The 42,095-nt window shown below is 46.6% G+C and carries 14 protein-coding genes and 3 pseudogenes; 15 read left to right on the top strand and 2 right to left on the bottom strand.

The window, feature by feature from the left end; translation table 11 throughout:
- From QUB52_RS20375 to QUB52_RS20330, 10 genes are all read left to right on the top strand, one after another.
- A partial coding sequence (locus QUB52_RS20375) for an amino acid adenylation domain-containing protein (protein WP_442923199.1) occupies window positions 1-8,309 on the top strand: 8,309 nt, incomplete at its 5' end.
- A gap of 205 nt (window positions 8,310-8,514) precedes the next feature.
- Window positions 8,515-13,203, top strand: a complete 4,689-nt coding sequence (locus tag QUB52_RS20370; RefSeq protein ID WP_442923200.1) for an amino acid adenylation domain-containing protein — start codon at window positions 8,515-8,517, stop codon at window positions 13,201-13,203.
- Between the two features lies 1 nt (window position 13,204).
- A complete protein-coding gene (locus QUB52_RS20365) occupies window positions 13,205-16,477 on the top strand; it encodes a non-ribosomal peptide synthetase (RefSeq protein ID WP_332974042.1) in 3,273 nt (1,090 codons plus the stop codon).
- 246 nt (window positions 16,478-16,723) lie between these two features.
- Complete coding sequence (gene panP / locus QUB52_RS20360; protein ID WP_332974043.1) at window positions 16,724-18,412, top strand: pyridoxal-dependent aspartate 1-decarboxylase PanP; 1,689 nt, start codon at window positions 16,724-16,726, stop codon at window positions 18,410-18,412.
- Window positions 18,399-19,943, top strand: a complete 1,545-nt coding sequence (locus tag QUB52_RS20355; protein ID WP_332974045.1) for a condensation domain-containing protein — start codon at window positions 18,399-18,401, stop codon at window positions 19,941-19,943. Before panP ends, QUB52_RS20355 begins: the two co-directional genes overlap by 14 nt.
- A 173-nt stretch (window positions 19,944-20,116) precedes the next feature.
- A complete protein-coding gene (locus tag QUB52_RS20350) occupies window positions 20,117-21,166 on the top strand; it encodes a TauD/TfdA family dioxygenase (protein ID WP_332974047.1) in 1,050 nt (349 codons plus the stop codon).
- 22 nt (window positions 21,167-21,188) lie between these two features.
- Window positions 21,189-24,452 carry a non-ribosomal peptide synthetase gene (locus QUB52_RS20345; RefSeq protein ID WP_332974048.1) on the top strand — a complete coding sequence of 1,088 codons (3,264 nt, stop codon included), beginning with the start codon at window positions 21,189-21,191 and terminating at the stop codon, window positions 24,450-24,452.
- A gap of 134 nt (window positions 24,453-24,586) precedes the next feature.
- A complete protein-coding gene (locus QUB52_RS20340) occupies window positions 24,587-30,346 on the top strand; it encodes a non-ribosomal peptide synthetase (protein WP_332974049.1) in 5,760 nt (1,919 codons plus the stop codon).
- Between the two features lie 191 nt (window positions 30,347-30,537).
- Window positions 30,538-34,878: a non-ribosomal peptide synthetase family protein gene (locus tag QUB52_RS20335; protein WP_332974050.1), complete on the top strand. Its 4,341-nt coding sequence runs from the start codon at window positions 30,538-30,540 to the stop codon at window positions 34,876-34,878.
- A 59-nt stretch (window positions 34,879-34,937) separates the two neighbouring features.
- A complete protein-coding gene (locus QUB52_RS20330; protein ID WP_332974052.1) occupies window positions 34,938-36,293 on the top strand; it encodes an aspartate aminotransferase family protein in 1,356 nt (451 codons plus the stop codon).
- Between the two features lie 159 nt (window positions 36,294-36,452).
- Here the strand turns inward: QUB52_RS20330 and QUB52_RS20325 are convergent.
- Window positions 36,453-36,763, bottom strand: a pseudogene (locus QUB52_RS20325) (IS1 family transposase); the annotation flags it as partial.
- A gap of 583 nt (window positions 36,764-37,346) precedes the next feature.
- Window positions 37,347-38,119 (bottom strand): annotated as a pseudogene (locus tag QUB52_RS29310) (IS1 family transposase).
- A gap of 275 nt (window positions 38,120-38,394) precedes the next feature.
- Here QUB52_RS29310 and QUB52_RS20310 point away from each other — a divergent pair.
- The 5 genes and pseudogenes from QUB52_RS20310 to QUB52_RS20295 form a co-directional block, all read left to right on the top strand.
- Window positions 38,395-38,538, top strand: a pseudogene (locus tag QUB52_RS20310) (IS4 family transposase); the annotation flags it as partial.
- Between the two features lie 427 nt (window positions 38,539-38,965).
- Entirely contained in the window at window positions 38,966-39,184 is a 219-nt protein-coding gene (locus QUB52_RS20305; protein ID WP_332975620.1) for a hypothetical protein, read from the top strand.
- Window positions 39,181-39,228, top strand: coding sequence for an HvfA family oxazolone/thioamide-modified RiPP metallophore (locus tag QUB52_RS29305; protein ID WP_442923237.1), 48 nt, complete (start codon window positions 39,181-39,183; stop codon window positions 39,226-39,228). The genes QUB52_RS20305 and QUB52_RS29305 overlap by 4 nt, the downstream gene beginning before the upstream one ends.
- A gap of 141 nt (window positions 39,229-39,369) precedes the next feature.
- Window positions 39,370-41,454, top strand: a complete 2,085-nt coding sequence (locus QUB52_RS20300) for a hypothetical protein (RefSeq protein WP_332975619.1) — start codon at window positions 39,370-39,372, stop codon at window positions 41,452-41,454.
- Window positions 41,455-41,688: 234 nt separating this feature from the next.
- Window positions 41,689-42,039, top strand: a complete 351-nt coding sequence (locus QUB52_RS20295) for a hypothetical protein (RefSeq protein ID WP_332975618.1) — start codon at window positions 41,689-41,691, stop codon at window positions 42,037-42,039.
- Window positions 42,040-42,095: the final 56 nt, after the last annotated feature.

Genomic DNA, 42,095 nt, shown 5'->3' with positions numbered 1-42,095 from the left:
GCGAACGAGTCTTACTGCTTTTCGGGCCCGGATTGGACTATCTCGCCGCCTTTTTTGGATGTTTGTACGCCAAAGCGATCGCCGTTCCCCTCTATCCGCCTAAGCTGAAACGGAATTTAGCGAAAATTAGTGCGATCGCCCAAGACGCAGGAGCAACAGTTGCGATCGCTCCCGCGCGACACTTGGAAAATTTAGAACAGCTATGCGAGCAAGCGCCGGAGCTCAAAGGGCTGCACTGGCTGAGTGCAGAGGCGCTTGCCGATGACGGCGAAAAGTGGCAGCAGCCATCCATCCATCCCGACGAAGTGGCTTATCTTCAATACACTTCCGGCTCAACCTCCACCCCCAAAGGCGTAATGGTGAGCCACGCTAACGTTTTATACAACATCGAATACATTCACCGAGGCTTTCACCACGATTCCGAAAGCGTGGCGGTAACATGGCTTCCCCCCTTTCACGACATGGGGTTAATTGACGGATTGCTCAAACCTTTATATCTGGGAATTCCCTCTTACTTCATGCCGCCAGCGGCGTTTATTCAGAACCCGATGTGTTGGTTGGAAGCGATTTCGCGCTACAAAGCTACCCACAGCGGCGGGCCAAATTTTGCTTACGAATTGTGTGCTAGCAAAATGTTGGGCGATGGCCAAAAAACCCTGGATTTGAGCAGTTGGCGGGTGGCCTATAACGGCGCAGAACCCATCCAAAAAGAAACCCTAGAGCGATTTACCAAAGCTTTTGAGCCCTGCGGTTTTCACGCCGATGCCTTTTGTCCTGCTTACGGAATGGCAGAAACCACGCTAAAAATTGCCACGGTTAGCAGCGGAATCACACCGACTTTCTTACCTGTTGACGCTGGGGCGCTGGAAAATAATCACATTGTAGAAGTTGTGGAAACCGCAGGGGGTGCGAGAATTTTAGTCGGCTGCGGTTTCCCGGAATTTGGCACCAAAGTTGCGATCGTCAATCCCGAATCTCTGACGCAATGCCAGCCGCAGGAAGTCGGAGAAATTTGGGTAGCTGGCGAAACAGTTGCGCGAGGCTATTGGAATCGCCCAGAAGAAACAGAAAAAACTTTCCAAGCATATCTTTCAGATACAGGCGAAGGGCCGTTTTTGCGAACCGGAGATTTAGGCTTTTTACGCGATCGAGAACTGTTTATCACAGGGCGACTCAAAGATTTGATTATTATCCGAGGTCGCAATCTTTACCCCCAAGATATAGAAAGAACGGCAGAACAAAGTTACCCCACTTTACGGTTGGGGGCTAACGCAGCATTCTCCGTAAAAATTGCCGACATTGAACAACTCGTTATTGTCCAAGAATTAGAATCTCGCAAAACACCGAATAATAGCGAGAAAATTATCAGCGCTATCCGCGAACGCATTGCGGTCGAATATGAAATACAAACCTATGGAGTAGTGCTGATTAAGCCCGGAAGCATTCCGAAAACTACCAGCGGTAAAATTCAACGTCGCGCCGCCTATGCTGACTTTCTAGCTGACAAATTGGAAGTTGTAGCCAGTAGCGTTTTAGAGATATCTGATTTTGTTGAAAGAGAAAATCGCCTCACGCGAGAAAATCTGCTAACAGCCGAGTTAGCAGAACGGCAGGCACAGTTAGAAACCTATTTGCGACAGCAGGTAGCGAGGGTGCTGAAAGTCAGCCTTTCCCAAATCCCATCGGCACAGGCTTTTAGTAATTTGGGTTGCGATTCATTGGCGGTATTTGAATTAAAAAATCTGATCGAAACAGATCTAAAGATAGCTTTATCAATAGAAGACTTATTCCAGGAATTAAGCCTTACTCAACTGGCAGCAAAAATTTTAGAAAACTTGGCAGGAGCACCGAAGATTGCATCTATTCAGGCAGTGTCTCGCCGCCAAAATATTCCTCTGTCTTTTGCCCAAGAGCGCCTATGGTTTTTTGACCAATTGGAACCAGGAAATCCCTTCTATAACCTCTGCGGTGCAGTTCGGATGACGGGGAAACTTAATGCAGAAATACTCCGGCAAAGTATTGAGAAAGTTATCGAGCGACACGAGATTTTAAGAACGGCGTTTGCTGGTGGCGAAAAAGAACAGATACAAGTTATTTTTGATACAAAAGATTTCCCATTGCCGCTGATAAATTTGAGCGATCGCTCCCCAGGAGAGCGCGAAAAAGCAGCGCAACAATTGTCTGTGGAAGAAGCACAATTACCCTTTAATTTAACTCAACCACATCTGATCCGTGCTAAACTTCTTCGCCTATCAGAAACAGAACATACTCTGCTTTTATCTGCTCATCATATCATTTTTGATGGGTGGTCTTTGGGCGTATTTTTACGAGAACTAGCAGCATTCTATGAAGGTTTTGTTAAAAATAATTTAGCCGAAATTCCACCTTTGCCAATTCAGTATGCAGACTTTGCAACTTGGCAACGCCAACAAATGCAGGGAGAAATATTAGAAACTCAACTTACTTACTGGAAGCAGCAGTTAAGTGGCAGCGCAGCGGTTCTAAATTTACCAACAGACTTTTCTCGTCCCGCTGTTCAAAGTTACAAGGGAGGTAGGCAATTATTTGAATTGCCAGAACACTTAACTGAGGCAATTAGACAATTGAGTCGCAGTGAAAAAACCACTGTATTTATGACATTGCTGGCAGCATTCAAAACACTGCTTTACCGCTACACGGGGCAAGAAGATATCCTCGTCGGTTCACCAATTGCCAGCCGAAACAGCAGCGAAACAGAATCATTAATTGGATTTTTTGTCAATACTTTAGTCCTGCGGACTGACTTAAATGGAAATCCAACTTTTCGAGATTTGCTGAGTCGAGTGCGAGAGGTTGCATTAGGTGCTTACGCGCATCAAGATGTACCATTTGAGAAGTTGGTAGAAGAATTGCAGCCGAATCGAGATTTAAGTCACTCGCCTTTATTTCAGGTGATGTTTGCCTTTCAAAATGCCTCTGAATTCGCCTTAGAATTGCCTGGTTTAAGCCTGAACTGCCAACAGGTTCACGCAGGGACAGCCAATTTCGATCTAACGCTGGAATTAGAAGCCACAGCAACTGGAATTAAAGGGTGGTTTGAATATAGCTCTGATTTATTTGAATCTGCTACAATTGCACGAATGGCAAGGCATTTTCAGAACTTGTTAGCAGGCATCGCTGCCAATCCAGACACAGGATTGTTAGATTTGCCTTTACTAACAGAAGCAGAGCGCCAACTACTACTTTTTGAGTGGAATAATACTCGACTAAATTATGTTAAGGATGCGTGCGTTCACCGTTTGTTTGAAGTACAGGCTGCGAAAACGCCTGATGCAATTGCGGTGCAATTTGAATGCCAAAGTTTGACTTACCAAGAATTAAATAATCGCGCAAATCAACTTGCCCATTATTTGCACTCTTTCGGCGTGAAACCCGATGCGATTGTCGGCGTTTATATGGAGCGATCGCTCGATGTTATTGTCGGGATTTTTGGCATCCTAAAAGCAGGCGGTGCTTATTTGCCACTCGATCCCAACTATTCTAAAGAACGCTTATCTTTCATGTTAGAAGACGCTAGCGTTCAGGTACTGCTAACGCAAACACAATTATCAGCAGACTTACCAACGCCGAATATTTCCGCGATCTGCTTGGATACAGAATGGGAGATAATTTATCAACAAAATAAGTCAAATCCCGATCGCCAAGTTCAGCCAGAAAACCTCGCTTATATCATCTATACATCGGGATCTACTGGACTGCCAAAGGGAGTGATGGTTGAACACGCATCCTTGGCGAACTATACTCAAGCTGCAAGTATCGAATATGGTATCGAACCAGGCGATCGCATTCTCCAATTTGCTTCCCTCAGCTTCGATGTCAGCGCCGAAGAAATTTATTCCTGTTTAACGCGAGGTGCAACGCTGGTACTGCGCGGGGATGCCATGTCAGACAGCATTTCTTCCTTCCTGCAAAAGTGCCGGGAGTGGGAAATCACTGTACTGGATTTGCCGACAGCTTACTGGCACGAATTGACAGCCAGACTCAGCGCCGAACCCCAAGAATTTCCCCCGTCAGTGCGCTTGACAATTATTGGTGGAGAAGCAGCGCTTCCAGTGTCGCTAGATCGGTGGCAAAAGTGCATATCAAAAGAAGTGCGGCTAGTCAATGCTTACGGCCCCACAGAAACAACAATTTCCGCGACGTGGTGCGAGTTAGCTGGAAATATTTTTACTGCAAAATCGCTGCCAATTGGACGCCCAATTCCCAATTCCCGTACCTATGTACTGGATTCTAATTTGCAACCAGTTCCGATCGGAGTCCCCGGCGAACTTTATATCGGAGGTGCGGGGGTTGCTAGAGGCTATATCAACCGTTCAGAGTTGAATCGAGAAAAATTTATTCCCGATCCTTTTAGCGGCAAACAAGGCGATCGCCTTTACAAAACAGGCGATTTAGTCCGCTATCTTCCCGATGGCAATTTAGAATTTTTCGGTCGCACCGATCGCCAAGTGAAAATTCGCGGTTTCCGCATTGAGTTAGGAGAAATTGAATCCACACTCAGCCAACATCCAGACGTGCAAGAAGCCGTCTTGCTCGCGCGTGAGGAAGATTCAGGCGGCAAGCGCTTGGTGGCGTACCTGGTGTTAAACTCAGCACTCAGCATTGGAAACTCTGCACTGATGAAAAACCTGCGCTCTTTTCTCCGAGAACAACTGCCAGATTATATGGTTCCTGCCAGTTTTGTGTGTTTGGAATCGATGCCACTGACGCCAAACGGCAAGATAGATTTCAAAGCATTTCCCGCACCGGAAACCAACAGTTCAGAGGCAGATTTTATCGCTCCTGAAACTTTAGAAGAACAAGTATTAGCTGATATTTGGGCTGAGGTTCTGGGCTTAAAACAGGTGGGAATCAATGACAATTTCTTTGAGTTGGGAGGCCATTCTTTGCTGGCAACTCAACTGATTGCCAAGGTGCGCGATCGCTTTCAAGTCGAGCTATCATTGCGCTGCTTGTTTCAATCCCCCACTGTCGCCAGCCTAGCAGCAACGATCGCCCAAGCTAAGAGCCAGCAGTCGCGCGAACCCCTGATTGCACTGCCCGCGATCGCCCCAGATCCTCAAAATCGCTACCAACCATTTCCGCTCAACGAAATGCAGCAGGCTTACTGGATCGGGAGAAATAGCTTTTTTGAAATGGGGAATGTCGCCATTCACGGCTATGTAGAAATTGAGAGCGACGAGTTAGATTTAGAGCGGTTTAGCCTCGCGTGGCAACGAGTTGTAGAGCGTCACGATATGCTGCGGGCGATCGTCCTCCCCAACGCACAGCAGCAAATTCTGGAAAACGTGCCCACTTATAAAATTGAGGTTTTGGATTTGCGATCGCTGGCTCCAGATGCCGCCCGCGAACAACTCGCAGCAATTCGCGATCGCCTTTCTCACCAAGTGCTGCCGCTCGATCGCTGGCCGCTGTTCGAGATTTGCGCTTCCAAAATTAATAAGCGCCGCACCCGCCTCCACATCAGCATTGACGCCTTGTGCATAGACGGCTGGAGTTTTCAAATTTTGTTTGGCGATTTGGTGCAGTTTTACCGCAATCCCCATACTGCGATCGCCCCATTGCAACTGTCTTTTCGTGATTGCGTGTTAGCTGCGATCGCCTTAGAAAACTCCCCATTTTACCAGCAATCCTTAGATTACTGGCTCCAGCGTCTCAAAACCCTGCCGCCAGCGCCGGAATTGCCCCTCGCCAAGCACCCGACTTCCTTAACGCAGCCGCGATTTAAGCGCTGGAGCGATCGCCTAGACTTGCAAACCTGGCAGCGCCTAAAAACGCGCTTGGCTCGCGCCAGCCTCACTCCTACGGGTTTATTGCTCGCCGCCTATGCCGAAGTTCTTTCCCTATGGAGCAAAACACCTCGGTTTACCATCAACGTGCCGCGCTTTAATCGCCTTCCCCTGCACCCTCAAGTTGAGGAAATTATCGGAGAATTTGCCTCATTTACTCTGTTAGAAATAGACAACTCTAAGCGAGAGAGTTTTGAAGTACGAGCAAAACGGTTGCAAGAACAGCTTTGGCAAGATTTAGAGCACCAGTATGTCAGCGGTGTGCGCGTTTTGCGAGAACTCGCCCAAGCGCAAGGGACAACCGCAGCGTTGATGCCTGTCGTGTTTACAATCGATCCGCAAAACGCGCCAGGGGAAGATACTTCTATCTTCTCTTTGATTCAAGAATTGGGAGAATTGGTTCACATCATCGGTCAAACTCCGCAAGTTTGGATCGACGCGCAATTTACCGAAACCGCCCAGGGGCTGTCTTTTAGCTGGGATGCGGTGGAAGAACTCTTCCCGCAAGGACTGATCGATGAGATGTTTGATGCCTACTGTTGCCTATTGCAAGGCCTCGCCAATGAAGAGGAAACTTGGCAGAAAACGGTGCAGTTTCAGCAAGCCTTTACTAACAGCATTGAGGCACCCATTCCTGATGTATTGCTGCACGAATTGTTTGCTGAGAAAGTCGCGTCGCGATCGCACAAAGCAGCCGTGATTACTTCAACGCGCACCCTCACTTATGAGGAACTATATCTGCGATCGAATCAAGTCGCTCACCGATTGCGGAAGCTGGGAGCTCGCCCTAACCAGTTGGTTGCCGTCGTCATGGAAAAAGGATGGGAACAAATCGTTGCTGTGCTGGGCATTCTCGCATCCGGGGCGGCTTATTTGCCCGTAGATGCGGCGCTGCCAAAAGAGCGGCTGTGGTATTTGCTGGAAAATGGCGAAGTTGAGATTGTTTTGACGCAATCTCAGTTAAATCAGCGCTTGGAATGGCCGGAAAATGTGCGGCGAATTTGTCTTGATACTGAGGAATTAGCAACAGAAAGTGGCGAAGCTTTGGAATCAGTACAGGAAGCGGAAGATTTAGCTTATGTGATTTATACTTCCGGCTCAACTGGCTTGCCAAAAGGCGTGGCGATCGCCCACCGAGGTGTAGTCAATGCGATCGCTCAAACGAACCAAGTGTTTAATGTGGCCGAGTGCGATCGGGCGATCGCAGTCACCGCACTGCACCACGATATGTCGGTTTACGATATCTTCGGCATCCTAGCAGCCGGGGGAGCGATCGTCATTCCCGATGCCGCACAACGGCTAGACCCCGCTCACTGGACTCAATTGATGGTAAAAGAGCGCGTCACCATTTGGAACTCGGTTCCCCCGATGATGGAAATGCTGCTCGATTACGCTGCTGGACGTTCTGAGGTGTTGCCGGAGTGTTTGCGCTGGGCGTTTCTCGGCGGAGACTGGATTCCAGTAACATTGCCTGAGAGGTTAAGGGCGATCGTCCGTGAATGTCGCGTTGTCAGCGTCGGCGGGCCAACCGAAACCACTCTTTGGAACATCTGGTATCCGGTAGAAACGGTTGATTCTTCTTGGAAGAGCATTCCCTACGGCAAGGCGATCGCCAATACACGCTATTACATTTTGAATGAAAGGCTCGAAGACTGTCCCGTCTGGGTTGCCGGCGAGATGTGCTGTGCCGGAGTTGGACTGACAAAAGGATACTGGCGGAATGAAGAAAAAACTCGCGCCAGTTGCCTCACGCACCCCGTCACGGGCGATCGCTTGTACCGAACGGGAGATTTAGGGCGCTTCCTCCCTGACGGCAATATCGAATTTTTAGGAAGAGAAGATTTCCGCCTGAAAATTCGAGGATTCCGCATCGAAGCCGGAGAAATTGAAGCTGCTTTGAACGAGCACCCAGCAGTCAAAGCATCCATTGTCACCGCATTCGGAGAAAATCACAGTCAAAAACGCTTAGTAGCATATATCGTTCCCCAACAAAACGCTGTCCCTGCGGTTGAAGAATTGCGACAATTTCTGAGTGAAAAACTGCCCGATTATATGGTGCCATCTGCATTTATAATTCTGGACGCGCTGCCGCTTTCGGCGAACGGCAAAGTTAACCGCAAGGCACTGCCTGAACCGGATGCTGCCATTCCAGAAGCAAAGATTTTTGTCGCGCCGCGTACCCCTATTGAGGCCATGTTAGCGAGAATTTGCTGTGAGGTTCTTGGCATTGAACAGTTAAGCATTACCGATAACTTTTTTGAACTAGGAGGGAATTCGCTGCTGGCAATTCAATTAGCAGCAAAGGTACGAGAATATTGTCAGATAGAATTGCCTTTGTGCGATATTTTTGCAGGGCGATCGCTCGCCGTACTTGCAGAAAATATTTCTGAAGCCAAAAACAAAAATGCGGCCGTTGAAGAACCTGCAATCGCGCCCGTTTCGCGATCGGCATACCGGATGAAACTGTCATCCTTGCGCTAACCACAAATCAGTAATGAGTCATGAGTTAGCAGCCAATAATATCATGTCCATTCAATTGACCGTTATTCCTGTAGGGGGCGGTTTCGCCAATATCTTTAGTAAAAACGATAAATCTCGTAAACCCGCCCCGCCCAAGATATTACCTAATAATCAACCCCTAAATATCGGCTGCACTCCCAATTACCAATTACCAGTTACTAATCCAATGACGGTGCATTTTTCCGAAAAACCTCCCACAGATACTCGCGACTCGGCAAATACTGCGGAAGAAGAAGTATTTGCATTTCCCACCTCTTTTGCCCAGCAAAGACTGTGGTTTATCGATCAATTTGAACCGGGAAACCATTTTTACAACCTTCCGGCGGCTGTGTTACTAAAAGGCAGGCTAAATGTAGTAGTGCTAGAGCTATGTTTCAAGGAAATTGTGCGCCGTCACGAAGCTTTGCGGACGACATTTGCCACTGTAGACGGTCAACCCGTGCAGGTGGTTGGTCAGAATTTTAATTTCGGGCTGCAAGTTTTAGACTTGCAAAAATTGCCAGAAATTCAACGAGAAGCGGAAGTAAAAAAACTAGCAGCAGCAGAAGCTAGCAAACCTTTTGACCTAACCAAATGGCCGCTGTTGCGAGCTAGTTTGCTACAGTTAGATGCTGAGGAATATGTGTTGCTGCTGACGCTACACCACATTATTTTTGATGGCTGGTCAATCGGAGTCTTTCTGCAAGAATTAGCAGCACTTTACGAAGCGTTTTCAATTGGCAAACCATCCTCACTTCCCGAACTTTCCATACAGTACGCCGATTTTGCTATTTGGCAGCGGGAATGGCTTGCGGGCGATCGCTTGCAAACTCAACTTAACTACTGGAAAAAGCAGCTCAGTGGCACTCCCCCCTTGCTGGAATTGCCAGCCGATCGCCCCCGTCCCCCCGCCCAAACCTATCGGGGCGCGAAAGAATCATTTCTCATCCCGAAAACGCTAACGGCAGCCCTCAAAAAGCTCAGCCGCCAGGAAAATGCCACCCTGTTTATGACGCTGCTAGCAGCCTTTAAAACGTTGCTCTATCGCTATACAGGACAGGCAGATATCCCCGTTGGCTCTCCGATAGCCAACCGCAACCGAGCGGAAATTCAAGGGCTAATCGGGTTTTTTGTCAATACTTTGGTATTGCGAACTGATTTGTCAGGTGATCTCACTTTTCGGCAATTGCTCGATCGCATTCGGGAGATGAGTTTACAAGCTTACGCTCACCAAGATTTGCCATTTGAGAAACTGGTTGAAGAGTTGCAGCCCGATCGCAATTTGAGCTACAATCCACTGTTCCAAGTTGCTTTTGTTTTGCAAAATGCCCCTGTTGCTGCGGAATCAATAGCCGGACTCAATCTCACTCTTTTAGATGTTGACAATCAGACAGCAAAAGTTGATTTAACGCTGTATTTAGAAGAAAAGCAGGAAGAAATTAGCGGTCAGTTTGAATACAGCACGGATTTATTTGATGCGGTCACTATTAGGCGGATGGCGGGGCATTTTCTCACTTTGCTGGAGGGCATAGCTGCCAACCCAGATCGGCGGATTGAAGAGCTACCGTTGCTGGGGGAAAAAGAGCGGCATCAGTTGTTGGTAGAGTGGAATGACACCCGCAGCGATTATTCGAGCGATCGCTGCATTCATCAATTATTTGCAGCGCAGGTAGAGCGAACTCCCGATGCGATTGCAGTCGTATTTAAAGACCAAAAACTTACCTACCGCGAGCTGAATGCAAGAGCAAATCAACTCGCACATTACCTGCAACAACTCGGCGTCAAGCCAGAAGTTTTGGTGGGAATTTGTGTCGAGCGATCGCTTGATACGATCGTCGGCATTCTCGGCATTCTCAAAGCCGGGGGCGCTTATGTTCCCCTCGATCCAGCCAACCCGCGCGATCGCCTTGCTTTTATACTCGAAGACGCACAGGTAAATGTGCTGCTGACTGAGGAAAAGTTGTTGCAAACCCTTCCTAAATCCAGCGCCAAAATCCTTTGCCTCGATGCGGATAAAAGTGCTTTTTCCCAACACAGTAAAGAAAATCCAGCCAGCGACACCACTGCCGAAAATCTCGCCTATATCATCTACACTTCTGGCTCAACTGGCATTCCCAAAGGTGTTTTAGTAGCTCACTCAAACGTCGTCCGCTTGTTGGCTGCTACCCAGTCTTGGTACAACTTCAACGAGCAAGATGTGTGGACGCTTTTTCACTCTTATGCCTTTGACTTCTCAGTATGGGAAATCTGGGGCGCTTTGCTCTACGGCGGGCGACTCGCGATCGTACCTTATTCAGTCAGCCGATCGCCCCAAGATTTTTACAGCTTGCTATGCAAAGAACGAGTCACAGTTCTCAACCAAACTCCTTCGGCATTTTACCAGTTGATAAAGACAGAAGAATCTGCCGGAATTGGCGAAAATTTAAACCTGCGTTTAGTAATTTTTGGCGGAGAAGCTTTAGACTTAAAAAGCTTAAAAACTTGGTTCGATCGGCACGGCGATCGGCATCCCCAACTTGTCAATATGTATGGCATTACAGAAACAACTGTCCACGTCACGTATCGACCGCTAACCGCCGCTGATATAAGTAAAAATGCCAGCCTTATTGGCCGTCCAATTCCTGACTTGCAAGTTTACCTACTCGATCGAAACTGCCAACCCGTTCCCATCGGCATTCCTGGGGAAATTTACGTTGGTGGTGCCGGCGTCGCGCGGGGCTATCTCAATCAACCAGAATTAACGGCTGATCGGTTTATTTCAAACCCCTTTAATGACAGTTTGAAAGCGCCGTTGTACAAATCGGGAGACTTAGCTCGCTACCTGCCCAATGGCGAGATTGAATACTTGGGACGAATTGACCACCAAGTAAAAGTGCGCGGTTTCCGTATCGAATTGGGAGAAATTGAAGCAGCGCTAGGACAACATCCCGATGTGGCGCAGGCTGTTGTTATAGTGCGAGAAGATATACCGGGCGATAAGCGCTTGGTAGCTTATATCATTGCTAACTCAGCAGCACAAAATAAGCGCTCAATACTGATTCAAGAACTGCGCTGCTTTCTGAAAGAACAGCTACCGGAATACATGGTGCCTGCTGCCTTCGTGACGCTGGAGGCGCTGCCTTTAACAAACAACGGCAAAGTCGATCGCAAGGCGCTTCCCGCACCCGATCGCGATCGGTCAGAACTCGAAGAGGCATTCACCGCACCAAGCACGGCTATTGAGAAAATCCTAGCAGAAATTTGGGCGCAAGTATTGGGGTTAGAACAAGTGGGAATTGACGACAATTTCTTTGAATTGGGCGGCGATTCTATCCTCAGCATTCAAGTCATTTCTAAAGCCAATCAAGGCGGGTTGAGGCTCACTCCAAAACAACTGTTTCAACACCAAACCATTGCACAGTTAGCAGCCGTCGCCGATACAGCTCAGACTCAACAATCGGAACAGGGATTAATCATTGGCGAAGTTCCGCTCACGCCGATTCAGCACTGGTTTTTCGAGCAAAATCTCTCCGATCCACACCACTGGAATCAGGCGGTGCTTTTAGAGTTGCAGCAACCTCTCAAATCTGCATTAATTGAGTCAGTTTTGCAAGAATTGCTGAAGCACCACGACTCGCTGCGCCTGCGTTTCGCGCGAGGAGAATCTGGCTGGCAGCAGGATCTCTCCTACCCCGACGAAGTGACTCCACTTACCTGCATTGATTTCTCGTCGCTACCTCCAGAGGAGCGAGAAGCCGCTTTCCAAACCGCCGCCACTCAGTTGCAAGCCAGTTTGAATTTGTCAGAGGGCCCGCTGCTTCGCGCTGCCCTATTTAACTTCGGTGAACAGCAATTAAATCGCCTGTTATTTGCCATTCATCACTTAGTAGTTGATGCGGTTTCGTGGCGAATTTTAATTGAGGATTTCCAGACAGCTTATGGGCAGATTAGCCACGACGAAACAGTCGCACTCCCGCCCAAAACAACCTCATTTAAGCAGTGGGCAGAACGCTTGCATGAGTGGGCGCGATCGCCAGAATTGCAGGAAGAGTTGGATTACTGGTTCGCCCTTTCTCACCAAACACTTTCTCCCTTGCCGGTGGATTTCCCAAATGCAGAGAATATAGTGGCATCTGAAAAGACAGTATCCGTTGCTTTAAGTGCTGAAGAAACAAAACTGCTGCTGCAAGAAGTACCTGCCGCTTACCGCACTCAAATTAATGATGTATTGCTAACTGCTTTAGGTCAAGCATTTGAACGCTGGACTGGCAATAACTCACTTTTACTAGACTTAGAAGGTCATGGGCGCGAAGATATATTTGAAGGAGTAGATTTGTCGCGTACAGTCGGCTGGTTTACAGCAGTTTTCCCCGTCCTGTTAAATTTAGAAAAACATTCCGATCTAGGGGCTGCACTCAAATCAGTGAAAGAGCAATTACGCGCCGTGCCAAATCGCGGTATTGGGTATGGTGTTCTACAATATTTAAACCAAGAAATTGCTGAAAAATTGCACAAATTGCCACAAGCAGAGGTAAGCTTTAATTATCTCGGACAGTTTGACCAAGTGCTGCCAAAATCTTCTTTATTAATGCTCTCCTCCAAGCCTAGTGGCCCCATTCGCAGCCCGCGCGGGAATCGGCGTTACCTGCTGGAAATTAACGGATTTATTGCCAGCAACAAGCTGCAATTAGATTGGACGTACAGCGAAAACATTCACCGACGAGAAAGAATTGAAAATTTGGCAACCGGCTTTATAGAATCGCTGCGATCGCTAATTCAATACTGTCAGTCCCCCGACGCCGGTGGCTGCACTCCTTCTGACTTTGCCGAGTTTAAGTGGAGCCAGTGGAACCAGGACGATTTAGACAACATTACCGCAATTTTGGGAGAGCTGTAAGATGAGCAAAGGCAATATCGAAGATTTTTATCCCCTCTCCCCAGCGCAGCAGGGCATTCTGTTTCATTCCCTTTACCAGCCAGAATCTGGCGTATATTTCGGGCAACTGCTGTGCGTCTTGCGCGGCGATCTCAATGTTTCTGCTTTTAGAAATAGTTGGCAAAAAGTTGTAGAGCGGCATCCCATTTTGCGGACTTGTTTCGTGTGGAAAAATTTGAAAGATCCCGTGCAAGCGGTGCGTAAACAGACTGCATTATCTTGGCAGCAAATGGACTGGCGATCGCTCTCAGTTTCCGAACAAGAACAGCAGCTAGAAACGTATCTAAAAGCCGATCGCGAGCAGGGCTTTGACTTGACATCAGCTCCCTTAATTCGCATTGCACTGGCGCAGTTAGAAACCGATACTTTTCAGTTTATTTTGAGCCACCACCACTTAGTTTTAGATGGGTGGTCGCTTTCTATTGTTCTTGATGAAGTTTTTGCATTTTATCAAGCCTTCTCTCAGGGCGAGGAATTGCACCTCAAACGCCCTCGCCCTTATCGGGATTACATCGCGTGGCTGCACCAGCAAGATTTATCTGCGGCTGAGTCATTTTGGCGGCAAACTCTCAAAGGTTTTGCGGCTCCAAGTGCGATCGCGCGGGGCAATATTGTCGCGGGAAACCGTTTAGAAAGTAGTGGCGAACAGCAGGTGATATTTTCTGCTACAGCTACCGTCGCACTACAATCCTTAGCGAAACAGCATCAACTAACATTAAATACCCTCGTGCAGGCAGCTTGGGCGCTACTTTTGAGCCGATACAGTGGCGAGGAAGATATCGTTTTTGGTACGGTTGTCTCCGGGCGGCCCCCAGATTTAATGGGCGCTGAATCGGTAGTGGGACTGTTTGTAAATCCTCTGCCAGTGCGGGTAAAATTTGACCGACATGACTCTATGTTATCTTGGCTGAAAGAACTTCAAGCGCAACAAGTGGAGGCGCGACAGTATGAGTACAGCCCCCTCGTTGAGGTACAGGGGTGGAGCGAAGTTCCTCGAAGTTTGCCTCTATTTGAGAGTCTCGTCGTCTTTGAAAATTATCCTTCGGATGCTTCTTTGCAGGAGAAAATTCACAACTTAAAGGTAGAGAATATTCGCTCCTTGGAAACAACGAATTATCCTCTAACGGTGATGGCGATGCCGGGTGCCCAATTGACGCTAAAAATTATTTTCGATCGTAGCTGCTTTGACGACAGTGCGATCGCACGGATGCTCGGACACCTGCAAACTTTACTCCAGGGAATGACTGCCAATCCTCAGCGGCAACTGTCAGAATTGCCCCTATTGAGCGCCGCCGATCGCCAGCAAATACTTGTCCAGTGGAACGATACCCAAGCGGATTACCCCAAAAATGCCTCAATTCACGAATTGTTTGCAGCGCAAACAGAGCGAACCCCAGATGCAGTAGCTGCACTTTGCGAAAATCAACAATTGACTTACCGCGAATTGAATGCCAAAGCCAACCAAATCGCGCATTACCTGCAATCTCTAGGTGTAAAACCCGAAGTTTTGGTGGGAATTTGCTTAGAGCGATCGCTGTCCATGCTAGTGGCCATTTTGGGCATTTTAAAAGTCGGTGCCGCTTACGTTCCTCTCGATCCTGCTTATCCCCAAAAGCGTCTTGCTTTCATGCTGGCCGACGCAAAAGTTCCGGTGCTTTTGACTCAAAAAAATCTCCTAGAAACCCTCTCCGAACACACCGCTAGAGTCGTCTGTATCGACGCTGAATGGCAGGAAATTTCCCGCGAGAGCGATCGCAACCCCGCTGTTAAAGTGGAAGCCGATCACCTCGCTTACGTCCTCTACACTTCCGGCTCGACTGGCACTCCCAAAGGCGTACTCGGCACCCACCGAGGCATAGTCAATCGCTGTTTTTGGAACCCCTACCCTTTTACGAAAGAAGATATTTGCGGCCAAAAGACATCCTTAAATTTTGTCGATTCGGTTTGGGAAATTTTTGCTCCTTTGCTGCATGGGTTGCCAACGGTGATTATTCCCGATCGAGCCGTCAAAGATATTAACCAATTCCTTCAAACCTTATCAAAGCAAAATGTAACGCGACTGGTGCTAGTTCCTTCTTTGTTGCGCGCTCTCTTAGATTCCTTCCCTGATTTAGACAGGCGTTTGCCTCAATTAAAATATTGGATTTGCAGCGGAGAAACTCTGCCGCTGGAACTTTGCCAGCAATTTCGAGAGCAGATGCCCCAACGGGTATTAATCAATCTTTATGGCTCTTCTGAAGTAGCTGCGGACGTGACGTGGTACGATGCAACTCACTGTGTCGAGAAAGTGGCAATCGGTCGCCCGATCGCCAACACGCAAATTTATCTGCTCGATCGCAATTTGCAACCCGTTCCGATCGGAATTCCCGGCGAGATTTACGTCGGCGGCGATGGATTGGCACAGGGCTACTTAAACCGCCCCGACTTAACCTCGGAGAAATTCATTTCTAACCCGTTTGGGCAACAAAAATTAGATTCTCTCGGTAATTTTCATCAAAAAGTTTTGTTCAAAACAGGCGATATCGGTTGTTACCTGCCGGATGGTAATATAGAATTTCTAGGCCGTGGCGATTGCCAAGTAAAAATTCGCGGTTTCCGCATCGAACTAGGAGAAATAGAGGCAGCACTTTCTCAACATTCTTCTGTGTCCACCGCTGCTGTTTTGCTTCAAGAAAATGCACCAGGCAATCAACGCCTAGTCGCTTACCTAGTTCCTAACTCAGGGTTCAGAAATCAGCACCCAGAACTTATTTCCGAATTGCGTTCATTCTTGAAGCACAAACTGCCGGATTACATGATACCTTCAGCTTTTGTGCTATTAGATGCGTTGCCACTAACGCCCAACGGAAAAATTGACCGCCTCGCCTTATCTCAAAGGTGCGATTACGTTTCTGATGAAACAGCCTTCACTGAGCCACAAACGCCCACAGAGAAAGAAATGGCTGAGATTTGGATTGCTCTTTTAGGGCTAGAAAAAGTAGGAACTAACCAAAACTTTTTTGACCTCGGCGGTCACTCTCTGATGGCAACGCAGTTAATATCGCGAGTGCGATCGGGCTTTGGAGTAGAGTTAGCGCTGTGCGATTTTTTTGCCGCTCCCACCATTCATAATTTGGCTGAACTAATCGAGGAAGAAATTCTGGCAAACGCCGATTCTAACCAGCTAGATGAATTGCTCGATCTCTTAGAAAATACTGATGGAGAGTCAGCACAAACTCTGATGCTGACTGAGTAAATATCGGGTTGTTAAGTTGACAGTTGACAGTTGACAGTTGACAGTTGACAGTTGACAGCACGCGGGGCGACCTCTCCCGGTCAGGAAGAGGATTGGAGTAATGAATAGTCTTCTTTTAATTTCTCCCTGCGAGGGAGAGGCTTTACACCAATTCTTTCTGATAAAAAAACACAAAAATCCCTTTTCCTTTAGGGTTTCTATGGGGAATAGGAGACAAAAAAGCCCACTTAAGAGGATTGATTCGGAATGAGTAAACTAACAGTAAAAACCAAAGATTTTCAAGATGTAATGCAGCCCTTAAAAGCCTCTGCTACCCCACTTGAAGAAAAGTTAATGGAGCTATTCAGTGCCTCAGAAAAGTCATTTGGGGCAGAAGAAGCAATGGAGGAGCGAATTTCTGCCCTAGTTCAAGACTTTTTGTACGCAAAAACCGCTAGTACAGATATTGACTTAGAGTTAATTATTCAGGAGTTTAGGGAAAACAAAATTCCCGCCATTCCTACAGATGTTGGGAATTATATGGATGATTTGGCCCAAACCCTCGTTGCCCATTCAATTCACACATCTTCCCCCCGATATATCGGTCACATGACGAGCGCACTTCCCTATTTTGTGCGCCCGATCGCAAAGCTTGTAACCGCGATGAATCAAAATTTAGTCAAGATGGAAACTGCCAAAGTTTTAAGCCCCTGCGAGCGCCAGACTTTAGCAATGATGCACGGATTAATTTACGATTTTTCTGAGGATTTTTATAACCAGCACATTCAAAAAAATGAGAGCACGCTCGGTATCATGACAACGGGCGGCACCCTAGCTAATATCACAGCCCTGTGGTGCGCTCGCAACGCTTCTTTAGGGCCAAAAAATAACTTTAGTGGCATTGAAAAAGAAGGGTTGTACGCAGCTTTAGAGTTTTACGGCTACAAGGGAATGGTGATAATCGGCTCCAATTTGATGCACTATTCTTTTGAAAAGGCTGCCGGTTTATTAGGCATTGGCGATCGCAATCTCCTAAAAATCCCCACCGATTCCAATCACCGCATGGATTTGGCAGCGCTGCGCCAAACTGTAGCCGAATGTCGCGATCGCAATCTGCACATTCTGGCAATTATCGGTATTGCAGGTAGCACCGATTCGGGAAGTATCGATCCGCTTCCAGAAATAGCCGCGATCGCGCAAGAAGCAAACGCTCACTTTCACGTCGATGCTGCTTGGGGCGGCCCCGTGCTTTTTTCCGAACGTCACCGGCACAAATTCGCAGGCATTGAACTAGCAGATTCCGTCACCATAGATGGACACAAACAAATGTATTTGCCAATGGGAATCGGCATGGTTTTATTCCGCAATCCCCAAACCGCCAAAGTCATTGAAAAACACGCGCCCTACACGGTGCGAAAAGACTCCATCGATCTAGGCAAGCGCTCTCTCGAAGGCTCTCGACCAGGTGCGAGTTTGTTCTTGCAAGCCGCGTTGAATATCATCGGCCATCAAGGCTATGAGTTTTTGATAGATGGAGGCATCCATAAAACGCAGCACTTAGCTAATTTAATCCGGGAAAATCCAGCCTTTGAATTGCTGCTAGAACCACAAATTAATATTCTTTTATACCGCTACATTCCAGAAACATTCAGGGAAAAAGCAGCCAAAAAACAACTAACCGAAGCAGACAACCACTTCATCAATCAATTTAACGAGCGCCTTCAGGAGGCCCAGCGGCGAGCAGGTCACACCTTCGTATCGCGAACAACCGTGCAAAACACCTGTTATGGCAAAACCATTCCCATTGTTGCTTTTCGAGTCGTCCTTGCCAACCCCCTCACCACTGAAGCAGATATCAACATTGTTTTAAACGACCAGCTAAAAATAGCAGCAAAGCTTTCCTTAACTATCACAAACAGCGACCACTGTGAGGAGATAAATTATGATGTCTACTAATCGTTCAGAACGACTAAAAAACCTGTCGCCCCAGAAGCGAGCGCTCCTCCTCAAAGCATTGGGCAAAGAGGCAGTACAGGCTGAGCAATCTCAGCGCATTCCCAGGCGATCGCAGCAAAATTATGCTCCCCTTTCTTTTGCCCAGCAACGGCTGTGGTTTCTCGATCGATTGTCTCCCGAAAACCCTGCCTACAACCTTCCTGCTGCTGTGCGTTTGCAAGGACAATTGAATTTGTCAGCACTGCAACAAACACTCAATGAAATTGTCCGGCGTCACGAAGTTTTACGGACTGCTTTTGCAGAAGTAGACGAGCAACCTGTCCAACTGATTTCTCCTTCCTTGGATTTCGCTTTGTCGGTGGTAAACTTGCGACATTTACCAGAAACTGAGCAGCAAGCTGAAATTGAGCAGCGTACTCTTGAAGAAGCCCAACGCCCCTTTGACTTAACGCGATCGCCCTTACTGCGGAGCACTTTGCTGCAACTTAGTTCGGCAGAATATGTGTTGCTGCTGACGATACACCACATTATTTCTGATGGTTGGTCTATGGGGGTATTGGTGCGAGAAGTGGCCGCACTTTATGAAGCTTTTTCCAATGAAAAACCCTCTCCCCTACCTGAACTTTCCGTGCAGTATGCCGACTTCGCCAGTTGGCAGCGGCAGCATTTCCAGGGAGAGAAATTAGAAAAACAGCTCGCTTATTGGAAACAGCAATTGGGAGGCACTTTAGCTGTGCTGTCAACAGATAGGCAGCGCTCTCCCGTGCCAACTTTCCGAGGGTCGCAGCAATCTTTTGTGATTTCTGCTTCTTTAACTGAAAGACTGAAAGCGCTCACCCAGCAACAAGATGTCACCCTATTTATGACGTTATTGGCAGTATTTCAATCCTTGCTATACTGCCACACAAAGCAGAACAACCTCGCTATTGGCTCTCCAATCGCCAATCGCAACCGCCTTGAATTAGAGGAATTAATTGGATTTTTTGTCAATACTTTAGTGCTGCGAATTGACACCGCAGGTAATCCAACTTTTCGCGAACTACTCGCTCGAACACGCGAGGCAGCTTTAGCAGCTTACGCTCACCCGGATGTTCCTTTTGAAAAGCTTGTGGAGGAATTGCAGCCGGAGCGAAATCTCAGCTATAACCCGCTGTTTCAAGTGTGGTTTGTTCTCCAGAATGCACCCATGCCACCCCTGGAATTAGGCGATTTGACCTTGAGCATTATGGAATTCGATGTCGGTATGTCGAGACACGATTTAAGCCTCACTCTCTGGGAGGTTTCAGAAGGAATCCAAGGCTTATTTGACTACAAAACAGACTTATTTGAGGCTGCGACCATTGCCCGAATGGTGAGAGGTTTCCAAATCCTCCTCAACCAGGTAGTTATCCAGCCAGATATGAGGATAGACGACTTGGCAGAAATTATTTCCGAAGCAGAAAGGCAGCACCAAATCGAGCAGCAAAAACAAATTCAAATTTCGGGAATTCAAAAATTAAAAATGGCTAAACGCAAAGTTATAAAAAGTTGAAAATGATGGCTCATATCAATTCCGGTTGCATTGGAATGATTAAACCGCAGAGTACGCAGAGAACGCAGAGGAAGAGAACAGAGAGATGAATACAGGACGATGCTAACGGATTTGATATCAATCTCTCAGGTTTTTCGGGACAAAGGGATAAAATTTTCACCAAAGCAAAAGCTATGACAAATACAGAAACAAAGAATTTCAATTCCCAAAAGTTAGGATCAGTTAGGCGCAAAGCCGTCAGCCTCTCCTCAGAGGAATTAGTCAAAACCGCCTACCTCCAGCCGGAAAACCTTCTACCTCTAGTTGTTCAGCCAACAGTAGAAAAATTAAATCTCGCAGGTTGGGCACAGAACAATCGCTCATCAATTGAAACGCAGTTATGGAAGCATGGAGGAATACTTTTTCGAGGCTTTGAAGTCGGCGGGGTGAATGGTTTTGAGCAGTTTATTCAAACTCTTGCTGGCGATTTGTTGGAATATTCTTTTCGCTCAACTCCGCGCAGTCAGGTGAGCGGAAATATCTACACTTCCACCGAGTATCCTGCCGATCAATTCATCCCGCTGCACAATGAAATGGCTTATTCTCGAAATTGGCCGCTGAAAATCGCTTTTTTCTGCGTCAAGAAAGCTGAACAGGGAGGAGAAACCCCGATCGCTAACAGCCGTAAAGTGTTTGAAAGCCTGGATTCAAAGATTAGAGAAAAGTTTGCCCAGAAAAAGGTTATGTATGTGCGAAATTACGGCGGTGGCGTAGATTTACCCTGGCAAAATGTCTTCAATACTAACAGCCAAATTGAGGTAGAAAACTATTGCCAAAAAGCGGGAATTGAGTTAGAATGGAAAAGTGACAATCGCTTGAAAACTCGGCAAATATGTCAAGCTGTCGCCCAGCACCCAACAACTCAGGAAATGGTGTGGTTTAATCAAGCTCACCTCTTCCACATTTCCAATCTCGAACCCGTCCTTCGCAAAGAGCTTTTAACTTCTTTTAAACAGGAAGATTTACCCCGCAATGCTTATTACGGCGATGGCTCGCCCATCGAAGATTTTATATTAGACGAAATTCGTCGCTGCTATCAGCAAGAAACGATTGTTTTCCCTTGGGAAAAAGGAGATGTTTTGCTCTTAGATAATATGCTAGCCGCGCACGGACGCACGCCATTTTCGGGTTCGCGTCGGGTTGTTGTCGGTATGGCAGAAGCGTTTAGCTGTCAAAATATTTAGGCTTATTAAAGGAACTTTAGAAATGCAAAAGAAAACAATCGAAGGGTTTAGACTCTCTCCACAGCAACGGCATCTGTGGGGGTTACAGCAAAATAAAAGTCAACAGACTTATCGCGTTCGAGGTGCAATTTTAATTACCGGAAATCTCGATCGAGAGATTCTTAAAAGTGCGCTGCAAAATGTCGTGAATCGGCACGAAATCCTGCGGACTAGCTTTCACTGCTTGCCTGGGATGACACTACCCCTGCAAGCGATCGCCTGCACTGGTGAAGTTCCTATCTCGGAACACAATCTGAGTGGTTTGTCTCCAGAAGCACAAGAGGCTAAAATCGCAGCGCTTTTTCAGGAACTAAACCAGCTTCCTTTTGATTTTGAGCGCGGCCCACTTTGGCAGATATCTTTAGTCACTCTGGCGCAAAACAAGCTGCTATTGCTGACAAACTTCTCTGCCTTAATTGCAGATAGCGCCACCCTGAGAAATTTCGCCCGCGAACTCAGCCTTTCCTACTCAGCCTGCACGCGCGGGGAAGAACTCTCTCATGAGTCAATGCAATATGCCGATATTGCTGAGTGGCAAAATGAGTTACTCGAATCAGAAGAAACGGCAATCGGCAAAGAATATTGGTGCAAACTGAATCTTGAATCTTTGGATTCCTTAACGCTTCCTTGGGAGAAGAAGAATTCAGAAGCGGAATTTTTGCCGCTAGTAGAAAGGGTAGAAATTCGGGGTGATTTGTTAAACAGCCTGGAAGCGATCGCCCAAAAGCACAAAAGCGATATTTCTGCATTCCTGCTGGCTTGCTGGCAAATTCTCATTTGGCGACTTACCAGAGGGCAAAACCCGATAATTGGCGTAGCGATTGACGGCAGAAAATATGAAGAATTAGAACACTCTCTGGGGCTGCTGTGCAAATACTTACCCCTACGATGCCCAGTGCAAGACGAGTTAAATTTCTCACAAGTGACGCAGCAAGTTGAGCTTAATCTCAACGAGATGTACAACTGGCAAGAATATTTTAGCTGGGAAGAAATCTTAGAAAACGAAAAAAGCAGCAGCTTTTGGCCCGTCTGCTTTGAGTTCCAAGGAGAGCCTAAGAACTCTGATAATTTAGACGTTTCATTTTCCCTTGTTCGGCAAGATGCCTGTCTAGAGCCATTCAAACTCAAGCTCTCCTGCCTTCGCCTGTGCAATTCCATAAGCGCTGAATTTCACTACGATTCCGCTTTATTTGCTGCGGCAGATATAAAGCGCTTGTCAGAACACTTTCAGGCGCTCTTAGAAAGCATAGTCAAAAATCCCGAAGTCGCTATCAGTCAGGTAGACATACTGAGCGATCGCGATCGCCACCAGCTTCTCGTCGAGTTCAACCAAACCCAGAAAGATTACCAGACAAACAAGTGCGTTCACCAGCTTTTTGAAGAACAAGCCGATCGCACACCAGATAGCATTGCCGTTGTCTTTGAAGACCAAAAAATTACCTACCGAGAACTCAACGATCGCGCCAATCAACTCGCCCATCACCTGCAAAACTTGGGAGTTGAGCCAGAGGCAATTGTCGGCATTTGCGTTGAAAGGGGGGCGGGCACGGGGGCACCGCCCCTACAGGCAATCGTAGGAATGCTGGGCGTACTCAAAGCAGGTGGTGCCTATTTACCGATCGATCCAACGACCCCAATAGAGCGCAAAGCGCTAATGCTAGAAGACGCTAAGGTGAAGGTTTTGCTTGTACAACAGCGGCTCATCGAAAGCTTGCCAAAAACTCAGGCAAATATTGTTTGCATCGATACAGACATTCCCACTGTTTCTGCCTCTTACACGCCCCGTGTTTCTACAGACAATTTAGCTTATGTCATCTATACTTCCGGTTCCACTGGCACGCCCAAAGGAGTCGCGATCGAACACCGGCAACTGCTCAATTACCTACACAGTATTCAGGAAAGATTAAACCTGCCATCCGGTGCCAGTTTTGCTACCGTTTCAACCTTCGCCGCCGACTTAGGAAACACAGCGATTTTCCCCGCCCTTTGTTTCGGCGGTTGCCTGCATATTATCTCCCAAGAACGCGCCACCGATCCAGAGGCACTTGGTGAATATTTCGGCCGCAATCCCATCGACTGCCTCAAAATAGTTCCCTCTCACTTAGCTGCCCTTTTAAATTCCTCTCAACCCAAGTCAATTTTGCCTCACAAACGACTAATTTTAGGCGGTGAAGCTGCAAGCTGGGAGTTAATTGAACAAGTTCGCGAAATCGCTCCTGACTGCCTTATTTTCAATCACTACGGGCCAACAGAAGCGACAGTAGGCGTGCTAACCTATCAAGTCGAATTTGATAAAATTGGGTGCGGTTTTGACACAGTTCCACTAGGTCTTCCGATTGCCAACACTCAGATTTATATCTTGGATTGTTACTTGCAACCAGTGCCGATCGGCGTACCTGGTGAACTGTACATCGGCGGTGATAATTTGGCGCGCGGATATCTTAACCGCCCTGAATTAACCGCAGAAAAATTTATTCGCAATCCATTTGACACGCAAGCAAAGACGCGACTGTACAAAACCGGCGACTTGGCTCGTTATTTGCCAGACGGAAACATCGAATTTATCGGGCGAATTGACAATCAAGTAAAAATTCGGGGCTTCCGCATTGAATTGGGAGAAATTGAAGCGGCGTTAGGGCAGTATCCAGAAATCGCGCAGGCTGTAGTGGTGGCGCGGGAAGATGCGCCTGGTGAGAAGCGCCTCGTGGCTTATTTGGTTTCCGAGCAGAAACAAGCACCTACCCACAAGGAAATTCGCAATTTTTTAACGTCAAAATTGCCTGATTACATGGTGCCTTGGGCTTTTGTAACGCTCAAAAGTTTGCCGTTAACTCCTAATGGCAAGATCGATCGGCGATCGCTGCCCGCACCTGACGAAATGCGATCGGAGTTGACAGGAAACTTTGTCGCGCCTCGCACAAATATTGAGGAAGTTTTAGCCGCTATCTGGGCGGAAGTTCTCAAACTTGAAAAAGTCGGCATTTACGACAACTTTTTTGAATTAGGAGGGCATTCCTTATTAGCAACTCAAGTAATTTCCAGAGTGCGCCAAGCATTTCAGGTGGAGTTGCCTTTGCACCGTTTATTTGAGTCGGCCACTGTCGCCGATTTTGCTGTAGCGATCGCGCAAAAGCAAGTCGAACAAACAGACAGTGAAATGCTAGCGAGGGTGTTAGCAGACCTCGATCAACTGTCAGAAGCACAAATTCAAGAAATTCTCGCCCAGCAAGGAGTCAATCGATTTTAGATTTTAGATTTTAGATTTTAGATTGACCCCACGGATAAATGCGGGGGCTTGAGGATTTGAGATTTGAGATTTGGAATTGATTCCACGCATAAATCCGGGGCATTGTACCACCTTTGAAATTCGTTTGTCAGAAAATGAGTGATTTAATCGAACGCATCGCGACTCTTTCTCCCCAAAAGCGCCAGTTGCTGTTGCAGCGACTCAACCAGAAAAAAGAAAACGTTTCGCTAGCACAAATTCTGCCTCAAAGTCGAGAGTCTAACACTTTTCCTCTGTCGTTTGCTCAACAGCGGTTGTGGTTTTTTGAGCAACTAAATCCAGGCAACTTTACCTATCACATCCCCGCCGCTGTGCGTTTGACGGGAACACTTGACGCGATCGCCCTCGATCGAAGTCTCAACGAACTTGTCAAGCGTCATGAAGTTTTGCGAACGGCTTTTAAGACAATAAACGGGCAACCCGTTCAGGCGATCGCTTCAAATCTGGAATTTAAAATTTTAGAAATAGATTTGCGATCGCTTCCTGAAACTGAACGATCTCGCGAAGTAGAACAGTTAATCGCCACAGAAGCAAAGCTTGCTTTCGACCTCTCACAAGCACCCTTATTGCGCGCCAAATTGCTGCACTTGAGCGATTCAAACTGGGTGCTGCTATTGAGTACGCACCACATCATTTCCGATGCCTGGTCAATGGGAATATTCATCCAGGAACTCGCCACGTTTTATCAAGCCTTTTGCACTGGCAAACCTTCTCCCCTTCCCGAAATGTCGGTACAGTACGCAGACTTTGCAAGTTGGCAGCGCCAGTGGTTGCAGGGAGAAGTTTTAGAGACGCAGCTTGCTTACTGGAAAAAACAGCTTGGAGGCAATCTCCCGGTATTAAATTTGCCAACCGATCGCCCCCGATCGGCAGTACAAACCTTCCGAGGTGCCGTGCATAAATTCACCATTCCCAAGGCAATCGCAGAGGAAATGGCCCAATTAAGCCAGCGGGAAAAAGCTACTTTATTTATGACCCTACTGGCAGCGTTTAAAACGTTGCTCTATCGCTACACCGGGCAAGAAGATATTTTAGTCGGCTCCCCCATTGCTAACCGCAACCGACGTGAAATCGAGGAAGTAATTGGCTTATTTGCTAACACCTTAGTTTTTCGCACCAATTTGTCGAGCAACCCGACTTTTAAAGAGTTACTGGGGATCGTGCGAGAAGTAGCTCTCGGCGCGTATAACCACCAGGATTTGCCCTTTGAGAAGCTTGTAGAAATCATACACCACGAACGAGATTTAAGTCATAATCCGCTATTTCAGGTGTTGTTTTCTCTGCGAAATGTTCGGACACCGCAGATAAAATTGCCAGGAGTGACGTTGAGCGATTTAGAAATAGAACGGAAAACGGCGAGATTTGATTTAGCGCTTGACCTAGAGGAAGGATTAGAGGGTATTAATGGAACCCTTGAGTATAGCCAAGATTTGTTTGACGCTAGCACTGCACGACGGATAGCCGGACATTTTATAACCTTACTAGAAAGTATAGCTGCCAATCCCGAACAGCGCCTTTCAAATTTGCCAATCTTGACGAAATATGAACAGCAGCAACTACTATTCGAGTGGAACAATACTCAATCGGAGCTTCCGAAAAATCAGTGCCTACACGAATTATTTGAAGCGCAGACAGAGCGGACGCCAGATGCGATCGCTGTCGTCTTAGAAAATGAAAATCTGACTTACCGGGAACTGAACAAACAAGCAAATAATCTCGCAAATTACTTGCAAAAAATCGGTGTCAACCCAGAAGTTTTGGTGGGAATTTATGTCGAGCGTTCCCTAGAAATGATGGTAGGGCTTCTGGGCATTCTCAAAGCCGGTGGCGCTTATGTTCCCCTCGATCCAGCCTATCCACCAGAGCGCCTGGGATTCATGTTGGAAGACGCGAAAATTTCCGTGTTACTAACTCAGAAAAAGCTATTAGAAACCCTGCCAACAAATAGCGCCTCCCTCGTGTTTCTGGATGCAGATTGGGAAGGCATATCGAGTTGCGACGAGCCAGTAGTGGGTTTACAAAATTCCTCCAATTTAGCCTATGTCATCTATACTTCAGGCTCAACAGGTAAACCCAAAGGAGTGCAAATTACCCACGCCTCTGCCGTTAACTTCTTGAGTTCTATGCGCCAACAACTCGCGATCGCAGACGGCGATGTTTGGCTAGCAGTAACATCCTTATCTTTTGACATTGCAGCGCTGGAACTGTTTCTGCCTATTACAACAGGTTCTCGCGTTGTTGTAGCCAGCCGAGAAGTGGCATCTAACGGGGAAAAGCTTTTAGAAACATTAACAAATTCTGGCGCGACAGTCATGCAAGCTACTCCAGCCAGTTGGAAAATGCTTTTAGCAGCAGGATGGCAGGGAAACAATCAATTAAAAATACTGTGCGGGGGAGAAGCTTTACCGCGACAACTCGCGAATCAGTTGCTTTTGCGCGGCGCTTCTGTGTGGAATTTATACGGCCCTACAGAAACCACTATCTGGTCTACTCTCTATCAGGTCGATCGCAAAGATGAATCAGTTTCCATCGGTCGCCCGATTGCTAACACTCAAATTTTCATCTTAGACCGCTATTTAATGCCGGTTCCCGTTGGCGTATTTGGCGAACTGCACATCGGCGGTGCAGGCTTATCTAGCGGCTACCTAAATCGACCGGAACTGACAGCAGAGAAGTTTATTCCTAACCCCTTTACAAAGGACGGAATTCATGCTTCATTTATCCTTCATCCTTCATCGTTTATTTTTTCAGAACGCCTCTATAAAACCGGGGACTTGGCTCGCTATCTCCCAGATGGAAACATTGAATTTATGGGGCGCAGCGACCATCAGGTGAAAGTTCGCGGATTTCGCATCGAATTAGGTGAAATTGAAACGGTACTCAGCCAATACCCAGCCGTGCGAGAAGCGATCGCACTGGTTCGAGAGGACAATCCGGGCGACAAGCGTTTAGTAGCTTATATCGTTGCTAACTCAGAACTCCGGGGCGGACAGGGGGATACTACTCCTACGCATTCAGAATTGATTAATCACTTGCGCGTCTTTCTCAAACAAAAACTGCCGCAGTACATGATGCCGTCAGCGTTTGTACTGCTGGAAGCAATGCCTTTAACGCCTAACGGAAAAATCGATCGGCGATCGCTAAGAGCACCTGACACAAACACAGCGGAATTCGAGAGCAATTTTACCCAGCCTCGAACTCCCGACGAGCAATTAATAGCAGAAATTTGGGCTGAAGTTCTCGGTTTAGAGCGAGTTGGAATTCACGATAACTTCTTTGAATTGGGAGGACATTCCCTGCTAGCAACGCAGGCGATCGCGCGCCTGCGAGAAGCGTTTCAAATTGAATTGCCCCTGCGCGTCTTATTTGAAGCGCCGACAGTCGCCAGTTTGAGCGATCGCATCTCCCAAATCAGCAGCAGCGATAGCCTTGTCAAAGCACCCCCCATCGAGCACATCTCGCGGGATGGAGAATTGCCGCTTTCTTTCGCCCAACAGCGCCTCTGGTTCCTCGATCGATTGCAACCGGGCAATCCGGCTTACAATATTCCAGCCGCCGTCCGCTTGAAAGGCGCGATCGACATCACAGCATTACAGCGCAGTTTCCAAACAATTATCGATCGCCACGAAGCCCTGCGGACAATTTTTAACACAGTCGAAGGGCGATCGATTCAAACAATTATTTCCTCCCCGACTTTCGCGCTTTCAGTCATAGATTTGCACGAATTCCCTCACTCCCAGCGGGAAACCGAAGCGATGCGACTCGCTCTTGAGGAAGCGCAACAACCTTTTGACTTAGCAAAATGGCCATTAATGCGCGTCACTTTGCTACAGTTAGACGAGACAGAATCTATCTTATTGCTAACCATTCATCACATCGTTGCAGATGGCTGGTCGCTAGGAGTAATCGTGCGGGAAATGGCTGTACTCTACGAAGCTTTTTGTGCTGGCAAAGCTTCCCCACTTTCCGAACTTCCCCTTCAATACGTCGATTATGCCGTGTGGCAGCGAAAGTGGCTTTCTGGAGAAGTTTTAGAAACAAAACTTGCCTATTGGAAGCAACACTTACGCAATCCGTTGCCAGTGCTGCAACTGCCTGCCAAACAACCGCGCTCTGATGTTTCTACCTATCGGGCTGCCCTTCAACAGTTTCAGCTTTCCCCAACCCTTTCGCAAGCCCTCAATAAGCTGAGCCGTCAAGAAAATGTCACCTTATTTATGACGCTGCTAGCCGCTTTAAAAGCGCTGCTATATCGCTATACAAATCAGGACGACATCATTGTCGGCACCGATCTCGCCAATCGCACCCAAATTGAGACAGAAGCTTTAATAGGCTTCTTTGTCAATATCCTCGCTTTGCGTACCGATTTGAGTGGCAATCTCACTTTCTGCGAATTGCTCGCAAAGGTGCGCGAAGTCACTTTAAAAGCCTACGCTCATCAAGATTTACCCTTCGACAAATTGGTGGAGGAATTACGCCCAGAACGCAGTCTCAATCAGACTCCAATTTTTCAAGTTTTATTCGTCATGCAAAATATGCCGATGCCTGCTTTAAAGCTTGGCGATTTAACTTTAACTCCGTTAGAAGTTGACAGCGAAATTGCGAAATTCGATTTAGTTCTCTTCGTAGGAGAAACCGAGCAGGGAATTGCAGGAACTTGGAAATACAATGCAGACCTTTTCGACAGCGCCACCATCGAGCAAATGTCCGGTCGCTTTGAAACTCTACTCAACAGCATTGTAGCGCAGCCCGAAACTAGGTTAAACAATTTGGAGATTCTCACGGAACCTGAAAAACAAAAACAAGCCATGCAAGAACTCAAGCGCGAAAAACTCAATTTTAGAAAATTTAAGAGCATTAAACCGAAAGAGATTGCTCTGCCTGAAGGCGAGTTGATAAAAACCGAGCTTCTCCAGCCTGGGGAACTCTTCCCCTTAGTCATTAAACCCGCTGTTAATAATGTCGATCTCGCGGATTGGGCTAAGAACAACCGCGAATTCATAGAGGCCAAATTGCTACAGCACGGAGCAATTCTATTTCGAGGTTTTACTGAGCCTGTAGTTTCTGCTTTCGAGCAGTTTGCTCTATCAATTTGTTCGGAATTATTTGGGGAGTACGGGGATTTGCCACGCGAAGGAGTTAGCGGAAAAGTTTACGGTTCAACTCCTTACCCAGCAGATAAAGCTATCTTATTTCACAGCGAGAGTTCGCACCTGCACCGCTGGCCGATGAAAATCTGGTTTTTCTGCGTTCAGCCAGCGCAACAAGGTGGAGAAACGCCGATTGTTGACTGTCGGAAAATTTACCAATTACTTGACCCCAAACTTCGAGAGAAATTTTCAGAGAAGCAAATTATGTATGTCCGCAACTACACAGATGGACTGGATGTAAGTTGGCAAGATTTCTTCAAAACAGAAGACAAAGCGACGGTTGAGAAATACTGCGGCCAAGCCGGGATAGAGTTTGAGTGGAAAGCGGGAAATAATTTGAGAACTCGCAAGGTTCGCCCCGCAATTGCCAAGCACCCAAAAACCAAAGAGATGGTATTTTTCAATCAACTCCCTTTGCACCACATTTCCTGCTTAGATGCAGCAACCCGCGCTTCTTTACTATCTGTTTTTGGAGAAGACAACCTCCCCCGCAATGTCTATTATGGTGACGGAACTCCGATTGAAGATTCGGTAATGGAAGAAATTCAGGCAGTGTACGCGCAAGCTGCTGTTAGTTTTCCCTGGCAAGCCGGAGACATCTTAATGCTAGATAATATGCTTGCCGCTCACAGTCGCAATCCATTTATAGGGTCGCGAAAAATTGTTGTCGCGATGGGCGAAATGATTCCTGAATCAGTAATTTAATTCCCTATCATATCATGTCCGGTCGATTACCCTGATTCCTGTAGGGGCGGGTTCACCAATAATATTTGCCAATAATTGACAATCTAAAAAACCCGCCCGGTCGGGATATTATGGTCAATCGATCGGACATGATATCATCTCTTCCAGGCAAAGGTAACGAGAATAAAGTAGTGCTTTGATAAAGAGGAAAAATGCAAACAATTAATGGATTTCGGATTTCACCCCAGCAAAAATATCTGTGGCTGTTGCAGCAAGACAGCCCTGCTTATCGCGTTCAATCTGCTATTTTGATCGAGGGAATTCTTCAAACCGATTACCTAAAGAAAGCTTTAGAAAAAGTTAGCGATCGCCACGAAATTCTCCGCACAACTTTTCAGCGAAGACCTGGAATGAAACTTCCCATACAAGTTGTCTCAGAACGCAACTCTGTTTCATGGAATTGGCTCAATTTTAGTGATCCACTTCCCCAGGATCAAGAAGCTCAGTTAGAGGATATTTTTAGGCAAGAAAAGAGCGCTTCCTTCAACCTCGAACAAAATCCGGTTTGGCGCTTGTGTTTAATTGCTCTATCATCTGACAGGCATATTTTACTGGTCAGTTTGCCCGCACTGTGCGCCGATACTCAGACACTGAAAAATCTGGTTCGAGAACTCAGCCAGTGCTATGCCACCTGTCTTAGCGGCGAAGAACTTTCCGATGAAGTCGTGCAATACGTTCAATTTTCTGAATGGCAGAATGAATTACTCGAAGATGAGGAAGCGGCGGACGGAAAAGAATACTGGACTGGGCAAGATTTCTCGGCGCTAGCGAGTTTGAGGTTGCCATTTGAAACTAGATTAATTAACGCGCCAGCTCAATTGACTCCCCAAGCTTTTGAGGTCAGATTAGAGTTAGCTTTGCTCGATAAACTGGAAGCGATCGCCCTTCAATATAACACCTCACTTTCTGCATTCTTGCTCGCGTGCTGGAAAATCCTGCTCTGGCGGCTGACTGGAAAATCAAATATAACCGTTGGGGTGGCATTCGACGGTCGAAAATACGAAGAACTAGAGCCCGCGTTGGGGCTGTTTGCCAAATTTTTACCGCTGTGCAGCCATTTGGCAGAAAACCTTTCCTTCGCGGAAGTCTTGAAGCAGGTTCAGGAGTGCGATCGCGAGGCGTATAAATGGCAGGAATATTTCTGTCGGGAGTATCTGGGCGACTCCTCTGGGTATCCATTTGGTTTTGAGTTTGAGGAACAGCTCGAAAAATATTCGGCTGCGGGCATATCTTTTTCGCTATACAAACAGTATGCGTACTGCGATCGCTTCAAAGTCAAACTCTCTTGTCAGCGCCGGAATGACGCGATCGCTGCCGAGTTTGACTTTGATCCGGCCTTCTTGGGCGAAGAAGCTGTGCGGTGCTTGGCAGAGCAATTTCATGCCTTGGTGCAAAGCGCAGCCAGCAACCCAGAAACCGCAATCGGCGATCTGGAAATGCTGAGCGATCGCGCCCGACATCAATTATTAGTAGAATTCAACAGCACAACAGCAGATTACCAGCTCGATAAGTGTGTTCACCACCTATTTGAGGAACAAGCAGAGCGATCGCCCAACCGTATAGCTGCTGTTTGTGAAAATCAGCAAATTACCTACAGCGAACTCAACGCCCGCGCTAACCAAATCGCCCATTACTTGCAACAATTAGGCATAAAACCAGAGGTGATTGTCGGCATTTGCGTCGAGCGTTCCTTAGAGGCGATCGCGGGAATTCTAGGCATCCTCAAATCAGGCGGCGCGTACCTTCCCCTCGACCCAGCCATGCCAAAAGAGCGCCTAGCATTGATGTTGCAAAATGCTCAGACTCCAGTGCTGTTAACGCAACAGCATCTCCTTGAAAATTTGCCGGAAACTCAGGCACATATCGTCTGCTTAGATACAGACATTCCCTCGTTCTCTCCTACTCCTTTCGTCTCTGCTTCTGGTGAAAACTTAGCTTACATTATCTATACCTCCGGTTCCACCGGCACCCCCAAAGGAGTCGCCATTGAACACCGCCAATTGCTCAATTACCTGCACGGAATTCAGGAAAAATTAAACCTGCCATCAGGTGCAAATTATGCCACCGTTTCTACCTTCGCCGCCGACTTGGGAAACACCGTTATTTTTCCGGCTTTGTGTTCGGGTGGATGCCTGCACATCATCTCTCAAGAACGCGCAACAGATGCTCAAGCAATGGGGGCTTATTTTCAGCAACATTCTATCGATTGTCTGAAAATTGTTCCCTCTCACTTAAAAGCTTTGTTGAGCGCTTCTAACGCCTCGCAAATTTTACCGAAAAAGCGATTAATTCTCGGCGGTGAGCCTTTGATGTGGAATTTAATTGAAACAATTCAAAAATACAATCCCGACTGCTCGATATTCAACCACTACGGGCCAACAGAAACCACTGTAGGTGTGCTGACTTATCAGGTAAAAATGCAGGGCGATCGCATTTCCGAGACAGTTCCTCTCGGTCGCCCGCTACCCAACACGCAGATTTATTTGCTCGATTCGCACTTGCAGCCAGTTCCTCTCGGTGTGCCCGGTGAATTATATATTGCTGGTGCGGGATTGGCTCGTGGCTATCTAAACCAACCCGAACTCACGGCAGAAAAATTCATTCGTCACCCATTTAGTCAGGAGGCGGAAGCTCGACTTTACAAAACTGGCGATTTGGCTCGCTATTTGCCAGACGGAAATATCGAGTTTATCGATCGCATCGATCGCCAAGTAAAGCTGCGGGGGTTCCGGGTAGAATTAGGAGAAATTGAGGCGGTGCTGTCTGGTCATCCATCTGTAAGCGAGGCGGTCGTTTTGTTTCAGGAAAATCAATCTGGCAACCCACGTTTAGTCGCCTATATTGGCGATCGCTCAAAACTCGGCAGTCAGGACTCAGAACTAATTGAAAACCTGTGTTCATTCCTCAAAGAAAAGCTGCCCGAATACATGATACCTTCTGCTTTTGTGGTTCTGAAAACGCTGCCACTTACTCCCAATGGCAAAATAGACCATCAAGCGCTGCCTGCACCCGAAATAGCAGCCAGTCTGACAGATACGTTTGTAGACCCTCGCACTCCTCTTGAGGAGACACTTGCCGGAATTTGGAGTGAACTTCTGGGTATTAAAAAAGTAGGAATTCACGACAACTTCTTTGATTTAGGCGGGCATTCATTACTGATTACTCAGTTGTTAGCCAAAGTGCGAGAATCTTTTCAGGTGGAATTGCCTTTGCGCGTTTTGTTTGAGGCTCCTACTGTAGCTGGTTTAGCTGAAAAAATCGAAATGCAACAAGGGGGCAACACAGCGGGTGATCGCACTGCAAGTTTCGATATTAACGCTGAAGTTGTTTTAGACCCGGCAATTCGGCCTGCAACTCCATTGAGCGAGCCAAAAACTAAACCAGCTTGCATTCTCTTAACAGGGGCGACGGGCTTTTTGGGAGCCTTTTTACTCCGCGACCTCTTGCAACAAACTCAAGCAGAAATTTATTGCTTAGTCCGTTCTGCCGATGCAGAATCAGCCAAAAAACGGATTCAAAGCAGCCTCGAATCCTATTTAATTTGGGATGAAAGCAGCAGCGATCGCATTATCCCAATTGCTGGAGATTTGTCTCAACCACTTTTCGGACTTTCCGAGGAGCGGTTCCGAGTTTTAGCCAGTAAAATTGATGTCATTTACCACAATGGCGCGTTTGTCAAGTTTACTTATCCCTACTCGGTTCTTAAACCCGCTAACGTTTTGGGGACGCAGGAAGTTCTGAGATTGGCGGGTCAAAGTAAGCTAAAACCAGTCCATTTAATTTCTACAATTTCCGTTTTCTCAGCAATGGGAGAATCTGGGATTAAGCTCGTGCGAGAGGAGGATGCACTCACTCCGGGAGAGAGTCTCAAAGGCGCTTATACTCAGACTAAATGGGTGGCAGAAAAGTTAGTAGAGGTCGCGCGCGATCGTGGGATTCCTGTTAGCATTTACAGGCCAGGTCGCATTTCTGGGGACAGCCAAACAGGGGCTTGCAATCCCAGTGACTTACTGTACAGTTTAATCGCTGGTTGCGTGCAACTTGGATGTGCGCCCGATGACGATAAGGTGATGAACGTAGCGCCTGTTGACTATGTGAGCAGAGCGATCGTTCATCTTTCGATCCAAAAAGAATTGCTCGGAAAGACTTTTCATTTAGTCAACACTCAGTCCTTTCAGATGAGTGAATTGCTTGGCTGGATTTGCTCAATGGGTTATCCAATTAAACAAGTTTCTTCTGAGACTTGGCAAGCAGAAATAATCAATCGCGCTGGATATTCTCCCGAAAATGCGTTGTATCCGCTTGTCGGTCTTTTCTCCGAAAAAGTTTCGGAAGCAGAAATGCCTAAATCTGCCACGCTGCAATTCGATTGCCAAAATACGCTAGATGGACTTGCTACCACTGACATCACCTGTCCGCAAGCGGATGCGAACCTGTTTCGCACTTACTTTTCCTATCTCGCCGATTGTGGCTTGATAGGTAGCCGCAATTAAAACCTGTAAGGGCGCAAAGCATTGCACCCCTATCTGGCTCACTTTCTGGAGAATTCAAAATGAACGAAGAATTGCAGCAAAGACACATGAAAGCGCTGATAGAGCGCTACACCGATCGCACAAAGACCTCTAAGAATTTCGCGCAAAAATACCGTCCGGTTCTCGCTGACAATCGGGCTTCTGATGGGTTTCGCCTTCCCGTCAAGGAGATGTTTTATCCCATTGTCGCCTCGCGATCGCTTGGCTCTAAAATGTGGGATGTTGATGGCAACGAATACATCGATATCACAATGGGATTTGGCATCAATCTTTTAGGCAATAATCCGCCCTTTATTAAAGAAGCCCTATTACAGCAACTCGATCGCGGTGTACAAATTGGTGCTCAAGCAGAACTTGCCGGAGAAGTTGCGGAATTAATCTGCGAACTAACGGGAATGGAGCGCGTCGCTTTTTCTAATACAGGCACTGAAGCGGTGATGGCAGCTCTACGATTAGCTAGAGCTGCAACTAAACGCAATAAAATTGCTTTATTTTCTGGTTCTTATCACGGTCATTTTGACGGAACTCTCGCAGTTGTAAAAAAGATCAATGGCGATTTACGCACCATTCCAAAAGCGCCAGGAATTCCCGCTAATTTTATTGAAGATGTTTTAGTTTTGGATTACGGCAGCCCTGATGCCCTGGAAATTATCAAAGCTCATCAGCACGAATTAGCGGCGGTTCTCGTGGAGCCGGTGCAAAGCCGCCGTCTCGATTTGCAACCCAAAGAATTTCTCCAGCAACTCCGGCAATTAACAAAAGAATCAGAAATTGCACTGATTTTTGATGAAATGGTCACTGGTTTCCGAATTCATCAAGGTGGCGCGCAGGCGTGGTTTGGCATTGAGGCAGATATTGCAACTTACGGTAAAATTGTCGGGGGCGGTATGCCCATTGGAATTATCGCTGGAAAAGCTGCTTATATGGATAAAATTGACGGCGGTTTGTGGAACTACGGTGATGATTCCTACCCCCAGGTAAAAACAACAATTTTTGCCGGCACTTTTTGCAAGCATCCACTTGCTCTGGCCGCTGCGCGTTCCGTGCTGCGCTATCTTAAAAGTGAAGGCCCAGCCCTTCAGCAGCAGTTGAATCAGCGAACTTCGCAGCTAGTTGAAACCCTGAATGCTTATTTCAAAGAAAATGAAGTTTCTGTCTGGCTTGTAAATTTCGGATCGCAATTTCGCGCTGTTGCCTCGGTTGAGATAGATCCGCTACTTTTTCACTTACTCGAAAAGCGTATTTTCATATGCGAAGGTCGTAGCTGCTTTCTCTCCACCGCTCACACTCATGAAGACACAGAGCGCATTATTCAGGCGGTTAAAGAGAGCATTCAAGAAATGTGCGAAGGAGGATTTTTCCCGATTCAGCAATAAACTTGGTTTTTGAACGATCGCATTGGGAGCATCTCACTTTTGCATGCAGCCAAGCTAGAAATTGGAGTTAGGAGCCAGGAGCCAGGACGAAAGAGTCAGAAAGAAGGAGGAAGAAGGGATAGTGCCCTGAAGGAAAGGTTCAAGAGAATAAAACTGAATTCAAATAAAAGTAGGTATTTGGAGTTGTAAATTAGCATTATAATGATGCACAAAACGCCAAATTGCAGCAATATGATTTTCCAACTTTTTAGAGAAGAATAAGCTCTTTCTCACCAAGCGAGATACTCGTTGTCGAAAGGTGCAGTTGAATCGCTATTGGATAGCTGGTACAACCACTATTTTTGTCTACACTGCGATGACGTTTACGCTTACAATACAGAATCATAGGCACTCCAATGGTCAGTATAAATTACTGCACATTGACGGTAAACTGGTGGCATTGAATTCCATAATGTCCCTATCCCAATTTCAATGCCACCTAATTCCCGCAGAAATTCTTGTTGCTTTTCATAGGATATGTGTCCATAATTACCTAGCCATACCAATAATCCTTGTAGGTCGATACTTAAGTCTTGTCCTGGCACTATCCCGGACGCTGGCGCTCCCATCACCATTGCTCCACATTCTAGGCACTGACACTTCCCTCGTTGATATTCCACTACTTCAATTGGTTTAGCGACCAAACAGGCTACCTGCTGCTTGCTGTAACCAATCATCTCACTTAATTCTTTGCTGCCACAATGCTCACAAGACTCAGGAGTGCTGATTTGATATCTATCTACTCGCCCAAATCCTTTTCGGGTTTTGCCGATATGTCCTCCCTGTCCTCCTGGTTTGCGCTTGGGTTCGGACTCTGAGGAGGAGGAGTTCTCAGAAGAGGCTTTCTCTGATTTCTGTAGTAGATCGCTGGATGGGGGTTTCGATGATGTCTTACTATTGCTCGCCTGTTTCTCTTTGAGCTTTTCGAGTTCTTGTTGTAATTTTTCTATGAGCTTCTGTTGTGTCAGCACAATTTTGATCAGTTCCTCACGGCTTAACTGCTCGGTAGTGCTTTTATGTAAAGGATGGAGAAAATTGAGGCGGTTGAGCCTTCAGCATTGCTAATCTGATTTGGTGATTGTAGTCATGAATGAAGTTCCAAATAGCACCCTTGTGATTATCCAACTTCTTAGAAAACGATAACGTTTTCCTGACTAATCGCGAAATTCGCTGTCTGAGCGTATTATTCAATCTTTCAATGTAACTGGTTAATCCACTTTCCTTATCGACCGACTTATGCCGTTTACGGGCGTAAAACCGCAGCATAGGCTTCCCAATGATCCGTATAAATCTTGGCGCATTGGCGATAGACACAAGCGTAGTGAATCCCATAATGCTTGAGCCGACTTCGAGGAGCGGTCTCCAATATGACATCCGTGAACTTCCCGAGTCTTGGTATCCATTGCTAACCAGACCCATTGTTTATTCCCTTTGTCGTCTACTTTCATACCAGAGTTCATCCATTTGGACGGTGTGTTTTCCAACTTGTTTCGGGATGACTGTGGCTTTGAGTTCTATTGCACCGTACAAGTGGTTCACATAATGAGAGGAGCCAGCTCTCAGAAACGCCCATGAAGGAGGGCAATACCAGCGAGGGAAATCCGCTCTCTTGAGAAGCAGCTCAATTTTTGCCAAAGTGTCGGTGTCTTTGGGTGTCCAAGTTCGGATTTTCGACAAACTGCCGACCACAGTCGCGACATTTGTGGTGAAAGTTTTCCCCGACGAGTCATCCCATTTTTCATCACATCGTCAGAACCACAAGTGGGACAAATTAGATAGGGTTTCATGATGAGACTCCTCAAAAGACTGGACATAGAGGTATTATCCTCCATCCTTTACATAAAAGCACTACCAACTGCTCAACTACTTCAAATTTTAGTGCTGTTAACTCTTGTTTTTCGCTCATCTGACTACATTACCATATTTCTGCACTCCCAACGAGTTTGACCAGTTCCTCATAGCTCCACTGCTCAACTATTTTGATTTTCAGTGCTGCTGACTCTTGTTTTTCCCTCATCTGACTACAATATTCCTGGACTCTCAACTATTCTTGACCTGAATCCTTACAATTTGTCAAACAGCGCATAGTGCAGAAATTTCCCCATTAAGTCTTTCTTTCACGGGTACATTACGAGTTATTTGTCGTGTCGTCCCAAAATTTCAGCGATTAGAACCAAAAGAAATCCCCTTTTTTAACTTAGTTTAATTTAGATATACTTGATACAATTTTACCGCAAAGAGTTCACAAAAACAACCCAAGAGTTGTCAAAAAACCTGTTTTAAAATTTAAATCTAAAAAAGTTAAACACAGAGGTACTAGAATAAAAATGAATACTCCTGTTTTTAAGATTTTAAATCCTCCCAAGCCTTAAGTAAACCGTATTGACATAGCAGCAATGGTTTCGGAGACTCGATTATATCTAAAACTGTCCGAAGTATTGCCTATTAAAAAACATTTTTACAAGTTTCGTAGCATTGCCCAGTGCTGAGAGCCGTTAGGCAACCTTCATAAAGCTGCCCCCTCCAAATGGAGGGGGTAATTTTTACTGGATGAAATCGCTCATAGAGGTGAGGCGGCAGGCATTAAATGCAATTTAACTTGGAAGTATTCACCAGGCGAACTAAAAAAAACTATGCACAATTCTTCGCTCGAACCTAATTCTGGCTACACCAACTCCGGTTACGAATCGGAACCAGATTTGACTGTCGGTTATTCGCCATCAAAGGAAGTTCGTCAAGGTAATTTTGACGACGCTTACCAAGAAAATGTCTATGACTTGTCCAACCTAGCAGATACTCCTTGGACAGATTCAGCAGTCCGCTCGAATCCACAGTTTGAGCTGGAGCTTTGAGTAAAAAAAACAGAGAGGGAAGATGTGGAGAGGGAAAGGATTAAGGATAGGCAGATTTAGATGACGGGTTATTTCTGAGATGCTGCTCTATTTTTTATGATGTTTTAAAACCAGTATATATCTTGGCAAAATCATTAAAAATAGAGCAGATTTTTTACCCAAAATTTAATTGACGTAGGATTTTTATGAACAGTACAAAGGAGTTCAACAAATCAAGCCAGGTAGGATCTGCTTTAATAGCTGTCAGTACACTCTGCCTACTTTTTGCTTTCATCTGCGCTACTTTCCTAAGCTTTGCATCAATTGCTAGCGCCAGTCCCTTACCTACTAAAATCTGGGAAAAAGAACAATCTAGGGTTTTGTTGCCAGATTTGAATCAGATTACCTTGAGTTCCCTGCCAGCAGTTGCTAATTCTGGAAGTTCTGGCGGTCGAAGCTGGCAAGCTGGCACTTTTGTTGACCAAATCTTAAAGCTGGGGGACATTAACGATCTAAAAGCTGAAATTCTTTCTTTGCAAGGAATTGAAAAATTGGCATTAGGGGGTATCAACTTAGAGAAGTTGAGCTTATCAGAATTTCCCTTAGCTGGCAAGCAAACAGTTGGTTTATTGGCTGAAATTGTCCCGAATCTGGGTCAATCTCCCTTGAGTGATGTTGCTCCAATTGCTTCTTTATTTTCTCAAATAGCCGGAGTGAACCAAAATCTCACCCAATTACCAATTGGTCAAGCCATAAAACAAGTACCGCAACTAGCGCAGGCAAAACTTAACCAAATTGACCTATCTCAATTTACGATCGCACAAATCCCCAACCTTAATAGCGTAAATTTAGAACAGTTCTCGGGCTGGTCAGAGGAACTCATCAGCAATATTCCGCTGCTGAGTCAAGTCCCGCTTTCGAGTTTCCCTGTTCCTATTGCGTCCATTGGGAGCACAGTCATGCGAATTGACATGATTTACAGTCGGTACGAGAGCAAGCGCAATAACACAATTTCCGGTTCTGATGTAGAAGGATTTGCGGTAGCCTGCGATAAAGATTGCGCTTATATCGAACTCGACGACATGGAAAACGTCGGCCGCCGCGCCACAGGGCCGCTGGAAGGCAAGCAGTGGATTAGTGGCAAATATCAGGAAGTGCGAGGCGGTTCTGGCTGTTTGACTGGTTGGGAACCGACGGGCAGACATCCTTTTGGGGAAGTGTTTAAAGTAGTAGTAATGGAGCCGTCAGAAACCAGCGATACTGTTGACACGGCTCTGTACTTCAGGTTGAGTTTGCCCTGCGGCAAATCGCCTTACATTATTGGCCCAGTTCCGTTTCTCAGTTACAGCGTTAATTCGCCGATATTTGTCGGTCGATTGGAGGGCGGTTCTTCTAACAGTATTTCCCGTTCAAAAGGCATCGCATCCGAAACAAAACCTTCCAAACCGCTGAGTTCAAATAAAACGAAAAAAAACGCTTTACCAACTCAGCCGGTACCTGAATCAAAGCGAGAGTGCGCGCGCCCCGCGACTTACGTTAGCGGTGTGGATGTGGCTTCATTAGGGGAGGCGTTAGCGAAACTTTCTGAAGGAATCACCAATATGGAAAGTGTAGGCAGTGGCGACTATGAAGCCATTGGCGAGCTTGTTTGTAGCTCCGGCAGCCACAACTGCGGGCGAGCCCTGGGTCGCTATCGGTTTATGAGTTACCGGGAAGATGTGCAGCGTACTGTCAGCTCAATTTCTGGGGGTACTGACTTCCTCCTGAGAGTCAACAGAGGTCAAAAACCTACAACGGAGGAACTGTTTCAATATTTTCCTCCTGCTGTTCAGGATAAAGTTTTGCAAAATTCTGTGGCTGAGAACGTAGCCAGCAGCCAGCAGGAAATTGATCCTAAAACTGGACAGGTGTTTAGGGGCGATCGCATAATCGAGCGAGTAGCCCAGAAACACTTTGGGGGTTCTGGCAGTAAAATTGATGCCAGCTATTCCGATAATTTAGGTGGCTACTCTCTCAAACAGTATGGAGAGAAAGTCCGAGAGCTTTACAACCACAATGCCAGCGACAATTGCCGAGCTAATTCGGGCGACAGCAATGGCATAACCAACTCGGTGGGCGATCGTATTACTTTAAATGCTAGTTGGAGTATCGGTGCTGCGCCATTCATTAGCTTTTTTTTGGTGGGAATGTGGTTTATAGTTCGACTTCTTCAGAAACGAAATCAGCAATTTTTTCTGATGCTAATCTGGGGGTTATTAGTTACTATTGCCACCGCTAGACTCTCCCATTAGACTTGCATTGCATTCATTCGCTCGCTCTTCTTGAAATCCATCTGCGTTGAGCTGTGTTGAGCTGCTTTACATCTACGGTTCACTGAGCACTCAAAGATTTATGCAATCTTGTCTCATAAATCAAGAAAGTCATTAAAATTGACGGCAAAATAGATAGCCACTGCTTACTGAAGCCAAGTATCCTATCTTTTCAATTCCTTCCCTTGCCCTTAATTTGTTATTTAAGGAGTAAAAATGCTTCGAGAAAATCGAGTAGAACAACAGACAGCCGGCGGTCAAAGAATTGTCAAGCCTCCGGTTTGGTTAAATCAAATTGGTTATTGGTTTCGCATTGGTTTGACAGTTTTTACTGCCCTATCGCTATTGTTGGGGACAATTGCTTGCAGTTCTTCTACCTCAGCAACAACGGCACCGGCTTCTTGGGTAGAAGCTTTGCGAGTCACTCCAAAAGAAACTTTAATCCGAATTGTACAGGAACACAGCAGCCTCTCAAAACTCAAAGTAGCGGCTGCTGGGCAAAGTGCAGTAGCGGAAGCAATTAAAAGAATGCGAGTGTGGCAAGTTAATAGACCTCTTGCAAAATAATTTTATGATATAATGGAAAGTTTTGCTTTACTGGATTGAATCCAAAGTCTTAACTT

Source organism: Microcoleus sp. A6-C6 (genome assembly GCF_036705955.1).
In the GTDB taxonomy this organism is placed as follows: Bacteria; Cyanobacteriota; Cyanobacteriia; order Cyanobacteriales; family Microcoleaceae; genus Microcoleus.
This window is presented reverse-complemented; position numbering and strand designations above follow the sequence as displayed.

Excerpts from the sequence above, each read along its gene's own strand:
- QUB52_RS20370 (WP_442923200.1), top strand. The coding sequence starts at position 8,515 with ATGACGGTGCATTTTTCCGAAAAACCTCCCACAGATACTCGCGACTCG.
- QUB52_RS20365 (WP_332974042.1), top strand. The coding sequence starts at position 13,205 with ATGAGCAAAGGCAATATCGAAGATTTTTATCCCCTCTCCCCAGCGCAG.
- panP (WP_332974043.1), top strand. The coding sequence starts at position 16,724 with ATGAGTAAACTAACAGTAAAAACCAAAGATTTTCAAGATGTAATGCAG.
- QUB52_RS20355 (WP_332974045.1), top strand. The coding sequence starts at position 18,399 with ATGATGTCTACTAATCGTTCAGAACGACTAAAAAACCTGTCGCCCCAG.
- QUB52_RS20350 (WP_332974047.1), top strand. The coding sequence starts at position 20,117 with ATGACAAATACAGAAACAAAGAATTTCAATTCCCAAAAGTTAGGATCA.
- QUB52_RS20345 (WP_332974048.1), top strand. The coding sequence starts at position 21,189 with ATGCAAAAGAAAACAATCGAAGGGTTTAGACTCTCTCCACAGCAACGG.
- QUB52_RS20340 (WP_332974049.1), top strand. The coding sequence starts at position 24,587 with ATGAGTGATTTAATCGAACGCATCGCGACTCTTTCTCCCCAAAAGCGC.
- QUB52_RS20335 (WP_332974050.1), top strand. The coding sequence starts at position 30,538 with ATGCAAACAATTAATGGATTTCGGATTTCACCCCAGCAAAAATATCTG.
- QUB52_RS20330 (WP_332974052.1), top strand. The coding sequence starts at position 34,938 with ATGAACGAAGAATTGCAGCAAAGACACATGAAAGCGCTGATAGAGCGC.
- QUB52_RS20305 (WP_332975620.1), top strand. The coding sequence starts at position 38,966 with ATGCACAATTCTTCGCTCGAACCTAATTCTGGCTACACCAACTCCGGT.
- QUB52_RS20300 (WP_332975619.1), top strand. The coding sequence starts at position 39,370 with ATGAACAGTACAAAGGAGTTCAACAAATCAAGCCAGGTAGGATCTGCT.
- QUB52_RS20295 (WP_332975618.1), top strand. The coding sequence starts at position 41,689 with ATGCTTCGAGAAAATCGAGTAGAACAACAGACAGCCGGCGGTCAAAGA.